General features: G+C 67.0%; 64 protein-coding genes and 1 pseudogene (2 of these 65 cut by a window edge). 17 read left to right on the top strand and 48 right to left on the bottom strand.

From position 1 onward, the window contains the following. On the bottom strand, positions 1–14 hold the 5' end (the start) of the coding sequence (locus BT183_RS09975) for a VIT1/CCC1 transporter family protein (protein ID WP_072342260.1). Its footprint begins 688 nt before the window's first position; the window shows 14 of its 702 coding nt (coding positions 1–14); its start codon is at positions 12–14; the stop codon falls past the left edge of the window. Between the two features lie 199 nt (positions 15–213). Between BT183_RS09975 and BT183_RS09970 the strand changes: the two genes are divergently transcribed. Both BT183_RS09970 and BT183_RS21160 read left to right on the top strand, forming a co-directional pair. Continuing rightward, the gene (locus BT183_RS09970) at positions 214–2580 is read left to right on the top strand and encodes a heavy metal translocating P-type ATPase (protein WP_425290557.1); all 2367 of its coding nucleotides are present in this window, start codon (positions 214–216) and stop codon (positions 2578–2580) included. A gap of 10 nt (positions 2581–2590) precedes the next feature. Then, positions 2591–2719, top strand: coding sequence for a hypothetical protein (locus tag BT183_RS21160; RefSeq protein WP_280173928.1), 129 nt, complete (start codon positions 2591–2593; stop codon positions 2717–2719). 85 nt (positions 2720–2804) lie between these two features. On the opposite strand, the gene BT183_RS09965 is transcribed toward BT183_RS21160, so the two are convergent. The 5 genes from BT183_RS09965 to BT183_RS09950 form a co-directional block, all read right to left on the bottom strand. Next, entirely contained in the window at positions 2805–3272 is a 468-nt protein-coding gene (locus BT183_RS09965) for a c-type cytochrome (RefSeq protein WP_177282482.1), read from the bottom strand. A 159-nt stretch (positions 3273–3431) separates the two neighbouring features. Then, complete coding sequence (gene cueR, locus BT183_RS09960; protein ID WP_072342258.1) at positions 3432–3830, bottom strand: Cu(I)-responsive transcriptional regulator; 399 nt, start codon at positions 3828–3830, stop codon at positions 3432–3434. Positions 3831–3947: 117 nt separating this feature from the next. After that, positions 3948–4442 carry a CopM family metallochaperone gene (gene copM / locus BT183_RS09955; RefSeq protein WP_072342255.1) on the bottom strand — a complete coding sequence of 165 codons (495 nt, stop codon included), beginning with the start codon at positions 4440–4442 and terminating at the stop codon, positions 3948–3950. 36 nt (positions 4443–4478) lie between these two features. Further along, positions 4479–4829 (bottom strand): hypothetical protein, encoded by a 351-nt coding sequence (locus BT183_RS20475; RefSeq protein WP_143145752.1) that lies wholly within the window; start codon positions 4827–4829, stop codon positions 4479–4481. A gap of 126 nt (positions 4830–4955) precedes the next feature. Then, the gene (locus BT183_RS09950; protein ID WP_072342252.1) at positions 4956–5153 is read right to left on the bottom strand and encodes a heavy-metal-associated domain-containing protein; all 198 of its coding nucleotides are present in this window, start codon (positions 5151–5153) and stop codon (positions 4956–4958) included. 236 nt (positions 5154–5389) lie between these two features. Between BT183_RS09950 and BT183_RS09945 the strand changes: the two genes are divergently transcribed. Then, positions 5390–5863 (top strand): DUF411 domain-containing protein, encoded by a 474-nt coding sequence (locus tag BT183_RS09945; RefSeq protein WP_072342250.1) that lies wholly within the window; start codon positions 5390–5392, stop codon positions 5861–5863. A 75-nt stretch (positions 5864–5938) separates the two neighbouring features. On the opposite strand, the gene BT183_RS09940 is transcribed toward BT183_RS09945, so the two are convergent. Further along, positions 5939–7258, bottom strand: coding sequence for an MFS transporter (locus BT183_RS09940; RefSeq protein ID WP_072342247.1), 1320 nt, complete (start codon positions 7256–7258; stop codon positions 5939–5941). Between the two features lie 8 nt (positions 7259–7266). Next, positions 7267–7527, bottom strand: coding sequence for a metal-sensing transcriptional repressor (locus BT183_RS09935; RefSeq protein ID WP_072342244.1), 261 nt, complete (start codon positions 7525–7527; stop codon positions 7267–7269). Between the two features lie 129 nt (positions 7528–7656). Here BT183_RS09935 and BT183_RS09930 point away from each other — a divergent pair, with 129 nt between their 5' ends. From BT183_RS09930 to BT183_RS09915, 4 genes are all read left to right on the top strand, one after another. Next, positions 7657–7965, top strand: coding sequence for a hypothetical protein (locus BT183_RS09930; protein ID WP_143145751.1), 309 nt, complete (start codon positions 7657–7659; stop codon positions 7963–7965). 57 nt (positions 7966–8022) lie between these two features. Continuing rightward, entirely contained in the window at positions 8023–8751 is a 729-nt protein-coding gene (locus BT183_RS09925; protein ID WP_072342238.1) for a HupE/UreJ family protein, read from the top strand. Positions 8752–8767: 16 nt separating this feature from the next. After that, positions 8768–9391: a transmembrane anchor protein gene (locus BT183_RS09920; protein WP_072342235.1), complete on the top strand. Its 624-nt coding sequence runs from the start codon at positions 8768–8770 to the stop codon at positions 9389–9391. A gap of 133 nt (positions 9392–9524) precedes the next feature. Further along, a complete protein-coding gene (locus BT183_RS09915) occupies positions 9525–10283 on the top strand; it encodes an ABC transporter permease (protein WP_143145750.1) in 759 nt (252 codons plus the stop codon). A 203-nt stretch (positions 10284–10486) separates the two neighbouring features. Here the strand turns inward: BT183_RS09915 and BT183_RS09905 are convergent, their stop codons facing one another. The 14 genes from BT183_RS09905 to BT183_RS09845 all read right to left on the bottom strand — a co-directional run bounded on the left by BT183_RS09905 (position 10487) and on the right by BT183_RS09845 (position 23097). After that, positions 10487–10741: a hypothetical protein gene (locus BT183_RS09905; RefSeq protein ID WP_244545297.1), complete on the bottom strand. Its 255-nt coding sequence runs from the start codon at positions 10739–10741 to the stop codon at positions 10487–10489. Further along, positions 10741–11415, bottom strand: a complete 675-nt coding sequence (locus BT183_RS09900) for a YcbK family protein (protein WP_072342226.1) — start codon at positions 11413–11415, stop codon at positions 10741–10743. The genes BT183_RS09905 and BT183_RS09900 overlap by 1 nt, the downstream gene beginning before the upstream one ends. Positions 11416–11490: 75 nt before the next feature. Next, positions 11491–11745, bottom strand: coding sequence for a DUF6127 family protein (locus tag BT183_RS09895; protein WP_198590314.1), 255 nt, complete (start codon positions 11743–11745; stop codon positions 11491–11493). A 52-nt stretch (positions 11746–11797) separates the two neighbouring features. After that, a complete protein-coding gene (locus BT183_RS09890; RefSeq protein WP_072342224.1) occupies positions 11798–12874 on the bottom strand; it encodes a DUF2793 domain-containing protein in 1077 nt (358 codons plus the stop codon). A gap of 10 nt (positions 12875–12884) precedes the next feature. Beyond that, positions 12885–16850, bottom strand: a complete 3966-nt coding sequence (locus BT183_RS09885) for a baseplate multidomain protein megatron (RefSeq protein WP_072342221.1) — start codon at positions 16848–16850, stop codon at positions 12885–12887. 9 nt (positions 16851–16859) lie between these two features. Further along, positions 16860–17306 carry a C40 family peptidase gene (locus BT183_RS09880; protein ID WP_072342218.1) on the bottom strand — a complete coding sequence of 149 codons (447 nt, stop codon included), beginning with the start codon at positions 17304–17306 and terminating at the stop codon, positions 16860–16862. Further along, positions 17303–18187 (bottom strand): DUF2163 domain-containing protein, encoded by an 885-nt coding sequence (locus BT183_RS09875; protein ID WP_072342216.1) that lies wholly within the window; start codon positions 18185–18187, stop codon positions 17303–17305. Before BT183_RS09875 ends, BT183_RS09880 begins: the two co-directional genes overlap by 4 nt. Beyond that, a complete protein-coding gene (locus tag BT183_RS09870; protein WP_072342213.1) occupies positions 18184–18810 on the bottom strand; it encodes a DUF2460 domain-containing protein in 627 nt (208 codons plus the stop codon). Before BT183_RS09870 ends, BT183_RS09875 begins: the two co-directional genes overlap by 4 nt. 9 nt (positions 18811–18819) lie before the next feature. Continuing rightward, positions 18820–20760 (bottom strand): tape measure protein, encoded by a 1941-nt coding sequence (locus BT183_RS09865; RefSeq protein WP_210185464.1) that lies wholly within the window; start codon positions 20758–20760, stop codon positions 18820–18822. Next, on the bottom strand, positions 20700–20966 hold the full coding sequence (locus BT183_RS20935) for a hypothetical protein (protein ID WP_210185463.1): 267 nt from the start codon (positions 20964–20966) through the stop codon (positions 20700–20702). Before BT183_RS20935 ends, BT183_RS09865 begins: the two co-directional genes overlap by 61 nt. A 45-nt stretch (positions 20967–21011) precedes the next feature. Next, positions 21012–21173 (bottom strand): DUF7697 family protein, encoded by a 162-nt coding sequence (locus BT183_RS09860; RefSeq protein WP_425290574.1) that lies wholly within the window; start codon positions 21171–21173, stop codon positions 21012–21014. A 98-nt stretch (positions 21174–21271) separates the two neighbouring features. Further along, positions 21272–21709, bottom strand: a complete 438-nt coding sequence (locus tag BT183_RS09855; RefSeq protein WP_072342211.1) for a hypothetical protein — start codon at positions 21707–21709, stop codon at positions 21272–21274. 2 nt (positions 21710–21711) lie between these two features. Next, on the bottom strand, positions 21712–22653 hold the full coding sequence (locus BT183_RS09850) for a phage tail tube protein (RefSeq protein WP_072342208.1): 942 nt from the start codon (positions 22651–22653) through the stop codon (positions 21712–21714). A 24-nt stretch (positions 22654–22677) separates the two neighbouring features. After that, entirely contained in the window at positions 22678–23097 is a 420-nt protein-coding gene (locus tag BT183_RS09845) for an acyl-CoA transferase (RefSeq protein ID WP_072342205.1), read from the bottom strand. Between the two features lie 171 nt (positions 23098–23268). On the opposite strand from BT183_RS09845, the gene BT183_RS09840 reads away from it, so the two are divergent. Then, positions 23269–24090 (top strand): chromate resistance protein ChrB domain-containing protein, encoded by an 822-nt coding sequence (locus BT183_RS09840; RefSeq protein ID WP_072344539.1) that lies wholly within the window; start codon positions 23269–23271, stop codon positions 24088–24090. Further along, a complete protein-coding gene (chrA, locus tag BT183_RS09835; RefSeq protein WP_072342202.1) occupies positions 24090–25457 on the top strand; it encodes a chromate efflux transporter in 1368 nt (455 codons plus the stop codon). The genes BT183_RS09840 and chrA overlap by 1 nt, the downstream gene beginning before the upstream one ends. 23 nt (positions 25458–25480) lie before the next feature. Here chrA and BT183_RS09830 read toward each other — a convergent pair whose 3' ends face one another. From BT183_RS09830 to BT183_RS09795, 8 genes are all read right to left on the bottom strand, one after another. Continuing rightward, complete coding sequence (locus tag BT183_RS09830; RefSeq protein WP_072342199.1) at positions 25481–26110, bottom strand: DUF6441 family protein; 630 nt, start codon at positions 26108–26110, stop codon at positions 25481–25483. Continuing rightward, a complete protein-coding gene (locus BT183_RS09825) occupies positions 26107–26418 on the bottom strand; it encodes a head-tail joining protein (RefSeq protein ID WP_072342196.1) in 312 nt (103 codons plus the stop codon). Before BT183_RS09825 ends, BT183_RS09830 begins: the two co-directional genes overlap by 4 nt. Beyond that, positions 26418–26753, bottom strand: coding sequence for a DUF2190 family protein (locus BT183_RS09820; protein ID WP_072342193.1), 336 nt, complete (start codon positions 26751–26753; stop codon positions 26418–26420). Before BT183_RS09820 ends, BT183_RS09825 begins: the two co-directional genes overlap by 1 nt. An 82-nt stretch (positions 26754–26835) precedes the next feature. Continuing rightward, positions 26836–28902 (bottom strand): prohead protease/major capsid protein fusion protein, encoded by a 2067-nt coding sequence (locus tag BT183_RS09815; protein WP_072342190.1) that lies wholly within the window; start codon positions 28900–28902, stop codon positions 26836–26838. 4 nt (positions 28903–28906) lie between these two features. Beyond that, complete coding sequence (locus BT183_RS09810; protein WP_072342187.1) at positions 28907–30439, bottom strand: phage portal protein; 1533 nt, start codon at positions 30437–30439, stop codon at positions 28907–28909. Next, entirely contained in the window at positions 30439–30648 is a 210-nt protein-coding gene (locus BT183_RS09805; RefSeq protein WP_028030714.1) for a phage head-tail joining protein, read from the bottom strand. The genes BT183_RS09810 and BT183_RS09805 overlap by 1 nt, the downstream gene beginning before the upstream one ends. 1 nt (position 30649) lies before the next feature. Next, positions 30650–32653 carry a phage terminase large subunit family protein gene (locus BT183_RS09800; protein ID WP_072342184.1) on the bottom strand — a complete coding sequence of 668 codons (2004 nt, stop codon included), beginning with the start codon at positions 32651–32653 and terminating at the stop codon, positions 30650–30652. Continuing rightward, positions 32601–33197, bottom strand: coding sequence for a hypothetical protein (locus tag BT183_RS09795; RefSeq protein WP_072342180.1), 597 nt, complete (start codon positions 33195–33197; stop codon positions 32601–32603). Before BT183_RS09795 ends, BT183_RS09800 begins: the two co-directional genes overlap by 53 nt. A 113-nt stretch (positions 33198–33310) precedes the next feature. Here BT183_RS09795 and BT183_RS09790 point away from each other — a divergent pair, with 113 nt between their 5' ends. Then, a complete protein-coding gene (locus tag BT183_RS09790) occupies positions 33311–33535 on the top strand; it encodes a hypothetical protein (RefSeq protein ID WP_072342177.1) in 225 nt (74 codons plus the stop codon). Between the two features lie 90 nt (positions 33536–33625). Continuing rightward, positions 33626–34198: a DUF3489 domain-containing protein gene (locus BT183_RS09785; protein ID WP_072342174.1), complete on the top strand. Its 573-nt coding sequence runs from the start codon at positions 33626–33628 to the stop codon at positions 34196–34198. A 53-nt stretch (positions 34199–34251) separates the two neighbouring features. On the opposite strand, the gene BT183_RS09780 is transcribed toward BT183_RS09785, so the two are convergent. The 18 genes and pseudogenes from BT183_RS09780 to BT183_RS09700 all read right to left on the bottom strand — a co-directional run bounded on the left by BT183_RS09780 (position 34252) and on the right by BT183_RS09700 (position 49705). Beyond that, positions 34252–34476, bottom strand: a complete 225-nt coding sequence (locus tag BT183_RS09780) for a DUF7220 family protein (RefSeq protein WP_072342171.1) — start codon at positions 34474–34476, stop codon at positions 34252–34254. Further along, positions 34473–34955, bottom strand: coding sequence for a hypothetical protein (locus BT183_RS20930; RefSeq protein ID WP_210185490.1), 483 nt, complete (start codon positions 34953–34955; stop codon positions 34473–34475). Before BT183_RS20930 ends, BT183_RS09780 begins: the two co-directional genes overlap by 4 nt. Positions 34956–35157: 202 nt before the next feature. Beyond that, positions 35158–35667: pseudogene (locus BT183_RS20925) on the bottom strand (DNA cytosine methyltransferase); the annotation flags it as partial. 1 nt (position 35668) lies between these two features. Continuing rightward, the gene (locus tag BT183_RS09770) at positions 35669–37045 is read right to left on the bottom strand and encodes a site-specific DNA-methyltransferase (protein ID WP_072342168.1); all 1377 of its coding nucleotides are present in this window, start codon (positions 37043–37045) and stop codon (positions 35669–35671) included. A gap of 416 nt (positions 37046–37461) precedes the next feature. Then, entirely contained in the window at positions 37462–37842 is a 381-nt protein-coding gene (locus BT183_RS09765) for a DUF6362 family protein (RefSeq protein ID WP_072342165.1), read from the bottom strand. Next, complete coding sequence (locus BT183_RS09760; RefSeq protein ID WP_028720215.1) at positions 37835–38035, bottom strand: hypothetical protein; 201 nt, start codon at positions 38033–38035, stop codon at positions 37835–37837. The genes BT183_RS09765 and BT183_RS09760 overlap by 8 nt, the downstream gene beginning before the upstream one ends. After that, on the bottom strand, positions 38032–38571 hold the full coding sequence (locus BT183_RS09755) for a hypothetical protein (protein WP_084603429.1): 540 nt from the start codon (positions 38569–38571) through the stop codon (positions 38032–38034). Before BT183_RS09755 ends, BT183_RS09760 begins: the two co-directional genes overlap by 4 nt. Before the next feature lie 340 nt (positions 38572–38911). Further along, a complete protein-coding gene (locus tag BT183_RS09750; RefSeq protein ID WP_210185461.1) occupies positions 38912–41233 on the bottom strand; it encodes an AAA family ATPase in 2322 nt (773 codons plus the stop codon). Further along, the gene (locus tag BT183_RS09745) at positions 41230–42000 is read right to left on the bottom strand and encodes a hypothetical protein (RefSeq protein WP_072342161.1); all 771 of its coding nucleotides are present in this window, start codon (positions 41998–42000) and stop codon (positions 41230–41232) included. The genes BT183_RS09750 and BT183_RS09745 overlap by 4 nt, the downstream gene beginning before the upstream one ends. Then, entirely contained in the window at positions 41997–42407 is a 411-nt protein-coding gene (locus tag BT183_RS20920) for a DUF6511 domain-containing protein (RefSeq protein WP_210185460.1), read from the bottom strand. The genes BT183_RS09745 and BT183_RS20920 overlap by 4 nt, the downstream gene beginning before the upstream one ends. 3 nt (positions 42408–42410) lie before the next feature. After that, complete coding sequence (locus BT183_RS09735) at positions 42411–44114, bottom strand: DEAD/DEAH box helicase (protein WP_072342159.1); 1704 nt, start codon at positions 44112–44114, stop codon at positions 42411–42413. Positions 44115–44128: 14 nt separating this feature from the next. Continuing rightward, entirely contained in the window at positions 44129–44752 is a 624-nt protein-coding gene (locus BT183_RS09730) for a hypothetical protein (RefSeq protein ID WP_072342157.1), read from the bottom strand. Between the two features lie 101 nt (positions 44753–44853). Further along, positions 44854–45729, bottom strand: a complete 876-nt coding sequence (locus tag BT183_RS09725) for an ATP-binding protein (protein ID WP_072342155.1) — start codon at positions 45727–45729, stop codon at positions 44854–44856. Beyond that, positions 45729–46025, bottom strand: coding sequence for a hypothetical protein (locus BT183_RS09720; RefSeq protein WP_072342152.1), 297 nt, complete (start codon positions 46023–46025; stop codon positions 45729–45731). The genes BT183_RS09725 and BT183_RS09720 overlap by 1 nt, the downstream gene beginning before the upstream one ends. 38 nt (positions 46026–46063) lie before the next feature. Further along, entirely contained in the window at positions 46064–46258 is a 195-nt protein-coding gene (locus tag BT183_RS09715) for a hypothetical protein (RefSeq protein ID WP_018303655.1), read from the bottom strand. A gap of 84 nt (positions 46259–46342) precedes the next feature. Next, positions 46343–47065 (bottom strand): RNA polymerase sigma factor, encoded by a 723-nt coding sequence (locus BT183_RS09710; RefSeq protein ID WP_072342148.1) that lies wholly within the window; start codon positions 47063–47065, stop codon positions 46343–46345. Between the two features lie 99 nt (positions 47066–47164). After that, positions 47165–47410, bottom strand: a complete 246-nt coding sequence (locus BT183_RS20465) for a hypothetical protein (RefSeq protein WP_143145748.1) — start codon at positions 47408–47410, stop codon at positions 47165–47167. Between the two features lie 90 nt (positions 47411–47500). Beyond that, a complete protein-coding gene (locus tag BT183_RS09700; RefSeq protein WP_143145747.1) occupies positions 47501–49705 on the bottom strand; it encodes a hypothetical protein in 2205 nt (734 codons plus the stop codon). 592 nt (positions 49706–50297) lie between these two features. Between BT183_RS09700 and BT183_RS09690 the strand changes: the two genes are divergently transcribed. The 6 genes from BT183_RS09690 to BT183_RS09670 all read left to right on the top strand — a co-directional run. After that, complete coding sequence (locus BT183_RS09690) at positions 50298–50753, top strand: DUF2924 domain-containing protein (RefSeq protein ID WP_072342138.1); 456 nt, start codon at positions 50298–50300, stop codon at positions 50751–50753. After that, entirely contained in the window at positions 50750–52075 is a 1326-nt protein-coding gene (locus BT183_RS09685) for a recombinase family protein (RefSeq protein WP_072342135.1), read from the top strand. The genes BT183_RS09690 and BT183_RS09685 overlap by 4 nt, the downstream gene beginning before the upstream one ends. Then, entirely contained in the window at positions 52072–52455 is a 384-nt protein-coding gene (locus BT183_RS09680; RefSeq protein ID WP_072342133.1) for a hypothetical protein, read from the top strand. Before BT183_RS09685 ends, BT183_RS09680 begins: the two co-directional genes overlap by 4 nt. A 133-nt stretch (positions 52456–52588) precedes the next feature. After that, on the top strand, positions 52589–52774 hold the full coding sequence (locus BT183_RS20460) for a hypothetical protein (protein WP_143145746.1): 186 nt from the start codon (positions 52589–52591) through the stop codon (positions 52772–52774). Between the two features lie 12 nt (positions 52775–52786). Beyond that, positions 52787–54136 (top strand): DNA cytosine methyltransferase, encoded by a 1350-nt coding sequence (locus BT183_RS09675; RefSeq protein ID WP_210185459.1) that lies wholly within the window; start codon positions 52787–52789, stop codon positions 54134–54136. A 30-nt stretch (positions 54137–54166) separates the two neighbouring features. Beyond that, on the top strand, positions 54167–54630 hold the beginning of the coding sequence (locus tag BT183_RS09670; protein WP_072342129.1) for an ATP-binding protein. 1069 nt of this gene lie beyond the right edge of the window; the window shows 464 of its 1533 coding nt (coding positions 1–464); its start codon is at positions 54167–54169; its stop codon lies beyond the right edge, outside the window.

Genomic DNA, 54630 nt, shown 5'->3' with positions numbered 1-54630 from the left:
GACAGACGACTCATCAGAGAAAACCTTTCCAAGCCGCAATCGCGTGCATGCGTTACCATAGCGGGATCTTGTGATGATGTCCGACCGGCCTCGTCGTGCGATCCCAACTTACGGCACGATCTGCCCTTGACCTTCCAGTCACGGGAAGGAGCACATTGAATTCGAAGGCCGTGCATTGGCCTTCGCGCGGCGCGTCCGCAGAAGGAGAACCCCATGTCCACCGTCGATCCCCACGGAGGCCACGCCCACACCGACGACGAAATGCCGACGCACCACGATGCGCCTGCAACTGGCCCGACGACCATCGACCCTGTCTGCGGCATGACGGTGACCCTGAAGCCGGATTCTCGGACAGAGAACTTCGGCGGAAAGGACTTCCATTTCTGTTCGGGCAAGTGCCAGACGAAGTTCCAGGCCGATCCATGGTTCTACGCCTCGGGTCGTGCCGCAGGGCAAAAGAAGGCTGCTCCGGCGAACGTCCAGTACACCTGCCCGATGCATCCGGAGATCGTCCGTGACGCGCCGGGAGCCTGCCCGATCTGCGGCATGGCGCTGGAGCCGATGGTCCCCTCGGACGAGCCCAGCGAGGAACTGACCGACTTCACGCGGCGGATGTGGATCTCTGCCGCCGCGGCGGTGCCGCTCATCATCCTGACGATGGGCGAACTGGTGGCGCTGCCGGTCCGCGACTGGATCGGGCATCAGACGGCGAGCTATCTGGAGTTCGTGCTGGCGACGCCGATCATCCTCTGGGCGGCGCTGCCGTTCTTCCGCCGTGGCTGGGATTCGGTGCTGAACCGCAGCCCCAACATGTGGACGCTGATAAGCCTCGGCGTGGCGGCGGCTTACCTTTACTCGCTCGTCGCCACCTTCCTGCCCGGTGTGTTTCCGGAACAGTACCGGATGGGCCACGGCGTCGGTACCTACTTTGAGGCGGCGGTGGTGATCGTAGCTTTGGTCTTCGTGGGCCAGGTGCTGGAACTGCGCGCACGCGAACGCACCGGGGATGCGATCCGTGCCCTTCTGGACCTCGCGCCCAAGACCTCGCGGCGCATCCTGCCGGACGGTACCGAATACGACGCGCCGCTCGAGAACATCATAGAAGGCGACCGGCTTCGCGTACGCCCTGGCGATGCGGTCCCGGTCGACGGTGTAGTGATCGAAGGCCGCTCGTCGCTCGATGAAAGCATGCTGACCGGCGAGTCGATGCCGGTCGAAAAGGGTCCGGGCGATGCGGTGACCGGTGCCACGATCAACAAGAACGGCTCTCTGATCATCGAGGCGGGCAAGGTCGGCTCCGACACCGTGCTGGCGCAGATCGTGGCCATGGTGTCGAACGCGCGCCGGTCCCGCGCGCCGATCCAGGGTCTGGCCGACCGTGTTTCGGCGGTGTTCGTGCCGACGGTGGTCGCCATCGCCGTAATAGCCTTCGTCGTCTGGCTGACCGTCGGCCCCGAACCTGCGCTGGTCTTCGCCATCGCATCCGCCGTTTCGGTCCTCATCATTGCCTGTCCCTGCGCGCTCGGACTCGCGACGCCGATCTCCATCACCACGGCGGCGGGACGCGGCGCGCAGGCGGGCGTGCTGATCAAGGACGCCGAGGCGTTGGAACGCATGGCGGCCGTCGACACACTGATCGTGGACAAGACCGGCACGCTGACCATGGGCAAGCCGAAGCTGACGGACACCGTGGCGGTTGCGGACATCACCGAGACCGACCTGCTGTCGCTCGCCGCAGCGCTCGAGCGTGGCTCGGAGCACCCGCTGGCGGAGGCGATCGTCGAAGGGGCGGAGGCGCAGGGCGCCCCGCGTCTGGAAGCGACCGACTTCGACGCCGTCACCGGCAAGGGCGTGCGTGGCAGTGTCGGGGGACGCGCGGTGGCGCTTGGAAATGCCGCGATGATGCGGGAGATGGGGCTGGACACCGGCGCGGCCGAGGTGAAGGCGGACACGCTGCGCGCCGAGGGGAAGACGGCCATGTTCATCGCGGTCGATAGCTCGCTCGTTGGCATCGTCGCAGTGGCCGACCCGATAAAGGACTCCACCGCGCAGGCCATCAGGGAACTTCATGCGCAGGGGCTGCGCGTCATCATGGCGACGGGTGACAATGAGCGCACGGCGCAGGCGGTGGCGGGCAAGCTCGGAATCGACGAGGTGCGCGCCGGCGTCCTGCCCGAAGCCAAGAAGGATCTGATCGACCAGTTGCGCCGCGACGGCCACAAGATCGCGATGGCGGGCGATGGGGTGAACGACGCGCCCGCGCTCGCTGCTGCCGATGTCGGCATCGCCATGGGCACGGGGGCCGATGTGGCGATGGAAAGCGCCGGGATCACCCTGCTGGGCGGCGACCTGATGGGCATCGTCCGGGCGCGCAAGCTGGCCCGCGCCACCCTGCGCAACATCAAGCAGAACCTGTTCTTCGCCTTCGCCTACAACACTCTCGGGGTGCCGGTCGCGGCGGGGCTGCTCTACCCGCTCACGGGGATGTTGCTGTCCCCGATGATCGCGGCGGCGGCGATGAGCCTGTCGTCGGTGTCGGTGATCACGAACGCGCTGCGACTGCGGCGGATCGATCTGTAAAGGGCTGACGATGCCCGAAGAACCGAACCGCTGGGAAAGCGTCTACCGAAGCAAGGAGGAGGCCGAGACAAGCTGGTTCGAGGGCCGTCCGCAGGTATCGCTCGACCTCATAGCGGATACCGGCTCGTCCGATCGCTGAGCCACGAACACCGCACGCCGTGGGGCAGCGTGCAGCGGTTCCATTTCGGGCTCTTTCAGAAGGTCTGACGGGTGTCGGAAGATCGTCAATCTGCAGCGGCCGCGTTGGACCGCTGCGCTTGCGCGTCGCGAATGTGTTCGGGCCACGTTGACTTGATGTAGTCCAGGATGGCTTCGATCTCGCTCTGGTTCAGCACGGAGCCGAAGCCCGGCATGCCCGACGTGAAGGTCACGCCCATGTCGTCCAGGACGGCCTGACCGCCTCGGGCGATGTAGTCGATGAGCATGGCGTCATCGTGATGCCAGGTGTGGCCCGTCTCATCATGCGGCGGCGCCGGATAGAAGCCGTTGGCGTCAGGGCTGCGCCAGTCGGGCTGTCCCTCGAGATCGACGCCGTGGCAGGCCGCGCAGTGCTCGACGTAAAGCGCGCGGCCGGAGTCGGTGTCCGTCTCGGAAGCGTGGAGGAACGCCGCAGCCGGAACCGGCATGAGCCCGATCATCAGGGAGAATGCAGGCAACAGATGCCGACCGGGCGAGAGCTGTTTGACCGGCATCCGGTCCCCTCGTCTGCGCCACGACACAACCATCAGCGAAAGAAGACGTATTTGACCAGTGCCGCAACGACGAGCACCACGAGAATGGCGACCACGACGCCCCACAGCCCCATTCCCCACATCATGCCGTCGCCCATCATCGTTCCGGTCCCCTGAGTCCTAATGGTCGCGCGACCTTCCCGAGAGCCCGTCGATGATCGGGCAGTCCGGGCGGGCGTCGCCGTGACAATTCTCGACAAGATGCCCGAGCATCTCCCGCAACCCGGTCAGTTCCGCGATCTTGCGGTCGATCTCGCCAAGCTTCTCGGTGGCGATCGCCTTCACATCCGCGCTGGCGCGGTCGCGATCGGTGTAGAGGGAGAGCAGCTGCCGACATTCCTCGACTGAAAACCCGAGGCTGCGGGAGCGCTGGACGAAGCGCAGCCGGTGGACGTCCTCGTTGGAATAGTCGCGGTACCCGTTGGCAGCCCGGTCGGCGGTCAGCAGACCGATCTCCTCGTAGTAGCGGATCGTCTTGGGCGGCAGGCCCGATTGCCTGGCGGCTGTCCCGATGTTCATGGAGCATCTCCTGACCTTGCCCTCCCAATATAGGGATTCCAGTCACTGGAAGCTCAAGAGATTTCGAAGCGACAAACGGAAGTGGCCGCGCGGCTGAACCGCGCGGCCATCCGGTTCTCAGTTGGCGTTCTCAGCCAGCCAAGTGATCATCCGCTCGATCTCGGGGCCCTGCGCCGCGATGATCTCCTCGGCAAGCGCGCGCATCTGCGGATCGTCGCCGTGCTCGAGCAAAACCTCAGCCATGTCGATGGCGCCCTGATGGTGGGCGATCATTCCACAGGCGAAGGCCACGTCGGCATCCTCCATCATCATGCCTTCGTGCATGGCCGGCATGGTGATCATCATCTTGCGCATGTTCTCCTGCACATGCTCGGGCATGCTTTCGAGGTCCATGCCTCCCATGCCCATCATCTCCATCATGCCCGCGTTCATGCCGCCGCCCTGATTGCCGTGCATGCCACCGTGGCCCATGGCCGAATGGTCCATGCCGCCTGCGGCGGCAGCTGTCGTGCACTGCTCGGGGAGCTGGAATTCCGCGTCCTGTGCCAAAGCGGGCGCCGAGAAGGCGGTTGCGGCGACAGCCGCTGCTAGGATGGTCTTTGCGATGTTCATCTTGAGTCTTCCTGATTGTGTGAATTTCATTGGCGATCAGACAGGCATACGTCGGGGCGGCGGCAGCACCATCCCCGGATCGCTGCCCGTGCCACGGACAACTGATGCAGCAGTCGCCTCGTCATCGCAGACAATCACGGGCAGGTCTTGCGGTCCGACCGAAATGCCCGGACAGCAATGCGCCATCATGCAACAACCGATCGCAGAAGCGGCGCAATCGCCATCAGAGGTGACATTGCGATAGAGGACCTGGTCGCTCTGTTCGGCGTGCGCGTGGTGGCCATGCATTTCTGCCTGCACCCCGTGATGATCGGATGATGCGAACCCATGGTCGACTGGCGGCCAGACGAGGACGAGGGCCAGCGTCAGTAACGCTGCCAATCCCATTCTCCAACTCCGCGCCGACCTTTTCATCGATACTCGTCCATCCGGGGAAACCGCTCTGCCAGTACTTACAACCCGCACGCCATCAGCGCGTTCCTCGGGGCATCGTCACCGACAGCCGGCAGGACATCACGCCGCGCGGCGCGGCGGAAATCCGGCGTCCTGGAGCACGGCCGCCACGGCGGATTGATCGGCACCCGACTCCACGGTGACGCGTTTCAGGTTGAGGTCGATGTCGACCTTCGCCTGCGGGTCGACTGAATGGATCGCCTTGGTGACGCTCCTGGCACAGCCGCCGCACGCCATGTTGTCGATCTGGAACTGCATGAAGACTCTCCCGAGCATTTGGTGAGCCCTAGAGATGGGGCTTCCAGTTCGTGGAAGGTCAAGGGCAGCCTTGCCTTGAACGATGCGCTTCGGCTCAACCTTCCGTGTACGGACGTCGATTGCGTCGCGATTCGATGGGTCGATTGTCTATGAGACCAAAGGGAAGACTGGGGTATGGACGGTCTGTGGGCTATGTTCCTTGCAGCAATCAACTTCAATGAACAAAAGGATCCAAGATGAGTTTGTTGATTTCTCGCCGCGGTTTCGTGCTTGGCACCTGTGCTGCCTCGGTTACGGCAGCGCTGCCGGCCGTGGCCGAGTCCAGACCTGCTCTCCATGTGCTCAGGGATCCCAACTGCGGATGTTGCTCGGCCTGGGTCGAGATCCTGCAGGCCGACGGGTTCGATGTGACCGTCGAGGAGAGCATGGGAACTGCGCTGGCGCGCTACAAGCTCGACAACGGCATTCCGCAAGAGATGGCCTCCTGCCATACGGCGCGAGTCATGGGCTACATGATCGAGGGGCACGTGCCTGCTGCCGATATCCGGCGTCTGCTCGATGAACGCCCCGACGCGGTGGGTCTCGCTGTGCCTGGCATGCCTTACGGATCACCCGGCATGGGTCCGGAGTCGGAGCGGGAAGCCTATGTCGTCTACCTGGTTCGCCGCGACGGGACGACAGAGCCGTTCTCGAGCTATCAGGCAGCCTGACTTGCGGACGATTTTCTGGGGCGCGCCTTGACGGTCGCGCCGTGGACCAGCCCACCGGATGTCATGGCGTGTCGCTCAGAGTTGGGATGCCCATCTGGGATGGTTTTCATCCACCACAAATGGATGGGCATGCCGCCGCGCGCCGTGCAGATGCGGGTGGTCGAGCGGCAGGTTGTCATGACTGTGCTCAAGGATCTCGGGATCCTCCTTTGGCCAGAGGCGAAGTGCCGATAGCGTGCCGACGCCCGCCAGCGCCGCGAGCAGCCCCAATGCTACGACAGGTCCGAACTGCGTCATCAGCCAGCCGGAAAGCGGATAGGTTACGAGCCAGCAGGCATGGCTGAGTGCGAACTGGGCGGCGAAAAGCGCGGGGCGGTCTTCTGCGTGGGCCGAACGCCGCAGCAGGCGACCGGAGGGGGTGAGGACCGCTGAATACCCCAGGCCCACCAGCAGCCACGCGCCAAGGAGAAAAGGCAAGCTGAGGCCGAGGGCGGCGACCACCACGGCGAGGCCAAGAAGCGTCAGCACCATGAGCGCGGCGCCTGCAACCATCACCGGCCGATCCGGCACGCGGTCGAGCAGTTTCGGCAGCGCGAGTGCAGCCAGCATCGAGCCGGCGCCGAAGGCCAGCAGCGTCCAGGCCAGGGCGGATGCATCCAGCCCCAGCGTGCTGCGCACCAGCACCACAGAGTTGACCAGCACCATCGCCCCCGCAGCGGCGGCGGCGAGGTTCAGCGCCAGCAGTCCGCGCAGGCGCGGTGTCGCGAGGTAGATGCGGATGCCGCGCGTCGTGCGGTCGTAGATGCCGCGCGGCTCGGACTGTTTTGGGCTGGGTAGAAGCACCGAGACGACCAGCGCCGCGGAGGCCGCAAACCCCACCACCGTTCCAAGAAAGAGGGAATTGTAGCTCACCACCGCCAGCAGCAGCCCGGCCAGCATCGGGCTGACGATGTTCTCGAGGTCATAGGCCAGCCGCGACAGCGACAGCGCCCGCGTGTAGCGGGCTTCGTCCGGCAGCACGTCCGGGATGGTCGCCTGGAAGGTCGGCGTGAAGGCCGCCGAGGCCGATTGCAGCAGGAAGATCAGGACATAGACCTGCCAGACCTCGGTGACGAAAGGCAGGCAGAGTGCCGCACCCGCCCGCACCAGATCCAGCGCGACCAGAAATGCCCGCCGGTTCACCCGGTTCGCGAAAGCTCCGGCGATGGGGGCGATGCCGACATATGCCACCATCTTGATGGTGAAGACCGTGCCCAGCACCATCGCCGCGTTCTCACCCGCGAGATCATAGGCCAGAAGCCCCAGCGCGACGGTCGCCAACCCCGTTCCCAGCAGCGCCACGACCTGCGCGGCGAAGAGATGGCGGTATGTGCGGTCGGCAAGGATTTCCAGCATGGGCGGTCTCACAGATATCGGGCGATGACCTTCAACTCGGCACGATCCTCCGGCGAATGCTCGACATCGAGGCAATGATCCATGTGGTCATGGATCAGCGCACGCTTGGCATTCACCACGGCCTTCTCGACCGCCTGCATCTGTTGCGCGATCTCGAGACAGGGCTTGCCGGCCTCGATCATCTCGATCACGGCACGAAGATGCCCATCGGCGCGCTTCAGCCGGGCGATCAGGGCGGGATGGGTTGCGTGGACATGGGGCTTTGTCATAGAACGACACTATCCTCCCCCAGAGGATCGAACAAGACGGCGCTGAGAAAGCGCCGCGATCCGACGAGCAGACAGGCAAGTATCATGTGCCGGCAACGGACCAGTATTCGACGGGGATTTGCGGCATTCTTGTGCCTGTCGCTGGTCGTCTGGTCGATTCTGCCCACCCTCTCGCATGTCCCCAGGATCGCCGACACGCTGCAAGAGCACGTCCAGATGATCGCCGAGCACGGGCATTCGCACGGGTTTCAGGAAGATCTGCTTTGGGCGCTGCACGGGCACAGCCACGATTCTGTCGATCACGATCACAGCCACGCCGTGGCCGCCCTGGACGACAGCACCGGACTCTTGCCGTGGGCCAGGGATGCCTGGGGGCTTCGGCCATCCCGCGATGGTCCCTATCGCGTGGTCCGAATCGAACGACCTCCGCGTGCCTGATCGCTGCCGCGCAAAGCGGCTTCACAGATCAAGCAACACTACACCGGAGATCCATCCATGACCCCAACTTCCCGGGTCGGGCGTGCCTTGGCGATACGCCAGACGGCCACCCTGATCCTTCTTCTGCTGGCGGCCTTGATGCTGACCGTCAGCCAGGCCCTGGCCCATAACGTCACCGCAGGTGACGCGGGCTATATCCAGGAAATCTGGGGGGTGAACATCATCCCCTTCATCTACCTCGGCGCCAAGCACATGGTGACGGGCTACGACCACATCCTGTTCCTGCTCGGCGTCGTCTTCTTCCTCTACCGGATGAAGGACGTCGCCATCTATGTCAGCCTCTTCGCCATCGGCCATTCGGTCACGATGCTTCTGGGAGTCTGGTATGGCTTGGGCATCAACGCCTACATCATCGACGCGATCATCGGGCTTTCGGTCGTCTACAAGGCGCTCGACAACCTTGGCGCCTATCAGAAGTGGTTCGGCTTTCAGCCCAACACCAAGGCCGCGACGCTGATCTTCGGCCTGTTCCACGGCACGGGCCTCGCCACCAAGATCATGGAGTACGAGATCGCAGAGGATGGTTTGCTAGCCAATCTGCTGTCGTTCAACGTGGGCGTCGAGATCGGCCAGATCCTTGCACTTGCCGTGATCCTGATCGTCATGGGCTACTGGCGCCGCAGCCCCAACTTCATGCGGCAAGCCACAGTCGCAAACATCATCATGATCGTCCTCGGCGTCATCCTCACCGGCCAGCAGATCGCCGGATACATGGCCTCGGCCTGAAGAATTGGAGCAAAGAATGAACAACGCACCCCAACCCCGCCCCGAGGACCTACCAAGCCGCGCGAGCCTGTTCCGCTCCTCGGTCATTGCAGGCATCAGCGCCGCGGCGATCCTGGTTACCGTGGTCCTGCCGGCCGAATATGCCATCGACCCCACCGGCGTCGGCCGGGTGCTCGGCCTGACCGAGATGGGCGAGATCAAGCGCGAACTGGCCGAAGAGGCCGAGGCAGATCGCCTGCTCGACGAGCAGCGCGCGCTGGAGCGGTCCTCGAGCGTTCTCGACACCGTCTTCGGCCTGTTCGTGGGCGTGGCCCATGCGCAGGAAGCCTGGCGGGACGAAGTAACCTTCACCCTCGAACCCGGGGCCACGGCAGAAATCAAGATGACGATGGAAGCCGGAAATGTTGTCGACTACGCGTGGACGGCGACAGGGGGGCGGGTCAACTTCGACCTGCACGCCCATAGTGGCGGCGACTCGGTCAATTACGAACGTGGCGCCGGCCAGACTTCGGGCGAAGGCAGCATCGAAGCCCCCTTTGCCGGTGATCATGGCTGGTTCTGGCGCAACCGGGACAGCACGCCGATCACGATGACCATCCAGCTGCGTGGCGAATACAGCGACGTCGTGGAGACGTACTGACGCTTCCCGTGCCTGCGGCCAGCCGCAGGCACGGTTCCTCTTTGCCGCCGGGATGCTTTATCCGGATCACTTCGGGACATGGGTTCAGCTCCGCACCATGTTGACGGCAAACCAAGGCGCGGTATCCACAGCGATGATGGCCAATCTTGACGCCTTCTTCTTCGCGGTCTGGGCGTGGCTCGTTTCCGTCCAGCGCGAAATCTACGGCGACATCGCCACGATGCTGCGCGCCTTCGCGGCTACGGGCGACTGGAGCCTGCTTGTTGCCTTCGTACCCTGGGGCGTTGCTTTCGGTGCGGCGCATGCCTTGACCCCCGGCCATTCCAAGATGGTCCTCGCGATGTTCGTCGCCGGCAGCGGTGCAGGGTTCGCCAGCGGGCTTCGCACCGCCGGCATTCTTGCCTCAACGCACATCCTGATGTCCGTCCTGATCGTTCTTCTGGGGCTGCCGCTCGCGTCGATGGCACTCGGCGAAGTCGGAAGAGCCGTCTTCCTCGAAACCTTGAGCAGAAGCCTTCTCGGGCTCGTTGGGCTCTGGTTGTTGATCTCGGCCCTGCGCTCCGGCAACGGGGATGGGCATGGGCATGGACGGGGTGTCGCGTTTGGCGTCACCGCGGGCCTCATTCCCTGCCCCCTGACGCTTCTGGTGATGACGTTTGCCGTTGCGCATGGTGTGCCCGAGGCCGGTGTTGCCTTCGCCGCGATGATGTTGATCGGAGTGGGGCTGGTTCTCGCTGCGGTCGCCGGCGGCGCGGTGCTGACGCGAACCGGCCTCGGCACGATTATGGGCAGGCTCTTGCCCGGCCTCACGTTGATTTCGCGTGTGGCTCTCGGTCTGACGGGGATCGCTCTCGTCGTGGTCGCAGTACTGGCCCTTCTCGAGAAATTCTGAACGCCTTGTCTTGTCCGATCGAGCAGCTTCATCAGCCGAAGGATCTGGTACAGACAGCCGCCTGGTCGCGCATGACGGCGTAGTCGCTCAGCATTTCAGCGACGGCCGACCTCTCCGGAAGGATCCCGAGTTCCTCGGCCACCCTTGCCTGAAACTCCCGACTATACTCGACGATGGGCGCACACGTCCCGGACCCGCCCGTCTCAGAACCGACCGTCGCGCAGCCGCCCAGCAAGCTCGTGGCGATCGCGAGGACGGCGAGCCGCCGCCTCCAGCATCTGGCGTTGGACATCATTGGCTTTCTCCGTGGTTTGAAGGCGTTCAGCGAGGCGTCCCGCGCGCTCGCCGGAGCGCCGAAGCGAAAGCAGGAACAGGAGCAGGGCGAGGATGATGGCGCCGTAGCGCAAAGCCGCCCGCATCCATGGGCTGGCGGCGAACCCGGTCAGGAGCGGGGCCATCACCGCTGCCCTCGGCGCCAGTCATCGAGCCGGGCGTAGATCGTGACTGCGATCCCGCCGAGCGCCACGGCGATGAACAACCAGCGCAACGTGTCGAGATACGGCACCAGCGGCAGGATGGCGGTCTGGGTCTCGGCCAGGACGCTCTGCGCGACCTCGACCCCGGCTGCGCCCAGCGTCGCCACGCCAGCCGCGCCACCCCCCTTCATGGTGCGGCTGTCGGCCAGCACTTCGCGCGCGGGCGGCGTCTCGGCTGCGAATGCCGTCGCCCGGACCGGGAACCGCTCGCCCCACTGTCGCGCAGGGCCGAGGTCGACATGGATGAACCCCGAGCGCGGATAGAAACCGAAGCCGAGGAACCCGACCTCGCGCGCCGCCGCCTCGAAGGCCACCGGGTCGTGGTTCGCCATGGCGATGTCGAAGGCGGCGCCGTCGAGGTGCTTCGACCGGGTCGCGCCGCCGACGGCACGGTTGTGCTCGGGGCTGCGATAGGCGGAACGCACGATAAGCGGCTTGCCCAGCCGGTCGCGCAGCGCTTGCAGCTTGTCGAGCGCCGCTTCGTTGACCAGCAGCTTGCCGGTGCCCCGGCAGGCGATCTCGGCCGGCGAGAAGTTGGGCCAGCGCCAGCTGCTCTCAGGCACGTCGCGCCAGTGTCTGTGAAAGGTCGTGGTCATGGGAGTCCTCCGGAAATGAAAAAACCCGCCTCGAGGGCGGGTCATTGCGGGCTGATGAATGGGGATGGGGAGCGACTACGGGCCGCCGCCGAAGATCTTGAGCTTGATGGCGATGCCCGCGAGCAGCGCCAGCATCACGCCGGTGGTGATCATGCGGACGGCAGTCTGCATCGCCGTGCGCCGCACCAGCCGGATGCAGTCGACCAGGGAGCGCAGGTCCCGAATGTCGAGCGCGGCCTCGTCGCCGTCGAGCCCGACATCGGCGAGCGCGCGTTTCGCGCCTTCCTCGGCCGCGCGGGTCAGGATTGCCTCGAACTCGGCGTCGGGCATGCGCACGAAGCCCTCGGATCGGGGTGGTGTCATCGGATCCTCACTCCGCCGCTCAGCCAATCTTGCAGCCCCAGAAGGACGTGTGATCAGCGGCGAAATACCCGTCCGCAACCCGGAAATACCCCTGCAGCTCGACGGTATCGCCTGCGGTAAGCGGCACCATGGTCTGCAGCCAGATCGCGGTGGCGAGCGAGACGTGGGTGGCGGAGATTTCGCCGAGGGAGCCGCGGATTTCGGTGGTGCCGTTCAGGACGAGCCGCCCACTCATCCGCGCCGTGGCGCTGGCGTTGATCTTGTAGAGCAGCGTCGCGCCGAAGACGTAGGTGCCGTCCACCGGCGCCACGAAGTGGTTGTTCGCGGCGTCGAACGCGCCCTGATCGTTGGTGTCGGTGTTGTTGAGGCCGATCTTCGTCCAGGCGCCGACGCCGACGTAGTTGTCGTAGTTGGTATACGCCTTGAACCGGGGCAGCCGGGGCTGGTCGACGATGCCGGTGGCGTTGTCGACACTGAGCCCGTCGAAGAAGGTGCTGCCGTCGGCCGAGACCGCCAAGCGGAAGCGGTCCGAGCCGAAGAGCCCCACCAGCGCCTTGGTCACGAAGTTGGTCTGCAGCGTCAGGCCGAGATCGTCGCCCGCCGCCTCCTTGTTCATGGTGTAGAACAGGTCGCCCGTGCCGCCTTCGGCCACCGTCTTGGCGGTCCAGAGCGCGGCGTTCAGCTTGGCCGAGAACGGGTTAGACGCATCTGCCGTCGTGCCGACCCCGAGCAGCGCCATATTCTGCAACTCGCTGGGCGTGGTGCCGACCCAGCCCGCGCCGTCGTAGACCAGCAGCAGCCCCTCATCCTCGACCCACGCTCGCCAGCCGGTCCGTGGTGGAAGGCGCATCCAGGCGCCGTCCGTCCAGAGCGCCACGTTCAGGTCCCAGCCCGCCCAGTCGCCTGTCGCGCCCGAGCCGACGATGTAGCGATCGCCATCTGTGGGGCTGCCGGGCGGCGCTGTCAGATTCCGGTCGAGAACGGAGAGCTGGACGAGCCCGTCGAGGATCCGCAGCGCCTCGTTATGGGTAACGTGCTTCTGGGCCTGCGCCGCGAGGATGTAGGGCAGCAGGAGATGGGTCGTGGCGTCGGACATGGGATGGCCTTCAAAGTATAAGCGTGACGGTTTTCGGCGCGCCCCGCCCGACGAGGGAGGAGAGCTGGAAGATGCGGATGTCGAGCGTGTCACCGGGCTCGAGCGGCGCGCCCCAATCGGCGGTCTGGTCTGCGGCGGTGTAGACCGCGCTGGTGGTGGCGGTGCTCAGCACCCGCTTCACAGTGGCGCCGTCGAGGATTTCGACCTCGTAGGCTTCCAGTTCCTCGGCCAGCGGGACCTCGAGCCCGCCCCAGCTGTCGGCCGCGAGCGCGCGGGATCGGCGCGTCCAGCGGATCGTCAGATCGCCGGGCGTACGCGGCGTGCGCCACGGCTGCTCGACATGTGCGACGGAGAACGGCCGCAGCCCCACGCCCACCGGCGTGAATGCCTGCGCGACATAGGTCTCGTCGCTGACCGAACGGCTCGCCGGGCCGACGCGCCAGTTCCACGGGATGCCGAGGTCGGCCTCGGCGATCGGCAGAGACGCCAGCGCGGTGTCCAGCACGACGACCCGCGCGCCTGCCGGAGCCGGATTGCCCATCGCATTCTCAGTGCCGCGCTGACCGCGCAGGAGCCGGGTCAGGCGGTACCGGCCTGGCGCCAGCAGCTCGGCCGCGCCCGCCTGCACGATCTCCCAGACGCCGGGCACGCTCTCGATGGCGAGCGCGTTGGCCCCGCCGAAGAGGGTCAGATCGGTGACGCTTTCCAGCGTGCCGGTGAACAGATCGACCACGAGCGCATTGCCGAGATCGAAGCGAGACGTGGGGCCAGCATAGAAGTCCGAGACCAGCGCGCCGATCCGGGCGCGGCTGCCGAACGTGGTCAGCAGTTCGAACCCGTCCGTCGACGGGCTGCGGAACACCGCCATCTCGCCCGGCCAGGGAACCGCGCGCGCGGCGACCATCGGCCGGTGCGCGGGCTGGTCCTCGGTCAGCTGCGGCAGGTCCATCAGCACCGCATCCGGCGCGCCGAACACCACGGCCCGCGTCAGCGAGGCCGCGCGGGGATCGCCGGGCGGCAAATCATAGGTCGCCCGGTCCTGGCGAACCGCTTCGATGCCGCGCGCCTCGGCGTCGGCGATGGAGACGAGCCGGAGGTCCATTAGCCGCCCGTCATGCTCCAGCCGGATCGCATCGGCCGGATCGAGCGCCAGCCGCGAGGGCGGCAGACGGAACACCGCCGTCTCGCGCCCCACCCACGCCTCCATCAGCGCGCGGCGGCAGCGGCGCTCGGTCTCCTCGGGCGGCACCGCCATTGGGAAGCTCTCGGACGCGATCCGGGTCGTGTCGACGGTGATGCGCCGCGCCTCGACGAGGGCAGCATCGTAATCCTCGTCGGCGCGGGCGACCTGCCACTTCAGCGACTGCGGCAGTTCCGTCTCCTGGCCGCGCGTCAGTTCCAGCACGTCGCCCTCACGGGCAGCAACCAGATCGTCAGGCGTGAGAGTGGCAACGGAGGCCCGGCCGCGCTTGATGAAGCGGATCACTCCCTCGGTTTCCACCGCGTCGAAGCCGAAATGCCGCGACAACGTGGTGATCGAGGCGCGCGGGCTCTCCAGTGCGGTGATGGCGTAGCCCTCCACCGCGCCCCAGAGTTCGGTGACGTCGATCCGGGACTCGGGGAGCCCGGCGCGGAGACAGAGGTGCCGAACGAGTGCGGCCAGCGACACTGCGCCGAGCCGCCCGGTCAACCAATGCCCGAGCCGCCAGTTCGCACCGTCCGTCCAGACGTCGGCCAGCGCCGGGAAGAAGGGATAGGGCCGCGCGTCCCAGGTCCAGGCGGTGGATTCGGGGACGTGCACCATCCGGCCGCCGTAGACCGAGGACAGCGGGTTGTTCGCGGCATCGCCCCACCAGAGATACGTCGCCTCGAGATAGGCGCGCTGGATGGCGTCATCGCGCCAGCCCCGTGAGAAGTGCGGCGTGAAGCTCTCCGAGGACTTCGGGTCGAAGAAGACGTTGGGCTGGTTGGTGCCCCGGTCGATGGCGGGGCAGCCGAGCTCGGTGAACCAGATCGGCTTCGACTCCGGCGCCCACGCCGTCGGCGTCGCGCTCTCCGCCGCACCGGGGCGATTGTAATGCGCGTTCGACCACCAGGCGCGCAGATCCTTGTAGCGGAAGACCCATGGCTTGCTGGCGGCACCGTCGGTGATCGGGGTCCGCACCTGCGCTGATCGGTCGGCAGCGCTGGCATAGAACCAGTCGAATCCTTCGCCGCCCGCGATGTTCGCCTGCAGATAGGCCCGGTCGTAGATCGCAGGCCAGCCCTCGGCCGCGTCCGCATGCTCGAACCCGTCCCGCCAGTCCGACAGCGGCATGTAATTGTCGATCCCGACGAAATCGATCTCCGGATCGGCCCAGAGCGGGTCGAGATGGAAGAACACGTCCCCCGAACCATCGCCCGGCTGGTGTCCGAAGTATTCCGACCAGTCGGCGGCATAGCCGAGGCTCACATCCGCCCCTAGGATCGAGCGCACATCCGCGAGCAGGTCCCGATAGGCCTGCACGGCCGGATAGGTGGCCGCGCCCGAGCGGATCGTCGTCAGCCCCGGCATCTCGGTCCCGATCAGGAAGGCGTCCACCCCGCCTGCGGCGGCACAGAGATGGGCGTAGTGCAGCACCATGCGGCGCAGACCCCAGTCGCCGGAGGGCCCGGTCCAGCTGACGATCTCGCCCGAGACGCTGAAGCTCGCGGGCGTGGCCGCGCCAAACAGCGCCGCGACCTGGCTTGCGGCCGTGGCGGTCTTGTCCACGGTCCCTGCGAACCCCACTGCAGGCGAACAGGTGATCCGTCCCCGCCAGGGGAAAGCTGGCTGGCCCGTCTCCGCGGCGTTGTCGGAATACGGGTTCGGCAGCGTATTGCCCGGCGGCACGTCCATCAGGATGAACGGATAGAAGGTGACCCGCAGCCCGCGCGCCTTCATCTCCTGGATCGCCTGCACCACCGCGAAGTCGGACGGCGTGCCGCCGTAGACCGGGCGGTCCTGTTCGTCACGGCTGACGAGGAAGGCGTTGGCGCGGCTCACGCCGTTTACAGACCAGCTGGCGGGGGTGGTCGACTTGGCCGACACCTCGACGCCGGGCCGCACCTTGCACCATCCCGCCCGCAGATCGTCGCCGAACCACGCCACCACGAGGCTGACGCTCTCGACCGCGGGGGCCATCGCCTGAAGGCGGTCCAGCGCCTCCACCATGTCGGTGGAGTCGGCCAGCGCGTTCAGGTTCTCGGGCACCGTCGCGCCGCCATCGGTCTTCCGGATCGCCTGCGTCGCATAGGTGAACTCGCCCGAGGCCGGGATCATGGTGACCGCGCGGGTCAACCCCTCGGCGGTGTCGGGATCGGCCAGCGGCCGGAACACCTCGAAGGACAGCTGCGGCAGCCGGTTGCCGAAGGTCGAGAGCGCCAGTTCCTCGAAGACCACATAGGCGGTGCCGCGATAGGCAGGCGTGCTGGCCGCGCCCATCTTCGCGGCGATGAACGGGTCCGCCGTCTGCGCCTCGTCGCCGGGATACCAGCGCCAGGTGACGCCGGAGAGGTCCATCGGCTTGCCGTCGGCCCAGATGCGCCCGATCCCGGTGATCGGTCCTTCGCAGAGCGCCACGGCGAAGGAAGCATAGTAGAGATACTCGGTGGTCTTGACCTTGCCGCCCCCGCCGCCCTTGCCGCCGCCCTGCGTGGTGGTCTTCGTCTCCTCGCGGAAATCGGTCGCCCAGACGATGTTGCCGCCCATGCGCATCCGGCCATAGAGCCGCGGGATCACCGCGCCTTCGGTAGCCGAGGTGATGCGCAGCGTGTCGAGCCGCGCGCCCTCGATGCGCTGCGTGGGCGCCAGCGAGGAGATGATCCAGCTGTCGACGACCGAGCCGATGGTGGAGCCGATGAAGCCGCCGATCGTCGCGGCGCTGACGCCGAGGATCGCGCCGCCGATCGAACCACCAATGGCGGCGCCAGCGGCACCGAGAACGAGAGTGGCCATGTGTGAAACTCAGCGTTGCGGAAACAGGAAGGCGAAGGCGATGCGCCGCCGCCAGGGTTGCGTGAGCGGTTCCTCGATCACGCCGAGCCGCTCATAGGCGTGGAGGAAGGAGTCGGGGGCCGTCAGGACCCCGACATGCTTGGCGATGGCGCGGGGCTTCATGCGGAAGAGCACCAGCGCGCCGAGACCTGCCTCGGCCGGCGGCAGCTCGATCATCATGCGCCGCGCGCCCTCGGCCAGCACTTCGCGCGGGCCGGACTCGCCCCAGTCGCGGCTGTAGGGCGGGATCGGGAACGGCTCGGGGCCGACGACCTCGCGCCACACGCCCCGGGCCAGCCCGAGGCAGTCGCAGCCGACGCCGCGGAGACTGGCTTGGTCATGGTACGGCGTGCCGAGCCAGGACCGCGCGATGGCGATGACGCGCGCGGGGTCGGACAATGCGAGGGGTTGCGTCACAGCACGCCTCCCTCGTGGCCGCCATCCTTGGTGGCGTAGCGGACGACGGCATCCTGGCCGGGGATATGCGGGAAGCCGCGGAAGTTGACGGTGTTGGCGAACTTGGCCCCGCAGGTCTCCATGCGCTTGTCGCAGCCCGCACGGATGGTGAAGGCGTCCTCTTCGACGATCGCGCGCACCGGCGCTTCGAGCAGGGTCAGCACCGCGATTCCATCTGTGACGTCATGGCCCAGCACTTCCGCGCGACGCCCCGCATTCGTGCCGCTGGTCCATTCGATGATCCCGAAGGTGAACCAGCCGGAGGCGAACCCGCCGAGACCAGAGGCGGTAAACGCCCGGTCACGCATAAGATCAATCACGGTGCCAGTTCCCTTGAAGGCGGGGCCTTCCAGATCGACGCCGCATCGCTGATCCCCGAGCGCGGCGTCACAGGTCGCCTGAAACGTCCGTCCGACCGTCTGACCGAGCACATGGGCGAGCGAGCGGACCTCGGCGACGAACGCGAGCCGCCCGCGCCGGATCTGGCCGATGGCCCCGCGCCGCATCAGCACGCGCTGGCCTGTGTCGGCCCAGTTCACGCGCCAGACCTCGACCTCGGCGTTGTCCCAGCGGCCGTCGAGGATGTCGGTCTCGGTGATCCGGTCCGAGGTCAGCACACCCTCGGCATCCTGTGCATCGACCGACAGGTCCGACCCCGAGCGCACCTCGGACGCCGTGAGCCCGCTTTCGGGCTCGAAGTCAGTCCCGTCAAAACTCAGCGTCCGGTCGTGGTCGGTGAAGCCGAAGGTGACGCCGTCGGCGCGGGTGATCCGCCAGCACCACGCGAGCGTCGTCGTGCCCTCGTCGAGATGGGCCTGCAGGGCGGGATCAAGGGTCTTCATCGGCGCAGTTCCAGAAGCGGAATGGAGGTGATCGAGCCGAGCCGCTCGAGGTCGAGGGTGACGTCGAGCGCGTCGGTGTCGAAGCGGACGGGTACGTCGAACGCGAAGCCCGCCGTGATGGCGACGCCTGCACCGGGTGCTTGAGCGAAGGTGACGAGGCCGGTCGTGGTATCGACCGACCAGCCCGACATCTGTTCGACGCCCGCGAGCGCGACACGCACGCTGCCCGTGACCGGCTTGGCGATGCTGCGTGTCCAGGACTGCGCGCCGGAGGCGTAGCGCTTCGCGAGCTGGAACTGCGTCGTCGTGCCGTCGCCGGTGCCGAGCGACTGGTCGGCTGCGCCCGGCGTCTGCGACGGCAGGCAGGACTTGAAGTCGGCCCAGTCCTTGAAGCGGAAGCCGTGAAGGCGGCCGTTTCTCGCCTCGAAGAAGGCGACCACTGCCGCGAGATCGTCGGCACGACGGATGCCATAGGCCACGTCATAGCGGCGGCGCGAGTTCGCCCAGCTGGCGTTGCGTTCCTCGTTGCCCGAGGCCAGTTCCACGATCTGGGTGCGCCGCTCCGGTCCGCCGCGCGCGCCGCGGCTGATGTCGTCCGGGAACCGGACCTCGTGGAAAGCCATGACGATGCCTCACATGCCCCTTCGCCCGAGCGAGACCGCGCGGGCGATGTCGGCCGCGATCTGCGTGCGGGACTGCCGGAAGCTCTCGGCATCGCGGGCATTGATCGTGATGTTGACAGTCTGCGCGGCGGTGGCGCCGTAACCCGCTGCCTCTCGCCGCGAGAGCACCCGCTCACCACGTTGCAGGATCGCGGGTACCTCGTCGGGTCTCAGGCCCGCCCAGCCGCCGGAATGCATGCGCGGGGCATTGGCGAAGGCGAGCGCGGGCACCATGCGGCCCGGTCCCGGAGAACCGACCATGCCGCCGGCGTGCAGGATGTTGGCGAAGATCCCGCCACCGAGATTGCCCAGAACGCCGGAAAGCACGCCTGCCAGCGGGCCGAGGATGAAGCGCCGCGCAGCGAGCTTCGCCAGATCGGCAATCAGCGAGGTGACCAGATCGCCGAACTTCAGCTTGCCGGTCTTCACGAACTCGCCGATGGCGTTCTCGGCACCCCGGAACGCCCCGACCAGCGCCTGGCCGATGTCGCCGCCGATCTCGCTTGCCTTCGTGGCATAGTCGGCGAGCGTCTCGCTCACCGCCGCCCAGCCGGTCGCGGCAGCCTCGGCCCCGGCCCGGGTCTCTTCTCCGGCGCTGCGCCCGGCCGCTCCGGCACCCCTTGCCGCCGTTTCCGAAGCGTTCAGCGCATCGGTTACCCGGCCGGCGGCGGCAGCCGCATCATCGAGTGCGCTTTCGCTGTCATCCCCGCTCAGCGCATCGCGCAGCGCCTGCATTGCCGGGCCGACACCTTCGAACGCTCCGGCCCGCGTGTCGGCCGCGCGCTGGCGATAGCGGTCGGCCATCGCACCAGCGTTGCTGGCGGCGTGATCGAGCATCGAGGCATAGGACTGCGCCCCGAACCAGTCGATCCGCGCGTCGGCACCGATCGTCTCGGCGACCGCGTTGAAGGTCGGTCCGATGGTGCCGAGGAAATCGGCCCATCTGTTCGACAGGAAGGCCATCAGCCGCAGCCAGATTGCCTCGACATCGGCGCGCAGGGCGCGGAAGTCGTCCACGAAAGAGCCGAGCGTGGCCTTGATCCCGTCCCAGACGGCGCGCGCCACTTTGCCCATCAACTCGAGCGCCGAACCGAAGCCGCCTGCGCCCTTCACGAGCTGGCCGAACCAGTAGATCAGCTCGCCTGCGCCGACGATCAGCGCGCCGATCCCCGTGCGGATGATCGCCCCGCGCAGCAGCGTCAGCGCGCCCGACAGGCTGAAGGTCGCGACACGGGCGGCAACGAAGGCTGCGACCCAGCGTCCGGCCATGAAGCCGGCGAAGGCGATGCCGATGGCAGCGATCCTCTCCAGATTGTCGGCCAGCAGGATCAGCGCCTCGGCCACCGTCGAGGACGCGCCCGCCATCTGATCCCAGGTCCCGACCAGTTGCAGGGCGGCATTGCCGATCAGCGTGAAGGCGTCGCCGATGGTCGCGGGCATGCTGTCGGCTTCTTCGCGCAGCAGTTCGAGATTGCCGACCAGCGCCGTGCGGATGACATCGCCGGTGATGGCGCCCTGCTGACCGAGGGTGCGCAGGCCCGAGACCGTGGTGCCGAGTTCCTCGGCCAGCAGTTCCGCCACGCGCCCGCCGTTCTGGATCACGCTGTTGAGGTTCTGACCGGATAGGGTCCCCAGCGCCATGGCGCGCGATAGCGCGGTCTGAACCGAGGCCGCGCGCTCCGCCCGCGCACCCGAGACGACCATGGCGTTGTTCAGCGCCTCGGTGAAATCCAGCGATTCCGCCGTCGTCAGCCCCAGTTCGCGCAGGGCCGTGGCATTGGCGAGCCAGGATTCGGTGGTCTGCCCCAAGCTCGAATAGGTCCGCCGCGCCATCGAGGCGAGCCGGTCCATCACGGCAGCGCCCGCTTCCTGCGAGCCGGTGGCCAGATCGACGCGCGAGCGCAGGTCCACTGGTCGGCATAGGCGACGAGCTGGCGCGTGCTGATCGCCGCGCCGAGGATGCCCATGACCCGGCGTACCACCGCTCCGGTGATGTCGGCCTGCCGCTCGATCCGCTTGAAATTGCTCTCGCCCGCATCGCCGACGCCCTGGAACTCGGCCTTCACCTGCCTTCCGCCCTCGGCGACGAGGCGGACGGAGACACGTTTCTGAGCCATGGATCAGTTTTCCTGACGAGCGGGACGAGGCTTGTAGGGCCGGGTTCATCGCTCCGGCCCCGGCGACGCCCGGCCACCGGACGCCATCTGTTCATTGAGCTTGCGGACCATCGCCGCCTCGATCTCGGGCAGGCATTCGGCGGCGATCAGCGGATCGACCCCGAGCGCCCGCGCCATGGCGAGCGCTGCCCCCATGTCCCAGCCGATGACGGCACCACCGCCTATGCCGGTCGCGATGCGAAGCTGTCCGGTCAGGCGTTGCGCCAGATCCCAGACCTGCCAGCCCTCATACGTCAGAGGCCGGTTCAGCCGCGCCGGGCAGTCCGGACACGGGCCTTGGCAGGCCGCGCAGTAGCTTTCGCCCCCGCCGAACTGCCATTCGGCGAGGGCGCGGAGGCGTTTTTTTCCGCATCCAGCATCAGATGCGGCGCGAGGCAGCGGGTCTGGAAGGCCTCGAACACCGGCCAGATGTCCAGAGCCGCGTCGATCCCTTCTGGTGTGACGGGAACGGGATTGCCGCCGGCATCGCCGACACCCTCCCAGCCGATGACCACGCGGCGGGCGACCGCCTTCGCCATGACCAGTGCCTGCTCCTCCCTGCTTGCCTCCTCGGGTAGTGCTTCCACCGCCGGATCGGTGCGGGCGGCGACCATGATCGCGGTGGTGACGGGCAGGACGTGCAGGCGCAGGCCAGCCCCGAGATCGAGCCATTTCGGCTCGGCGGAAAGATCGAGACGGATCATGGTCAGTATTCCTCGATGTCGTTGATCAGGGTGGCGGTGCACATCCGCCCGAGCGTGGCATCGCGCGCGGCCTGCCAGTCGAAGCTGGCCTGAACGCCCTGCGGCCCGCCGATCTCGATGCGCGGGCACGGCAGGTAGACGGCGTGCACGGTGAAGGTGAAGCTCTCGCCGGAAGGCAGCACGTAGGCGAACTCCATTTCGCAGGCCTCGCCGTTGATCGCCTGCGTCACCAGCGTCTGGTCGGCGAAGCGCACCTCGATCCGGCCGGTGAGCGCCGCGATGGACGGGTCCGCGCCGTCGATGCGCCCGTCCGAGCGGATGGTCTCGATCCGGTCGAGATTGTTGGCATAGGTGATCTCGGCCGAGACCACGTTGCCGAGGGCCGATCCGTTGCGGGTGATCGCCCCGTTGAAATGCCCGAAGCGCTTCAGCTCCAGCGCGGCCGGTGTTCCCGCGCTCGTCGTGGTCCCGACCGTCTCGCCCTGCGCGACCAGCCGCGCCGTCGCGGTCAGCAACCCCGAGCGCTGCATCTGCCAGGTGATCTGGTCGAGGACGCAGCCCGAATACATCGCGTAGCGCGGCACCTCGGGCATGCCGGTCTCGATCGACATGCTGGGCAGCGTCCACGACCCCGACTGGAACTCGTGTGTGTAGGGCGCTTCCGCACCCGTGGTCGTCGGCGTGCCGAAGGCCGCCTTCAGCCAGAAGCCGAAGGCCTCTGCGTCAAGGGGCACCACGACATCGCCATCGGCCGTCACCGCGTCCTTGATCGGCGCCAGCGGATCGCGGCCGTAGCCGAGAAGTTCGGAGTTGAGGAGCGGTTGCTCGGCGCCTAGCGACGTGCTGGCGAAGGGCATGCGAGTAAAGCCGCTCGCGGGCGGCGTTCCATAGGTGGTCTCGAACGCAAGCGCCATCAGCGCCCGCGCCCCCTGGGCTCGTGCCATGGTGTTCTCCTCGGGTTGTCGGGATCAGCCGAGCGGGTCGGCCGTGGAATAGTGCAGCACCACCGGGATTACGGCGGCCTTCAGGCTGGCCGCGCCCTCGACGGGCAGATCGACGGACTGTGGCGCTTCCGCCTCGACCCAGTCGCAGAGCCCGCCCAGTGTGCGGTCAGCGGCGAGTGCTGCGCCGATGCTGGCGGTCAGCGTGTCGAATGCGGCGTCTCGGTCGGCGCCTTGCACGACCGCCTCGATCTCGGCGCGGTGCTGGTAGTGGTAGCGCAAGGGCGAGAGCGTCACCTCGGGCTCGCCGGGTTCGCCGTCACGCAGGATCAGCAACCCGGCTGCCGGCACGCGTTCGGGCAGGACCTCGCCGCGCAGGGCGGTGGCGGGCAGCGCCGAGAGCCGCGCGTGCAGCGCGGTGAGGGTGGTTTCGCGGAGGGTGGGCATGGACGGTCCCTTCGATCTCCGAAGTGCCCGAGCATGGGCAGCTTGACCTTTGCAATTCTTGACAGTTTCAGAGCGCTTCCGGTAACTGGAGCCATGGGGATCCGCGAGCTCCCCACGAGGCGCCAGCCGAAGATCGCGTTCCTGTTCAACCCCGGCGACGGAGGAACGCACATGCCTGCGCCCAATGCCATTTCGTTCGACAAGCTTTCCCGCATCATCGGAACCCCCCGTGCACCGCTCCTGCTCGACGTGCGGTCCGAGGAAGATTGCGCCGCCGATCCGCGGTTGCTCCCTGGCGCCACCCGGATCGACGACCAGGCGCTGGCCGCCCTCGCGCCACAACTCAGCGGTCAGCCGTCGATCGCCGTCTGTCAGGCCGGCCACCGGCGAAGTCAGGGCACGGCAGCCTGGCTGCGCGCCGAGGGCTGCGCCTCGGAGTATCTCGAGGGCGGGTTCGAGGCCTGGCGCTCCGCCGGTCTGCCGCTGATCGATCCGGCGAAGCTGCCCGCGCGCGATGCGCAGGGCCGCACCATCTGGGTCACGCGCTCGCGCCCCAAGATCGACCGCATCGCCTGCCCGTGGCTGATCCGGCGCTTTCTCGATCCCCGCGCCGTCATCCTGTTCGTGGCGCCCGCCGAGGTGGTGGGCGTCGCCGAACGCTACAACGCGTCCCCCTTCGACATCGAGGACGTGTTCTGGAGCCACCGCGGCGAGCTCTGCACCTTCGACGTGATGCAGGCCGAGTTCGGCCTGAGCATTCCCGCCCTCGACCGCCTGGCCGCCATTGTGCGCGGCGCCGATACGGCCCGGCTCGACCTCGCACCCGAGGCCGCCGGTCTGCTTGCGGCTTCGCTCGGCCTGTCGCGGATGTATTCCGACGATCTGGAGCAGCTCGAAGCGGGGTTGCTGCTCTATGACGCCTTCTATCGATGGGCGCGGGACGCAACCGACGAGACCCATAACTGGCCCACGAACAAGCCGAAGGCCGACTGATGCAGGACCGCACATTCCCCTCCCTGGCCGAGGCCACCCGCATCTGGGCCCGCATCGGCCTCTTGAGCTTCGGCGGCCCCGCCGGACAGATCGCGCTCATGCACCGGATTCTCGTCGAAGAGCAGCGCTGGCTGGGCGAGAAGCGGTTTCTCCATGCGCTCAACTACTGCATGCTCCTGCCGGGCCCGGAGGCGATGCAGCTCGCCGTCTATATCGGCTGGCTCATGCACCGCACACTCGGCGGCATTATCGCAGGCGTCCTGTTCGTTCTGCCGGGCGTTGTGGCGATCATGGCGCTCAGCTGGATCTACGCGCTCTACGGCAATGTCGGACCGGTCGAGGCGCTGTTCTTCGGGCTCAAGGCCGCAGTGCTGGCCATCGTGGTGCAGGCGGTCATCCGTATCGGGACGCGCGCCCTGAAGAATGGCGCAATGGTCGCCGTCGCAGCAGCCTCCTTCGTGGCGATCTTCGGCTTTGCCGTGCCGTTCCCACTCATCATCCTGATCGCTGGCCTGATCGGGTTTTTCGGCGCGCGTGCGGGCCTGCCTGCGTTTCTTGGCGGCGGCGGACACGGCAAGGTGGGCAAGGTCCAGGTCGATGACGCCGATACCCTGCTGGGTGAGGAATCGCCGGATCACACGCGCGTCAACCGGGCTTGGGCCTTTCGCATCTCGGCGGTGTTCCTCGCGCTCTGGCTGGCGCCGGTCGCCCTGCTGTTCGCCGTGTTCGGTCCGGCCAATGTCTTCGCACAAATTGCGGCCTTCTTCAGCGTCATGGCCGTTGTCACCTTCGGCGGCGCCTATGCGGTGCTGGCCTATGTCGCGCAGGAAGCGGTTCAGAACTACGGCTGGCTCGCCCCCGGTGAGATGCTGGACGGTCTGGGCATGGCGGAGACGACGCCGGGCCCGCTGATCATGGTGACGCAGTTCGTGGGTTTCATGGGAGCTTTCCGCGATGCGAGTGGGCTGTCGCCATTGATGGCGGCAACGCTTGGTGGGCTGTTGACGACGTGGGTGACCTTCACCCCCTGCTTCCTGTCGATCTTCCTCGGCGCGCCCTTCATCGAGCGTTTGCGCGACAACAAGGTGCTGACTGCCGCGCTGACCGCCATCACCGCAGCCGTGGTGGGCGTCATCCTGAACCTCGCCGTCTGGTTCGGTCTGCACGTCGTCTTCGATGAGGTGAGAACCGTTACAGCGTTCGGCCTCGATCTCGATGTCCCCATCTGGTCCACGGTGAACCCGGCAGCTGCGGCACTGGTCCTTGCCGCGCTCGTGGTTGTGTTCCACTTCAAGCTTGGCCCGGTGCCGGTCCTTGTTGGTTCTGCGCTCGCCGGCATGGCGCTTGCGTTGATGGGCCTGACTTGAAGCATCTTTCGCTATCGCGCTGATCATAGCTTCGCGTCGACCCAGGTCGCCACGATCAGTCCCGGCACGCTGTCCAACACTCGGTCTGCATCCTTCGCCAGGTCCAGCCGCTTCGGCAGCTTGACCTGCGGCACCAGCAGGAAGATCGGCGCGGTGACGACGCCCCGGCCGGTCTTCGACCGCGAGGCCACCGCGCGTCCTTTCGTGTTCAGCCGTCCCTCGGCCACGAGCAGGCTCGGTCCGGTGCGGCGATAGACGAAGCGCAACCGCAGGCCGGTGCGACGTTCCCATTCGCCGGGAGTGATCCGGCCGCCGCGCAGGGACTTGCCTGCGGCGGGCAGCGGGATCGCGAGCCAGAACCCATCCTTCGAGCGGATCAGCGGGCCGGTATCGTGCGCACCAACGATCACCGGCGCCTTCGACCAGACCAACGCCGCCGCGCTTAGGCTGGGCTTGCCTTTCGGGAACTGCTCCGACCGGATGGTGCGGGCGAGCCGTGCCCCGAGCCCCGCGCCGGTGATCTGCGCGCGCCAGGCGGATTTCAGACCGGTCCCGGCATCGCGCATCGCCGTGGTGACGGCGTTCTGCCCGGCCTTCACCTCTGCGTCCATCAGCCTGACCAGATCGCCGACGATGCTGACGCCGAGTTTCATGCGGGCCTCAGGTCCACGGTCCAGACGAGCCGTTCGCGATCGCGGACCGGCTCGCCCTGGATGAGGAAGGCGTCGCCGTCGATCTCGATGCGGTCGCCGGGGCGTGGGGATGGAACCTCGGCAACGCGCAGGTCGATCCGGGTGGTCTCGGACCAGAGCCGGGCGTCGCCGAAGTCGGAGACGACATCCGCGCGCCTGGCGACGGCGCGCACCAGAAGTGGCGCGCCGCCGTCGGCGATGTAGACCGCCTCCTGACCGATGTTCGGATCGGCGAAGAGTGCGCCGACGGCGGCGGCGAAGGCGCTCATCAGAAGGCCGCGTTCAGGCGCACCCGGCCGATGGTGTCGCCCGCGCCGCTCGCCACCGCCTCCACGGCCACGCCGATGAGGGTGTTGTCGGTCGCGACCGTGGTGCAGCGTTTGTTGGTGTCGTCCCAATAGACCCTGGCGCCGACAGTCCAGGCCTGGGAGCCGACCTTGGTGATGTCGAAGACGCCGATGAGCGCGGTCTCGACGGGCTCGCCGAGGGCGGCCGCCCCGGCGGCAATGCCGAAGATGGTGCCGACGAGCAGGCCATCGCCGGAGACGACGGCATAGGGTGCGGTCAGGGTGATGGTGTTGCCGGGCTGGACGAAGTTTTTCATGGGAAGGATCCTCGTGGAAAGACGAAGGGCGGCCCGTCAGGACCGCCCGCATGTCAGGGTTCAGCATATTGGGGTGCTGGGCTTACGCGCCCGGGTTCTTGTAGAGGCCACGCCAGTCGATGGCCTTGGCGCCGAAGTCGAGGCGGCACTTGATCTCGACGCCATCGACATCGAAACCGTTGCGGGTCTCGATGTAGGCGCCCTGCTGGCCCTCGAGATAGGCGTACTCGATCGTGTCGATCTGGTTCGGGCTGGCGGCCAGATACCAGGCGGTCTCGCTGGCGGCGTCGAGCCGGGGCTCGCTGATCGGCGCCAGCGTCCGGATCGACTGCGGCACCACGCTGGAGGTCGCGGCGGGCACGAGGTTCTGCGCGACCAGCTGCTCGGCCTTCAACTCCAGCGAGGCGGGCACGATCAGGAAGGCGGGGCGGACGTTCAGCACCGTCTTCTTGTCGAGGCCAGTCTGCTTGGCCATGGCGGCGCGGGCCGCACCGACGCTGCTGACATCAAGCGCCGCGCCTGTGCCCGCGAGGTTCTTGTGGGTGGTGTGGAACAGTGCATTGCCGTCGGCCATCGCCGGGTTGGCGGTGATAATGCCCCAGACCACGTCCGACTCCAGCTGTGCGATGGAGTTGCCGTACATCGCCGGGATCCGGGTGAAGGCGTCGAGGTCGTCGTTGATCAGGGTCTGGCGGGTGATCGCGACCACCCGGCCATAGGTCTTGACCTTGTAGCTCTCCTTGCTCTCGCCGAGCGTGCCGCGCTTGAACTCGCCGCTTTCGCCAACCTCCAGAAGCTGCGGCGCCTCGCCGAGCTGCACCCGGTGCATCGCCTTGAAGTCGGTGGCGAGCACCTGGCGGCAGAACAGCATGAAGGTGCGGGGATAGGCCTCGTAAGCCTGTCGGAGGGTCTTGTTGGTGACCGCCGACAGGATCTCGGGAAAGTCCGAGGTCGAGTGCAGGGCCCGCGTCGCCACCTCGTCGCGCGACAGGCCGCGCGTGTTGACCCCGGCATTCCCGAGGCTTTCGCGGGCGAGCTCCAGCAGGGTCATGCCGCGGTACTGGCGCGCGGCGTCCTCCAGCTGGAACAGCGTCGGGCTGTAGCGGTGCAGGAGCGCGTTGGCCACCGCATCGCGGCGGGTGATGCGTTCGTCCCGGCCGCCGAGGGGGACGGAGACATGGGGGAAGGTTCGGGTCTCGTCCGACTTGGCGGCGACCTGATCAAGGATCAGGCGGCGGGATTCGTCGACGCTGACGCCGCGCTTGACCAGATCCTCGGCGAAGCCGCGCTCGAGGTTCAGCCGCCCGGCCAGATCGTAGATGGTGGAGACGCGATCGCGCTCGGCCTCGCGGGCGCGGGTGGCGACCGCCTCGGTGTCGGGCGCAGCGGGGGCATCGGTATTCTGAAGCTTCGGCTGGGTGCGGGTTTCCACTGCTGCGACCTTCGGGTCGGGCGCAGCCGCTTTCGGCTCGGTCATGGGGGTGTCCTCGGTTTCGACCGGCTCGGTCGGCTGGGGGTTGGCGGGGGTCGCGGCGTCACTCGCCGGAGTCTGGGTCTTGTCCGTCATCGGGATGGGTCCTTTCGGGCTGGAAGGGGCGTCCCGGCGGTGAAGGACGCAGTCATGAAGGGGATGCTGGGCGCGGAAGCCCGCCGCGGGGTCGGCGCCGACCGCGACGGCGGAGACCTCGAAGGGCGTCCAGTCCACCGCCCGCCAGAGTTCGCGGGCGGCCTCGGGCTTCGAGACCTCGAAGCGGTGGACCTGGTAGCCGATGGAGACCGCGCGGATGTGCCCGGCCTGGATGTCGCGCCAGATCGGCTCGACGTCGGCGCGCTCGCTGATCCGCACCAGCGCGATGCCCCGGCCGTTCTCGATCCGCGCCGAACCCGGCACGACCGAGCCGATCACCGCGTCGAGCGTGTCGAGCTCGTGCACCTTCAGGAAGGGCGCGCCCGCGTTCAGCCGGTCGAGCCGGACATGGGCCGGGTCGAGACTGAGCTCCTCATCATAAGGCTCGCCGAAGAAGGTGGCGCGGCGGACGCGTGCCCCGGCCGACCAGACCACCTCGACGGTGCGGCTGTCGGCATCGGCCGTGTTCGGCGCAAGCTCCGCCGACCGGCGCATGGCCGGCAGTTCGATCATCGTGTCCATGGGGTCAGTCCTGTTGGTCGGCCTGCGCCGGGTCGGTTTCATCCGCGTCGGCGGTCGGGTCGTCGGTGACCGGATCGGTGGTCTGGGCGCTGCCGGTCTTGGTGACACGGCGCGGGTCGCTGTCGAGCACGAGCCCCAGCGCGTCGAGCTTGGCGTTGGTCGAGGCGATCTCGGCCAGCACGGCGTCTGGGTTGCGGCCCTGTTTTGCGATCACCTCGGCCAGCGTCATGGTGCCGGAGCGGATCGACAGCAGGTTCGCCATCGCATCCTTCTGCGGATCGACCGCCTCGAACTTCGGAGGCGACCATTCGACCGGCACGGTTGGCGACGGGATCTGGCCCGCCGCCCACGCGGCCTCGGTGAACCAGCGCCAGACCGGCGCGCAGAACATCGGAATGAAGAGCTGCCACTGCACGGCGTCGATCTGGCGGCGGAATTCGACCAGCCCCGCCCGGATCGAGGAGTAGTTGACCTGGCTGAGATCGCCAGTCAGCAGCTCGTAGGGCACCCGGAACCCGGCCGAGATCGTGTGCAGGCTCGCCCGCTTGTATTCGCCATAGCCGCCTGTCGCCGATGGCTGGTTGAAGCGGATGTCCTTCCCGCCGCGCGCATAGGCGATGAGCCCCGGCTCGAACTGCTCGACCCGGTTGCCGTCGGCGTCGACCACGGAGGGCGCGATGCCCTGTTGCGCCTCGTCGTCGCCGAACACGATGGCGGTGACGCAGGCTTCGGTCTTCTTGCGGACCAGCTCGGCCACCTCGTAATCGTCGAGATCGCGCAAGGACCGGATCACCGGCGCACCCCAGGGAACGCCGCGCGCCTGCGTGCGCTGCTTCTCGTAGACATGGGCGATCTCGGTCGCCGGGACCGGGCGGCTCTGCAACCCGTTCTGCAATGCCCCGTAGGCGTCGCCGGGATGCTCCGCGTGCAGCCAGTAGGCCCGGCGCTTGCCAACCGGGTCGAACTCGATCCCCTGTACCAGCCGCCCCGCGCCGAGGGCGCCGGATTTAGTGGCGTCGAGGAAGTCGGCCTCCAGCACCTGCAGCTGCAGCGGTACCGGCAGACCATCCGACGACCGGCGCAGACGGCGGCGCACCAGCACTTCGCCAGCCTCCACCATCTCGCGGCAGATCAGCGTCTGCAGGCCGTAGAAGTCGAGCTGGCCGTCGGCGTCGCACTCCGCCGTCCAGCGCTCGAAGAGCGCGTCGATCTTGCGGTCTAGCGTGTCGTCGCCGCTCGCGGCGCGCGGCATGATGCCCGCGCCGATGATGTTGTTCACCAGCACTGCGACGGCCTTGGCCGCATGCGGGTTGTTGCGCACCAGATCGCGCATGCGGTCGCGCAACAGCGCCCCGGCGACGCCGATCTCGGTGTCGGCCGAGGAGCCCGGCGCGCGCCAGCCCTCCGTCCGCCGTCCGCGTGCGGCGCCATCATAACCGCGGGTCAGGGTCTCGAAGGCCTGACGCGCCATCACGCGCCGGGCCGCCATGCGAGGCGCCACCGTGGCGATGGCGTGGTCGAACCAGGTCGCCGACATCACCGGTCCCCGCGCGAGAAGCCCGCCAGCCCGGCGACCGGCAGCGGCCGCGTGGTCCCCGCGATGGCGCGCTCGATGGTCCGGATGCGGGCGAGGAGATCCTCGGCCGAGCCATAGTCGACGGATTTGCCATCGTAGCTGACCCGGGTCGTGCCGCTGGCGTAGGCCCGGCGAAGCGCCGAGAGCTCCGTTTCCGTCCAGTCGGTCATGTCAGAACCATCCTCCGCGTCGGCCCAGCCAGTCCGACTGCCGCTTTCCTTGGGGTGCGGATTGCGGTCGGTTGACCCGCCCCGCGCCATCCATTTCCGTTGGCGCGGCCCCGAGCTGATCCTCGAGATCGCGCCATTTCTCGTCGGGCCAGCGGTCCGCGCCCGCGATCCAGGCGGCGGCGCGGGCATAGACCCGGCAGTCCAGCGCCTCGTTCCGCTCGCGCAGCTTCTGCCATTCCAGCCGGGCGAAGCCGCGCTTGGTCCGCACCGTGACCAGCTGCTCGGCCACGAACTGCTTCAGCCATTCGTTCTCGACCCAATGCGGCAGATGCACCGAGCCGGGCGGAAACGCCGCTCCCTCGGCGATATCCTCATCGGTCGGGCGCGCCAGCCGCAGGAAGCGGTAGGTCTCGGCCTTGAAGGTCGAGACCGCCACGGTCCACAGCCGCGCGCCGCGCCGCAAACGCTTGCCGCCCTCGGTCGCGTCGACGAAGGTCGGCCCCGACACCGGGCTCGAGCGGTTGAACCCCTCGACGCCCTTGACTGGCGACACCTGTGCGAAGCCTTGGGCCCGCGACCAGGAGTAGACCGCCGGGGCCTCGTATCCGGTGTCGATGGCGAGCCGCGCGATCCTGAGATGCGCGCCGCGTTCGTGCGGCCAGGACCTGTCGAGAAGCGCGGTCAGTTCCGACCAGGCGTCATGCCGATCCGGCCCGCCCTCGATGACGACATGATCGACGAGCCAGCTTTCCAGCCCGCGACCCCAGGCCCAGACATCCACCTCGATCCGGTCCTTCTGCACGTCGGCCCCGGCGGTCAGGAACAGCCCGCCCGCGGGTACCGTGCCGGATGTCCAGCGCTCGCGGCGGTCATAGAGGCGCTGCCAGTCGGGCGCTTCGCCAGTCTCGACCCATGTCTCGCCGAGGATCGTGTTGCGGAACGCCTTGATCGCCTCGTCCGACCCCTGAGCCGCGTCCCACGCCCGCACGATCCGTTCCCAGCTCAGCCAGCCGATCGGCGAATAGAGCGCCGAGAGGTGATACCCGACCGTGGTCGGATCGGCGGCCGTGGCGGTCGCCCGCCATTCGCCGCCCTCCAGCATCGCCGTCTTGTGATGCTCCGCGATGGGCGTCTCGCAGCCCTCGCAGTGGTACTCCGCCGTCTCCGGGCGGCCCTTCTGCCAGCGCAGCCGGTCGAACTTCAGCCACTGCATCGCGCCGCAATGCGGGCACGGCACGAAGAACCGACGCTGGTCGCTGGCCTCGTATTCCCGTTCGATCCGGCTCAGCCCCCGGATGGTGGGCGTCGAGACCAGCAGCACCTTGCGCCGGTGGGCGAAGGTCAGCGACCGGGCCTCGGCCAGCGTCACCGGATCGCCTTCCTCGTCGGCAGACGCGGGATACGCGTCGACCTCGTCCAGAAAGATGTAGCGCGCCGGTGTGGACCGCAGCCCGACCGCCGAGTTCGCCCCCGTCATAATCAGGATGCCGCCCGCGAACTCCTTCGACAGCATCGTGTTGCCAGCGTCGCGGGATCGCGCCGGCTTGACCCGCTCCCGCAGCTCCGGGCTCTCGTCAATCAGCGGGTCGATCCGCTGCCGCGAGTTGCGCTTGGCCAGTTCCACCGTCGGCTGGACCGCCAGCATCGGCCCCGGCGCCTGGTGAATGGCGAAGCCGATCCAGTTGTTGCCCGCCTCGGTCGCCCCGACCTGCGCCGCCTTCATGAACACGATCCGCTGCGTGGGATCGCCGGGCGACAACCGGTCCATGATCTCGCGCATGTAGGGCGTGCGCACCGTGCGGTATCGCCCGGGTTCGGCCGAGGCGCGGCCCGAGAGCATCCGGTGCCGGTCCGCCCATTCCGAGACGGTCAGGTCCGGGTCGGGCCGCAGACCGTTGCCCCACGCGCGCAGGATCTCGCCCGCGCCGTCGAAGTCCGTCAGTGCGTCATCATCACCTGAAGTCGGGCCGGACCTCGGCGAGTTCGTCGAGGTGGGCGCGTACATGTTTTTCCAGGACCTTCTGCATCGCGGCTGGCTCCACGGTGATCTGCTGGCCGGTCGCTTCGCTGCATGAGGCCGAGAGCTCGGCCGCCATCAGCGCCGCCGCGCGCGCGGGCCAGTTCACCCACGTGTCCCGTTCCTCCCGCGCCAGCCGGAACACCAGCGCCAGCGCGCGGGCCCGCTCGATCAACTCCCCCTTCAGCTTCTGGAGCCGGATGCGCCGCTCCTGCGCCTTCAGAACCTCGTTCGCGGTCTTCGCCTGCAGGAAGGTCGTGCCGCCGCCGACGGCGGGGACTGCCAGACCCTGTTCGCGCAGCGTATCGCCGACCGCCGCCACCGCCGCCTCGGGGACGGGCTTCAGCTTCGGCGGGGGCGGCTTCCTCGTCTTCGACGGGTCCGTCGTCTCGGCACGCAGGGCGTCGCTGGCGGCCGCGTTTATGCTGCCGTCCGGATAGAGAACCAGCCGCTCGGCGGCCTTCGCCTTCTGGATCGCGCCCCGCGACAGCCCGACATGCGCGGCGTACTGGCGCTCGCTCATGCCCTGCATCGACGGCTCCGATTATCATTCAGAATCATGAGCTTATCGAGTTGATAAGCACGGCGGACAGAGCGAACGTCAATCCAACGAAGCGATGCAACTCGACCCAAGGAGCCAGCCCGATGACCCGCCGCGCGACCGATAACACGAAAGCCCTCGACGCCTTCATCGCCGCCAAGTCCGAGATCGACGCGATGCTGGAGCGGCTCGCCGCCCTGAGCGCGGACCATTTCGAGACCCACCCCGACGAGATCAACTGGGGTCATGTCGGCACCCTGAACCACTACCGCGCCAAGCTGCGCGAGATCACCGACATGGCCTTCAGGGAAGGCGAACACGCCGAGTGAGACGACCCGCTTCCGGTCCCGCCCGCCGACTGGCGGGCTCGGCCTCGTACAAGGGCCCGCATTCCGCGCGCCCCGATACGGGAGACGACGATGATCAAACTTTCCGACACCCAAGCCCTGATCCTGAGCGCTGCGGCCCAGCGGCCCGAGCACATCGCTCTGCCGCTGCCCGAGAGCCTGCGGGGTGGCGCCGCCGCCAAGGTGGTCGGCGCGATGCTCGCAAAGGGCTTCCTCGAAGAGGTCGACGCGGACATGCGCAAGGGAGAGGCCGTCTGGCGCGAAACCGGCAACGGCCACGGCGTCACGCTGGTCGCCACCGACGCAGGCTTCGCCGCCATCGGGATCGAGCCCGAGGACGCGAACCCCGCGCCTGCGGGCGCGACGGACGCGCCGACCGAGGAACCGGCGCCGGACACCCCGACCGGGACCAAGACCGCGCCCAAGGCGCGCACGCCGCGCGAGGGCACCAAGCAGGCCACGCTGATCGCCATGCTGCGCGCGCCGGACGGCGCGACCATCGGGGAGATCATGGCCGCGACCGGCTGGCAGTCGCACACGGTGCGCGGCGCGATGGCCGGGGCGCTGAAGAAGAAGCTCGGGCTCGAAGTGACCTCGGAGAAGGTCGAGGATCGGGGGCGCGTGTACAAACTCCCCGCAGCCTGACGCACCGGACCCCGACAAGCTGATGACCGCCGTCCCTCCGGGGCGGCGGTCGATCATTTGGCGCTCCGCATCCGGATCGCCTCGAACACCCGCCGCAGGACGAAGGACCGCGCGATGCTGACCACGGTGAACACCGCACCCATCTTCAGGTTCTGCGCCAGCGTCGTGTGCAGCCCGAAGACCGGGAAGATCAGGATTTGCGTGACGACGGCAACGCCGTAGCCGACGACCACGTTGGCGACGGACTCCACCAGCGACATGAGGCGGGACTGCTTCATGCCGCTGCCTCATCCATCGGCCAGCAGTTCAGCTGCCAGTGTTCGCAGCGCATGCGCTGCAACCAGCGGGACCACTCCGTTGCCACAGAGCCGAAGCCGGTCCACCCGGTGGGCCAGCCCATCAGCGCCTCGACGAACAGCGGGTTCAAGGTCCGGCGCGGCTCGGAGGTATCGCTCCCAGCCAGCGGCGTCACCAGGACCTGGCGGCCAAGCAGGCCGTTCACCGGGGTGTTCGCCAATGTCGTCGCCCCGTCCTTGTGGTCCCGCGCCGTCGGCGTCATCCACATCCCCGCCGCATGGGTCAGGTCGGCTGTCCGCCGGTTGCCCGCGCTCGGCTTGCAGCCGTCGTTCGCCATCGGAGTCGGCCAGTCCCGCGCCATGCCGTCCAGACCCTTCTCGTGCTTCCGATCCCCGCTCCGGCTGCGAAAGCTGTCCGTCTGCGGCGTCAGCCACATCGCGACTGTCGTCGCGAGGTTCATGCCGTGCTGGCCCGCAGCCTGCGATGGCGTCGGTTTCGTTTGCCGGTTCTCGTTGGCGCTGGCCCTCGGCGTCGGCCAGAGCCGCAGCAGTTCCGTCCGGTTCCCGCCACTCGACCGGGTGCCAGAGCAGGCGCGCGGGGTCGGCCAACTCGTCCCCCTCGCGGATGGCGAGGATGAACAGCCGTTCGCGCTTGTGGGGCGCACCGACTTCCGCCGCAGTGAAGAGGCCTGCCGCAAGGCGGTAGCCCATGCCGACCAGTCCTGCGGCGACTTCGGGGAAGCCGAGGCGGAGATGATGGGCGACATTCTCGAGGAAGACGAAGGGCGGCTCGACTTCGCCGACGATGCGGGCGACATGCGGCCAGAGGTGGCGCGGGTCGTCCGCGCCCCGGCGCTTGCCCGCGACGGAGAACGGCTGGCACGGATAGCCCGCAGTGACGATGTCCACCGCTCCGCGCCAAGGGCGGCCGTCGAAGGTGGCAACATCGTCCCAGACAACAGCCTGATCCAGGGTCGCGTCTTCCATCCGCGCCACGAGAGTGGCTGCGGCGAAGGTTTCCCGTTCGACATGGCCCACAGCACGATATCCGGGGATGGCGATGGTGAGCCCGAGATCGAGCCCGCCTGCGCCGGAACAGAGCGAGAGGCCGAGGAGGCATGCGTCTCCGGCTCCGGAAGTGTCTCCGGAGGAAGGTAGAGCCAGGTCATGCATGTCACGCGGCGGTCTTGCGCTTTCGCGCGGGTTCGGGAGCGGCGTCCGTGTCCAGCGCGTCGGCCGGGGGGTCGGCGTCGTTGCCCAGTCGCTCGGTTCTCAAGTGCGCAAAGGTCCGACCGTCGCCGTCGAGGATTGCGTCGCGGCCCGACTCGGCCTGCCAGCGCTCCACGGCGACATCAACATAGGCCGGGCTGATCTCCATCGCGAAGACGCGGCGGCCATTGGCCTCGCCCGCCATGATCTGCGAGCCGGAGCCGGAGAACGGCTCGTAGCAGAGGCCGCCCCGCGCCACATGCTGGCGCATCGGGATCCCGAACGCGTCGAGCGGTTTCGGCGTCGGATGGTCGGGCCGCTCGTCCTTGGCGAAGGACGGCATCTCCCACGTCGAGGGCAGCGTCTGATCGGCGACCTTGGGCGGGCGGTTCGGGCGGCGCCAGCCCATGAAGCAGGGCTCGTGCTTCCAGAGGTAATGCGACCGGGTGAGCACCCCGCGGTCCTTCACCCAGATGATCTGCTGGTGGACGAAGGCCCCGGCCTTCTCCCAGCAGGCTTCCAGCATCGCCTGGCGGCGCGAAGCGTGCCAGCAGTACCAGGCCGCATCCTCGGTGATCGCCTCGGCCACGGCCGCCGAGATGAACCCGTCGTAGAGTTCGGCCCCCTGCGAACTGTCGTCCCAGGTCGTGCCGTAGGACGCCGACCAGTCCTTGTTGCGGGTCGGATGGTTCGAGCCGTCGTAGTCCACCAGATAGGGCGGGTCGGTCGCGAACAGGATCGCCCGCTCGCCATTCATCAGTCGGCGCACATCGGCGGCGCTGGTGCTGTCGCCGCACAGAAGCCTATGGTCGCCAAGGATCCACAGATCGCCCGTCCGCGAGGCGGGGTTGCGCGGCGGTTCGGGAATGGTCACAGGGGGCACAGAGCCCCCGGCGCCACCTACTTCACCGTCCCCCTCCGGCACGAAGGCCAGCAGCTTGTCCAACTCGCCATCCGAGAACCCGACCAGCGACAGGTCGAAATCCTTGGCCAGCAAATCGTTCAATTCCGCCGACAGCAGCGCCTCGTCCCAGGTGCCGAGCTCCGTCAGCTTGTTGTCCGCGATGCGGTAAGCCCGGCGCTGCGCCTCGGTCAGATGCCCGAGCACGATCACCGGTGCCTCAGTCAGCCCCAGCTGCGTCGCGGCCAGCACGCGCCCGTGGCCTGCGATCAGTTCGCCGTCGTCGCCGACGAGGCAGGGCACGGTCCAGCCGAACTCGGCCATGCTGGCGGCGATCTTGGCGACCTGGTCCGCGCCATGCGCTTTCGCGTTCTTCGCGTAAGGCTGGAGGCGCGACAGCGGCCACATCTCGATCGCGTCCGGGGCGAAGCTCAGCGTCATGGTGGGCAAGGTTCCTCGGTCGGGTGGATGCCGGTGGCTTCCGGACTCCGGATGCCGCGCCGGACTCCAGGCGGGGTCCAGCGGCCACCAGCGGTGTCCGGTCGGAAGGCCAGCGTTCATTGGTGTTTGCGCGGGGCGCGGATGGGTCCGGCTTCCGGGTGGCTTCCCAAAAATCCGGCCCTGTCACTGGCGATGTCCCGCGCTTCGCCCGCCAGCATACGATTATCGCCAGGAAGGAACCGGAAACTGCCGTGGCCTGGACCCCGACCGGACCCTCGCTGGATACCGGGGTCCAGAAGGCCCCCATCAACGCAAAGGGGAGAGCGAGCTTTCCAGCGCACTCTCCCCATCTTGCCTTCGGAATAGCACGATCATGTTGCAGATGTCGAAGGAAAAAGTGTTGCAACACATTGGAGTCACTGAGCATTCAGGCGCGCAGCGATCTTCGTCAGCGCCAGCTGCCAGCGACGCCAGGCGGTCGTGCGGTCGCACCCCAGCTCGCCGCTGATCTGCTTCCACGGCACCCGGGCCGCCCGCGACCAGACCAGCTTGCGCTCCGCTTCCTCGATCCAGAGCACCCAGTCGAAGGTCTGCTCGAGCCGGGTGATCGCGGCGGCCGAGGGCCACACCCGCATCGGCTGCGGCTCCATCGCCGCGATCTCGCGGCTGGTGCGCACGATGTCGGGCCAGGTGTTGAAGTAGCCCTGCGCCTTCACCGGCGGCAGCTTGCGCAGGGTGCGGAACGCCTCCTCGAAATGATCGGCGACGCAGTTGGCGGTCCATTCGCGATCAGCCATGGCGTGCCTCCCTGTCGGACGGGCGCGGGCCGTAGAGCTTCTCGCCGAGCTGGCGGACCAGTTCACGCTCGGGCCAGGTGAGGCGGTCGTCATCGGCCGAGACCGCTAGGACGCCCTGTTCCTGCCAGCCCTCGCGCTTGACCTGTTCGGGATCCCGGCGGCGGCCGCCGTAGCCGTGGGGATGCCATCTCATACGACACCTCCGTTCGTTTCGATCGCCCAGAGCAGGATGGCGATGGCGTCGGCCTCATTGTCGTCGGCCGGGCTGAAGCCGCGAGCGCGGACGGCGGCGACCATGGCGGCCTTGTCGGCGTTGCCCTTGCCAGCAGCGTGGCGCTTGATCGTGCCGACCGGGACGCCCTCGTAGGGCACGCCGCGCAGCTCGGCCCATGCGGTCAGCGTGGCCATGAGCCCGCCGTAGATGTGGCTCGCGTCGGTGCCCGCGTGGCGGCGGACTTCCTCGAACCAGATGGCGGCGACAGGACCGGAGAGCCGGTCGATCTCGGTCAGCCAGTTGGTGAAGCGCAGGTAGCGCATGCCGCCGCCGTCGAAGCGGCCCGGGCGCAGCGAGACGGTGCCGCTGGTGATCAGACCGTCATGGCCGCGGATCGCCCAACCGGTCGAGGTGCCGAGGTCGAGCGCGAGAATGCAGCGGTTGCGGGGAGTGTCGAGCGGCAGCGATTCAAACCTTGCGCCGTCGCAATTCGGGATCAGAGTCGGCTGAGCCATGATGGGTCTCCTTTGCCGGTGGCCTGTGGTGGTGGAAGACGACGGCGGTCTGGTGCTTGGCGGTACGGGGCCGCCGTCGTCGGATCGGAAAGCACAAGGGAGCGTCACGGCGGCGCGCGCGGCTGGCCCGGACGTATGGGAGGAGTGGCCAACCCTGTGGGGTGGCCCTCCCATACGTAGTATGGGGGTTTGACACCTAACTGTTCCGAGGCGTTCAAGTGGCTGAAATCATTGCGGAATAAGACTTCATGAAGTCTTCGGGCATGAGTCAGGGACCTAACTCTTAGTTTCCCGTAAGCCGTTGATTTCATTGAGTGCACAGTTGGCGCTGTCATATGAGTCAGGCCTCACTCATATGAGTTAGGTCGTCTTCGAGCCCCTCCGGGTAGACCCAGACGGCGGGGTTTTCGACCTGCAGGCAGAGCCCGGACTGGGGGCATTTGAAGTGGCTGGGCAGGACCGGACGGGCGCTTGTGGTGACCTCGCCGGTGTCCGGATCGACCTCCTCGACGGGCGCGCCGAACTGCATGCCCTCGACGCAGAGGTAGCCGAACCGCGATCGGGTGACGGGGAAGCCGAACCCCGAGGGGTCGCGCAGGAACTTCACGAAGCCCTTGGTCGCCAGCACGCTGAGGCGCTCACGGATCGTGTGCTTGCTGCCCAGACCGCCCCGGTTCTCGAAGGTCTCGGCGAATTGCATCGCGGTGTAGAGGCGCTCGCTCGCCGCCTCGTCCAGCAACATGCCGAGGATTACATCGTGCTTGCGCAGCCGCTCGGCATCGAGTTTGGCCCCGACCTCCTTGCGCACCAGGCGCTCGTTCAGCGGGTTCAGCTCGACCCACTCGCCCTTCACCTTGTCGATCAGCTTCCCCGGCAGCGCGGGGCCGTTCCGCAGCTCGATCTCCAACCTGCGGACACTGCTGTCCTCGTCGGGCCGGTGCATGAGCAGCCCCGAGGTGTAGAAGCCGCGCAGCGCGCTGGCGCCGGAGAGCGCGAGGAAGGGATCGTCCTTGACCTGATGCTTGGCCGCCTTGCGGGTATGGTGGGCCAGGATCACGCCTGCGTCCGGATTGACCGCTTCGCGCAGGAGCTCGACCCGGTCCTTCAGGAAGAACATCATGGCGGTGTTGTCGTTCTCGCCGCCCCCCTCGGGCCCGCCGTCGAAGAGATTGCGGATCGGGTCGATGACGATGATGTCGGGCGGCGCGTCGGGGAATGCGGCCCGGATCGCCTCGGCCACGCGGGCGACGCCCTCCGCGTCGAGCAGCAGCTTCAGTTTCGGCGTGGCGATGAAGGTGTCGCGCGCGGCGGCGATCACGGCGGCGGGCAGCGCGATCTGCTGCATGCGCTCGCGCAGATAGTGGTACTGGATCTCGGCCTGCAGGTAGAACACGCGCAGCGGCCGGGGCGGCGTGAAGCCGAGGAACGGCACGCCAGCGGCCATGTGGACGAGCCAGGAGATCAGGAAGTCGCTCTTGCCGACCTTGGGCGCGCCGCCCAGCACGAGGAGCCCGCCCGGGGTCAGCACGCGCGGCCCGATGACGTCCTCGGGCATCGGGCTCGTGTCGTCGAGGAGTGCGCCAAGGCTGAAGGTCGGCAACGGGATGGTCGGGGCATCGGCATGGGCTGCGCGCAGGAGCGGCGGGCCATTGCGCTTCACATGCAGCGCCCAGAGGCGTTCGGACTCGGCCTGCAGCCGATCAAGCGGCCAGGACGGGCGCAGCATGGCGGCGTTGTAGCCGCAGATCGCCTCCCAGCCCGCGAACGGGTCGAGGCGGCCCTCGTGCACCAGGCGCACGTAGTGGCCGATGGCGGCGCTGGCCCCCTGGAACCGGGACCAGTCGTCGACCGCGCCTTCGCGCACCGGTGTGGTGAGCACCGCGTCGATGCCGGGCTTGGCCTGCGGGGCCGAAACGTCGCTGGCGAAGCCCACGCCTGGCAGCGGCGGCATCTCGGCGACCCGTTCGGCGAAATCCGCAAGATCCACCTCAACGTCGCGATGTTCGCGGATCTGCACGAGGCGTTGATGGCCGTGCTTGTGATAGACGGTGCCTGGCACACGGATCGGCTGGTGCGCCGAGCGGAAATGCGTGTCGCCGCCGACCTTCACGGCGATCTCGCCGCGCAGGCGGCAGAGGGTGGCCAGGTCCTCACCTTCGACGGGTTCGGTCAGTTTCCACCAGACATGAAGCTTGGCCGCACCCTCGGGCGTCCTCCCACCGCTCTCGATGATCAGCGAGGGCGTGCCGAGGTGGCGGGTGACATGGTCCAGCTTGGCCGGGATGTCGCCTGCGTCGAGATCGACGACGATGGCCTGCATCTGCAGCACATCGGCGGCGCGGGCCTGGCCCTGTTCCTCGACCGTGCCGGGAATGACATAGACGGCGGCACCTTCGCGGTTCGCCCATCCGGCGAAAGTTGCGAGTTTCTCGGGCGCAGTGTCGTCGGCCGGGATCCAGATGTTGTGCGGCTTGCCGTCCCGGCCCTGACCCTTGTCGACGAAGCCGCGGAGCGGGATCAGCCCCTCGCACCAGCTGAACACGGTGTCGAGAAAGACGGCGATCTGCTCGGGGTCGGGGTCGCAACCGAACGGGTTCTCGGACGGCGGGCCGTCGTTGAAGTCCATCCACGGGTTGAAATGCAGGATGCCGTCGTCGCTCATGCCGACAGCCCCCAGCAGCGCTCGGACCACGGGCAGAAGCGGCATTCGAAGAAGTCGGGCGTGGTCGCGACGCGTGGCAGAAGCTCGCCCGCATCGGTCGCCTGCAGGATCCGCACGCCCCGGTCGGACATGCGCTGCGCGAGATCGGCGTCGAAGGGCACCAGCTCATGGTGAAGCTCGGCGGTGTCCTTGTTGATCGCGGTGAACACGGCGGGCGCGGCGCTGATACCTGGCACGCTCGCTTCCATGTAGGCCTGATAGACCGCGATCTGGGCGGCGTAGACCGGCTTGGACTTGGTCACGCCGTCCTTCACGCAAGCGCGCCAGTTCTTCGCGTTCATCGTCTTGCATTCCCAGAGCGCGGGAACGGCCAGACCGAAGCCTTCGGGCCCGGCGGCGACGATCCCGTCGACATGACCGCGGATGCGCCCGCCCGCGACCGAGAAGCCGAACTGGCCGCCATCGGGACGGTTGCCCTTCCGGGTGTAGAGGTCGAAGCCCGCGCCGCGCAGCCAGGCGACGGCCAGATCCTCGAGCGCGTGGCCGATGGCGAAAATGCGCAGCGATTGGCCGCTGAAGTCCTGGCCCTCGTCCTTCGGCGTCGCCGTGAACTCGAACTGCAGCGCCCGCTCGCAGGCATGGCCGAGGCGCGAGCCGCCGAGATAGTCGCGGGGCGGCCGCGTGGCCTGATCGGCGGTGAGCGCCCGATCGACGGCGGCGTTGACCCGGTCGGCGAAGCTGGGGCGATGATTGTAGTCGAGGGTCAAAACGGCACCTCCGGCGTCTGCGCCCGGGCGACGTCGGACATGGCCTCGCGGAAGCCCTCGACGGCTTCCTCGATCAGCGCGCGCACGTGCGCCTCGGTGAGTTCGGCAAGCGGGGTGGCCCAGCCGATCTCGTCCATCAGCAGCGCGACGCGCTTCATGGTGGCGGTGATCGCGGCGCGCTCCTCCTCGGTCAGGTCAACCATGGCGAAACGCTCCCGCGCCAAGCGCGTCCAGAAGGACTGGCAGGGCATCGAGCAGAACCAGACCGATGGCCGGGGCCGCTTCGAACGGTGCGGATCGAACCAGCCAAAACCACGGGTGGGTTGCCGGCAGACAGCACAGAGCGTCCCACGCGGATGCCAGAGCCGCCGCCGGTCCTCGGCGGTGATGGGGGTGGATGTGGGCATGGGTCATGCCGCCCTCCGTTCGGGAGAGGCCGCCGTGTCGATCAGCTGGCGGATGGCGCGCTTGTTGAAGCCGAAGGTCATCAGCGCCGAGGCGCGGTAGCGCGTCAGGCCGAAGTCGTGGCGGCACTCGGGCGGCAGGTACTGCAGCTGCTTCTCGGCTGGCGGCTGGCGGAGCCAGGAACGGGTCTTGAAGGCGCTCTCGTCGGTCTCGTGCGTGTTCAGCCAGTCGTCGGCCTGCGCGAGGCAGACCGTGCGCTCGCCCACGCCGAGCAGATGCGGGCGTTCGCCCTTCGCCCCGCCGATGGCGTACCAGACCCCGTCCAGCCAGAAGATGCCGCCCCAGGCTGCGAAGCCCGTGGCCATCAGCGCGTCGTCCGTGCCGTAGAGGTCGACCCACGCGAAGCTGGACCGCTTCAGCAGGTCGATCTCGGTCATCATGAAGCCAGAGAGCGGCGCGGCGGCCCCGCCTTCGCCTGCATCCAGATCCTCGCGCGGGAACGCCTCACCGCAGAGCGGGCACTCGGTGGCGGCCAGCGGGATCTCCGCCTCGCAAGCAGGACATGTCTTCGTCGGCGCCTCGCCGGTTTCGGTCTTGCCGTCGAGATCGACATCCTGTTCCAGCGTGCCGTGGATCAGGCTCGAGGTGCCGAAATCCAGCACGATGCAGTCGGTCTTGACGATGCCGGGATGTTCCTCGGGATCGACGGTGCGCAGCCCGCGCCCGACCATCTGGATCATCGTGGACTTGTAGGAGCTGGGGCGCAGCAGCACGACGCAGGAGGTGGGCGGGTGGTCCCAGCCCTCGGTCAGCACCGCCACGTTGACGACGACGCGGATGTCCCCCGTGGCGTAGTCGGCGAGGATCGCCTTGCGGGTCTCGGCCGCCAGATCGCCGTGGATCAGCGCAGCGGAAACGCCCGCCGCCCTGAAGGCGTCGGTGACGTGTTCGGCATGCGCGACGGTGGAGCAGAACACCACGGTCTGCCGGTCGCCCGCCTTTTCCTTCCAATGGCGGATCACCTCGTCGGTGACAGGGGCGCGGTCCATGATGCCCGCCACCTCCGCCATGTCAAAATCCGACATGGTCTTGCGGACCGAGCGCAGCTCGTCCTGCACACCCACGTCGATGACGAAGGTGCGCGGCGGAACGAGATGGCCCGAGGCGATCAGCTCGCCCAGCCGCACCTGGTCGGCGACATTGTCGAAGACCTCGCGCAGGCCCTTCCTGTCGCCCCGGTTCGGCGTCGCCGTGACCCCGAAGATGCGGGCGTCGGGATTGGCCTCGCGCACCCGGTCGATGATGCGGCGGTAGCTGTCGGCCACCGCATGGTGCGCCTCGTCGACGACCAGCAGGTCGAGGCGCGGCATGTCGGCGAGGCTCATAGCCCGCGCCAGCGTCGGAACCATCGCAAAGGCGACCTGGCCGTTCCAGGATTTCTCAGTGGCGTCGATCACCGAGGTAGCGACGCCCGGCACCACGCGCTGGAACTTGGCGCGGTTCTGCGCGGTCAGCTCGTCGCGATGCGCCAGCACGCAGGCCTTGGCGCCCGTATTCTTTGAGAGGGGGCCGATCATCTCGCCGGTAACCGCCGAGAGCATGATGGTCTTGCCCGCGCCGGTGGGCGCCACGCCCAGCGTGTTGCCGCGGGAAGCGAGCGCAGCCACGCTGCGCTCGACGAAGGTCTTCTGGCGGGGGCGCAGGCGCATGGCCGGTCTCCCCCTTACTGCGCCCAGCTCGGCCGACCCGCGGTGCCGGGGGCGGACGCGGGCTGACTAGGCTGGGTGGCCGTGGTGGGCTGCTGCGGGGCGTGGCCCTGCGCCGGGGCGGCGGTGAACTGCGGCGCGATCGTGCCCATCAGCGCGGGGTAGTCGCGATGTTCGGGGGTGACTGCAGCGCGGATCTCGTTCTTGTCCTCGCCGTTGGTGTCGGTGCCGATGTCGATGCGGGCGATGAACTCGACGCCGTCGAGATCACCGAACCCGTTGATGCGGCGGCGCGCCTGCGCCTCGGGCGAGTTGTCCTTGTCGGACACGCCGCGCGCGGAGTTGAGGATGCCGCGGATCAGGCCGCGCCCCATGTTCGCCCAGTCCGGGCCCTTTGGGCTGTAGAGGCCGATCAGCGACCAGACCTTGCGGCGGGCATAGGGCCCTTCGACGACGGTGTATTCGGCGTCGAGATAGACGGCGCCGGTGGCGGCGCGGCGCGCCCAGCCGCCGGTCCAGCCCTGCGAGGGGTCATCGAAGCCGCCGGGGCGCAGGGTCAGGCGCACCTTGGCGAGCGTGCCCTTGGGGATGACGTTGGTGTTGGATTGGGCGGAGTTGAAGTCGTTCCAGGGTCCGGACATTGCGCGGCTCCTTTCAGTTGGAGGATGGGACGCGCAGCGGCGTCAGTGGGGAAAAGCCACCCCGGCGACCGGATCGGGACACGGGGCGTGGCGAGAGGCGCTCAGCCATGGCCGGGCTCCTGCGCGGGCGCGGGATCGGCCGGGGTCACCGGCGGCCAGGTCAGGCGTTCGGCGGCAGGCGCTGCGGGACGCTGGATCTTCTCCATCAGCCGTCCGAGATGCGGGGCCTCGACCATGTCGAGGCGGCCCGAGCGGTCCTTTGCCGGAAAGCCCCAAGGGTTCAGCGTCTGGCAGACGAAGGCGCGCTGCGGCTGGCCGTTGGCATCGGCGATGTCGGCCATGGTGATGACCTGATCCACGATGCCCGGCAGTTCGAGCCCGGTCTTCGAGCCGTCGATCTGCGGCTGGAAGACCTTGCGATTGAAGTCGTCGAGCCGCTCGTCGAGGATTCCTACGAACCAGACATGCTTTCCGCGCGTGTGCTGCAGGTGGGTCAGCCAGCCGATCATCTCGCGGCCGTGCAGCCCGTAGGCGCCGCGGATGTCAGGCTTGCCGGTTTTCTCGGAGAACGCTTCGGGCTGGCCGCGGCACCACTGGAAACAGAGCCGCCCGGCCACGGTGATCGAGTCGATGAAGACGGTCTCGTACTTCTCGATCACCGTCGGATCGCCGTAGCGCCCGCAGACCTCGTCGAAATGCGCCTGGCTGTAGGGCTGGTCCTCGCGCAGCGCCGGGTTCGGGCCGCCGATGAACACCGCGAAATCGCGGCATTCCCTCCAGGTGCGCGGCCGGAGCGTGTCGATCTCCAGCCCCTCGACCGCCAGATCCCCGGCTTCGAGGTCGAGGAAGAGCGTGGTCGAGGCGTTCAGCGTCCAGAGCAGGCTGGTCTTGCCGATGCCGGACCGGCCGAAGATGACGCCCTTGATGCCCTTGCGTTGCGCGAGCCGTTCGTCGGCGCCGATGATGGGAAGGGCCATCACTGGCCCTCCTTCTTCATCACTGCAGCGGCGGCGCGATCTGCGCCGATGCACCCGGCCTCGCGGGCGAGCTTGTAGAGCCGCTTCAGCGCATCGGCGCGGCGGTAGGCCACCGTGCTCTCACGCTCCGCCTCTACGATCGCGAAGGCGATCTCGTCGACGCTGGCCTCCACGACCGGCAGCGGCTCGCGCGGCTCGTCACCGGGGCGCTGTGGGAGGGAGATGGTCTCCGGGAGGTCTTCGAGGGCGTAGCTCGCCTTGCGAAGACGGGTGATGTCGTCCGGCTGGTCCGGCATGGCTTTTCTCCGTGAGATGAGGTGATCGAGGAGGCCCATCACGCGGCCTCGCGGACGTCGGGCGCGGGCTCGGCGACGTAGATCGCCAGCAACGGCGTCCCGTCGGCATGGGCGCCGGCGTCCTCAATCTGATAGTTGCGGTTGGGCTCGCAGACCTCGGTCAGCTCCCAGCGGCGATAGAGCCCCGGAAGACGCCTGAAATCCTCGAGCGACAGATCGGCAGTGCGGTTCATGCGTGTCTGCTTTCGGTTGGAGGGAAGGCGCTCGGGGCGCTCGAATGGGAAAAGCCACCGGCGGGACCGGATCGGGACATCGGTTCAGGGGATTTCCTCGAGGGCGGCGTGCAGCCGGCGCATGGCGCGCTGGTACCGCTTGCGGGCGGCGGCCTCGGTCAGGCCCAGCTCGACGGCGACCTCGGCTTGCGAGAAACCTTCGATGGCCACGCGGATCACGAGAAGGGCGTCATCGCCGAGCAGCTTCCGCACGGCGCCGTTCAGTCGCGCGTACCCGGCCGCGCCGATCCCGCTGTCACCGCTGTCCGCCACCTCGTCGGGATCGGCGCTGCTGGCGAGATGCTCGCGCGCCGTGTCGCGCTGGCGCACGCGGATCATGTCGCGCTCGACGTTGCGCAGCACCGTGGCCGCGATCCAATTGACGCGCCTGAGATCGAGGCTGCGGACTGCCTCGGTGGTGCGCGCCAGCACGTCGGACGCGACCTCGTCGGCGGTGCCGAGCCTGCGCCAGAGCGACCGGCGCCGGATGGCGTCGAGGCCGGGCCAGAGCGCGAGCAACAGCATCGTCAGCGCGCAGTCGGACGCGGGCCCGTCGCCCTGCGCCGCCCCTACCAGCGCGGCGAGGATCAGGTTTTTCCGGGCGGGATCGCCGGGGGTGCGATGCAGCCTGTCCAGCAGGGCCGCCGGATCCCGGAACGGTGTGAGGGCAGCCTGCGCACGCCGGATGGCGTCGAAACTGCGTTGGAAGTGAAGCTTGGAAGATGAATCCGTAAGGTGATCGCGGATCGCGTGCCACGCGATGGACATTGGACGCCTGCCTTGCGGCCAGGCGTCCGGCGCCTTCTCGTGGCCAGGTCAGGACGTCGCGCGTCTCTGCGATTTCAGGGGGTTGGGTGAATGCGCGCGTCAGCGCGCGGGTGCGGTCGCGTTGTTGAGCGTGCCGCAGCCGCGGCAGGTGGCCTGCACCGGGAAGCCCACGAGATACTCGTGCCCCCGCGCGAAGCGCAGGTGCATGCGGCCGTCCCGGCAGACGCCGAGCAGCTTGTCACAGCGCGTGCAGCGCCATTCCGAGTTCGATGTGGGGGGCTTGGTCGTCGCGGCGCCGGACCAGCTCGTCGAGACTGCCTGGCGCTGGGAGAAGGGAGTCGGCATGGAATGCTCCTCTGATGTGGAGCACTCCCATTGGCCGGAGGAATAGGAGCTAGTCAGACCCCCCAATCGGAGCCGGATCGGAGCCGGCTGTCAGATTGCGATCTCCCAGGTCCCTTTGCCGGGGCTTCGCAGGAAGTCGGCCTTCAGCTTGTTCCAGAGCGGCTGCTTGAAGATGTTCGACAGGGATTGGTCCTCGGCGATCCCTCTGACGAGGTCTTCTGTTGCCATAGGCATCGGGCCTGCGTTGTGGGCGTCGACCAGTCGCTGGATGATCCCGATGCGGTTCTCCCCCTTGATGTCGATGGTGCCTTTCCCCGGAACGAAGAGGGTGGCGAAGTTTTCTCCGGACAGCGTCAGGTCGACGGTCTGGCCGCCGCGGGCCAGTATCCGATGGCGTCGGAACACGGATCGGAGCTTGTCTGCGACCAACGAGATTTCGGCTTGATTGGTGTCGATCTGATCGACAAGCGGCGTCAGAACGTTGGCCGCCAGGCACGGCCCGAGAGCGTTGCCGGCCTGAAGGACGAGCCCGAGACCGAGGTTATGGCGCGCCCGAAGCTCCGTATCGACGGCCGACCGCACCTTCTCCCGGTCGAGACCGCGCGCGAGGTAGATCGGAACGTCCCCGCCATCGACGTGGAGCGTTCCGAGGTAGAGGAGATGATCGGTCAGCTTCTCGATGGCAGGTGCATCGAGCACTTTTTCAAGACGTGCCTTCAGGTGTTGTGCGACCCAGCCGTCGCGCACCCGATATATCCTGTAGCGATCCGGGTTGCCCGCAGGCGTCACCTGTCCCTCGGCGACCTTGAGATCGGCCACCTTGCGGTCGCCATCCTCCGCATCTCCGTTATCGACCCGAACGACCACTTCGGCCGCGACCGGACCGACCTCGTCTTCATCGTCGATCAGATCGTCGCCTTCCCAGCCGGCGGGCACGAGAAAGCCCAGATCGTTCAGGAGGCCAGGATCGACACCGCGAGATTGGAGCCATGCGCCGGTGACCCTGTCAGCTCCGATATCCCATATGGCCAGCAAGGCGGGCATGACAGCCATGCTCTCCTCATCGCCCGGTGCACGGCCATCACGGAGGATGTTCCAGTGTCTGAGCAAGCGATGCCCCAGAACGCGCTCGAAAGGGTCGTCGATGCTGAGAAGGCTGCTCGTGTTGCGGTCGGTGAGCGTGAAGTTGAGGGTTTGCGCCTCATCTCGTCCCGCGCGGAAATACCGGACCGCAATCTCGACGAAGCGGATTGCGAGCGCCCGCTCGAAGATCCTCGGAAGGCCCGGATGGCTGTCGATGATCTCTGAGATGTCCTGGTCGATCGTGGTGGAAAGCGAGAGGCGGTTGGCGAGATTGCCGATGCTGATGTCAGCGCGGATCACCTGCGCGCGGTCGATCACCACGTCGTCAAGTTCCGGCGGTTCAAGATCGAGCCCCTGCAGGAACTGCGAAATGTCGTAGGCCTGAAAGTCGACGGGCTGGTTGGAGTAGGTCTGATCGAGAGCGGTCTCGATGAATCGTTCGGCGACCGTGTGCCTCAGCTTTCGGTTGCCGGCGCGGACATGCACCCGCCCGGTCGACGGCGTGTAGACGATCATCGCTTCTCCGGGCGGGCGGAAATAGATGCTCGACCGATTGCCATCGTCATCGATCTCCCTAACGCTCGTGGGGGGATCGGGATGGAACAGCAGGTACATCTCCGCCGCGGGTTCATCGCCGTCCTCGGGGATGTCGAACTTGTCGATGCTGTAGCCGTCGCCGCGATCGAGACGCTTGTTGAGGTCGACCAGAAGCTCTTCGAGCAATGCGCTGCCGGCGTCCGGGCCCCCGTCGACCGAAGGCTCAGCCATGAAGGTCTGGTAGTGCTTGTCATAGCGCCGGTAGAGACGCAGGTGCAGGCTGTTCTCCGCCGCTTCAAACAAGCCATGCTCGTTGGCGAAAGCCCAAAGGCTACGCGCGAGCTTGTCCCGCCGGTTTCGAAGTTCCTTGGCGCGGTCGGGTTCGAGCGTGGTAGCGGCGAGACCTTGGAGGACGTACTCGCCGCGGTCGCTCGCGATTGTGACGATCCGGGCTGCTTCAGCCTCGAGCGGGCCCAGCCGGTCCTTCTTTTGCTGCGGCAGCATATTTCTGGCAACTGTCGGACCGTCCGGATTGTCGGGGTCGAACTGGTAAGTGGCGAGCCAGCTCAACCTCTCGAAAGCCTTGCTCTTAAGGAATCCGGACAACAGTTCCGGCTCTGCATCGTCGAATAGCCGAGAAAGATTGGGGCAGGTTCTGGCCGGGACGCGTACCATCGAAGTCTCCGAGAATTCTGACTGCGCTATTGATGGCGATCGAGGCGCCGTGCTCGGAGCTTGATACTGCGACGTCCTCTCCGGAGACCCGGGCCAACATGGCCTTCTCGCCGGATAAAAACGTCCGCTGAGGCAAGATCCACGCGCGCATCCTCGATCTGCTCCAGGACATGGGGGCCGATCGGAGTTGCTTTGCGCGCCATGAACTTACCTCAATGAACTACTGCTCTCGACTGATTCAACTCGCGATTGTCGCGGACGAATCGGTGATCGGCAAGTCCTGACGTTCTCTACCTGTTCGCAGCCGTGAATCCTGTCGGGTGAGATGTCCCATCACGGAAGGTGTGGTGGCTTTTGATCGGTAAGGACAACACCGATCACGGCCACGAGACATGAAACGCCCCAATCCGCTCCCGCCCGACCAGATGACGCCGGCAGAGCGCCGCACTGAGCTGTGCGGCCTGCTGGCGCTCGGGCTGGTTCGGCTGCGGATGCGCGAGGGGAACGAAGTATCTGACGATAGTGGAGAACGTTGCCTACACTATCCGCCCGACCAATGCCGTCATGCAACTCCAACTCGCCGGAGAAATGCATGAACACGCCCGATCCCATCCCAGCGCGCCTGGCCGCGCTCAAGACCACACCGACGCCCGACCTGAAGCAACAGTGGCGCGACCTGTTCGACAGCGAGCCGCCGCCGTTCAACCGCCGCTATCTCGAAAGCCGCATCGCCTATCGCATCCAGGAACTCGCCTATGGCGGGCTGAAACCGGAGACGATCCGGCGCCTTGAGCGGCTGGGCGAGGAACTGGACGGCGGGGACCGATCCAAGCGCAGCATCCGCCTCGACCGTGACCGCCCGATCACTGGCACGCGCCTCCTGCGCGAGTGGCAGGGCGTTGAACAGGTCGTCACCGTCACCGCCGACGGCTTCGAATGGCAGGGGCGGCCCTACAGGTCGCTGTCCGCCATCGCGCGGGCCATCACCGGCACGCGGTGGAACGGATGGGTATTCTTCGGCCTCAAGAACCACAGGGGGCGGACATGACGAAGCCGCCCGACAAATTGAAGATCGTCCGCAAGCTGCGGTGCGCCATCTACACTCGAAAATCTTCCGAGGAAGGGCTGGAGCAGGAATTCAACAGCCTCCACGCCCAGCGCGAAGCCTGCGAGGCGTACATCGCCAGCCAGCGCTCCGAGGGCTGGGTGTTGGTCCGCGATCAGTATGACGATGGTGGCATCTCGGGCGGCACCCTGGAACGCCCCGGCCTGAAGCGGCTGCTGGAGGATATCGAGGACGGGCTGGTCGACGTGGTCGTGGTCTACAAGATCGACCGTCTCAGTCGCTCGCTCGCCGACTTCGCCAAGCTGGTCGAGGTGTTCGACCGGAACGCCGTGACCTTCGTCTCGGTCACGCAATCGTTCAACACGACAACCTCCATGGGGCGGCTGACGCTGAACATCCTACTGTCCTTCGCCCAGTTCGAGAGGGAGGTCACGGCCGAGCGCATCCGCGACAAGGTCGCCGCGAGCCGGAAGAAGGGCATGTGGATGGGCGGCGTGCCGCCCTACGGCTATCGGGTCGAAAACCGGAAGCTCGTCGTCGACGACGAGCACGCCGAGCATGTCCGCTGGATCTTCGCGCGCTTCCTCGAGATCGGGTCCTGCACGGAACTGGCGCGAGAAGTCGGCGCACGCGGCATCCGCACCCCGCGCGGGAACATGATCGACAAGAAATACATCTACCGAATGCTCAGTAACCGCGCGTACATCGGCGAGGCGGTCCACAAGGGCGAAAGCCATCCCGGCGAGCACGATGCTATCATCGACCGCGAGACGTGGGACCGCGTTCACGCCATCCTGCAGGAGAGCCCCCGGAAGCGCGCCGCCCGCACACGCGCCGACACGCCCGCGCTGCTGAAGGGGCTACTTTTCGGGCCCGATGGCGCCGCGTTCTCACCGACGCATACGCGCAAGGGCGACAGGCTCTACCGTTATTATGTCAGCCAGACCGTGCTGAAGCACGGTGCCGGGTCGTGCCCGGTGGGTCGTGTCCCCGCGGGCGAGATCGAGGCCGCCGTCATTGACCAGCTCCGCGCCGTGTTCCGCCAGCCGGAGATCGTTGCGGGGACGTGGAAGGCGGCGCGCGTCCATGCTGACGACATCACCGAGCCCGACGCGCGTGCGGCTCTGCAGCAGTTCGATCCGCTTTGGGACGAGCTTTTCTCCGCCGAGCAGGCGCGCATCGTGACGCTGCTGGTCGACCGCGTGGACATCGGCACGGATGGACTCAACGTCCGGCTCCGTATGGATGGGCTCGGCGGTCTCACGCGCGAGATGCTGGCTGGATACATGGGAGCGGCTGCATGACCCGCGGCACGCCGATCCCGGAAACCATGACGCTCCACGTTCCGTTTCGCATCGTGAAACGCGGCGGGCGGAAGGAGATGCAGACGCCAGACAGTGCCACCCAACGCCGCCGAACAAACAGTACCCTCGTCAAGGCCCTGGCGCGCGCTTTCCGGTGGAAGCGCCTGCTAGAATCGGCCGAGTTCGCCACAATCGCCGAACTGGCCGAGCGCGAGGGCATCGCATCCTCATACATGACGCGCGTCCTGCGCCTGACGCTGCTCGCGCCGGACATCGTCCAGGCGATCTTGGACGGCACGCAGGGTCCGGAGGTGACGCTGGTGCGGGTGTTCGAGCCGTTCCCAGTTGAGTGGCCCGAACAAAGGAAACACCTTCTGTGAGGGAAGAACTCAGTTCGGCTGCAGGGTGTCGCCCTGCGCGCAGGAGCGTTTCAGATGAGAAGCGCTGGCAGAGGGAGAATCAGATATCGACAAGCCGACCTACTTGGTGCACTCTGGTGCAAAAGGGTGCGTGATGAGCAGGACCGATAAGAAGAGACGCTTTTCGATCTCGCTCGAGGTGGATGACTACGATGCATTGCGCGCATTGGCTGAGGGTCACCGCCCGCCACTTTCATTGCAATACGTAGTGAATGTTGCCGTCAAAGATTTGCTTGAAAAGCACGCTGCGCGTCAACTCACTCTTCCCTTGGACAAATAGGACATGGGAAATTTGAGATTCGCAGATCTGTTTGCAGGTTTGGGTGGGTTCCATCAAGCTCTTGAAGGGCTCGGGCACACATGCGTGTTTGCCTCTGAGCTCAACAGTGGGCTCGCCGACCTTTACGAGAAGAACTTCGGCATTCGTCCTCATGGCGACATCCGCGAAGCGATTGGGGATGTGCCGCCCCACGACATTCTATGCGCTGGATTTCCGTGTCAGCCGTTTTCGAAGGCAGGCGATCAACTAGGTTTCGATTGTCCGCAATGGGGCGACTTGTTCAACTATGTCCTAGAGATTCTCGACACGCACAAGCCTGCCTATTTGCTTATCGAGAACGTGCCTAACCTTTTGCGGCACGATGGAGGTAAGACATGGGAAAAAATCAAGGCACGACTTGAGGAATTGGGGTACGAGGTCGACAAGAAAAGGCTCTCGCCCTTCATGTTTGGTGTGCCGCAAGTGCGAGAACGCGCAATAATCGTTGGAGCAAGGGCAGGCTTAGGCCATTTTTCTTGGCCTGAGCCGACTCACCAACTTGATCAAGTCACAATCCGGAGCGTCCTTGACGAGAATCCGAAGGAAGCACGGCCACTAGGTCCTCGATTTATTGAGTACCTGGAGACTTGGCAGGCGCTCATCGACGCGCTGCCGAAAGACGCCCACCTGCCTTCCTTCCCAATATGGGCGATGGAGTTCGGCGCAACTTATCCCTATGATGACCGGACCCCGCACGCGATCGGCTTCGATCACATTACAGCCTTCAATGGTGCGCTGGGGCGATCTCTCAAGGGCATGAACGGCGAAGAGGTAAAAAAGACTCTTCCTGCGTATGCAGTAGATGAGGTCGCCAGCTTTCCAGACTGGAAAAAGAATTTCATTCGGCAAAACCGTGAGTTCTATATCCAGCACAAAGCCGTGATTGATCGTTGGCTTCCAAGTATAACAGATTTCGCTCCGAGCTTCCAAAAGCTTGAGTGGAACTGGAAGGGCGGTCCACGCGATCTTTGGCAAGCAGTCATTCAGTTTCGAGCATCCGGGATTAGGGCAAAGCGACCGACCGCAGCACCGTCGCTCGTCGCACTCACAACAAGTCAGGTACCGGTGATTCCTTGGGAGCGCCGTTACATGACGATGCGTGAATGCGCACGGCTCCAGAGCATGGGACAGTTGAAGCATCTCCCGGAGAACCAGACTGCCGCGCACAAGGCGCTTGGCAACGCAGTGAATGTCGAAGTCATCGCGGCTGTTGCTGCTGCTTTGCTCCCTAGGCCAGAGTTCTGCAACGAACCGCAGACTCCTCCTTTAGCGCGGATTGCTAGGGATGGGAGAAATGCTCAGGAGCTCATACCGGCGGCCTAAGAGTCTGCTTTTTTAGAGAGGGGCCGCCAATTGCCGGTTACTACAGTCGATATTCGCCCCGGTGTGAGCGTACTCGCGGTCCTGCGTTACCTGAACTACAAGCCGTGGTTTGCGCTGGCCGAGTTTGTTGACAATGCCATCCAGAGCTACCTCTCGAATCGCGAAGCACTTTCAAATGCTGACGGCGGCTTGCGACGCGTGCGGGTTTCCATCGAGATAGATTCCACTCCGCCCGGCCGGATCACCATCCGGGACAACGCCGCGGGCATTGCCGGATCGGAGTTTCCGCGAGCATTCCGTCCCGCCGTTGTGCCGCTGGATGCGTCCGGCCTAAGCGAGTTCGGCATGGGGATGAAGAGTGCGGCATGCTGGTTCTCCAGCCACTGGCGCGTGCGGACGAAGGCGGTCGGTGAAACCGTTGAGCGCACTGTCAGGTTCGACATCGAGCGCATCGTCAACGACGACATTGAGGAACTCGACATTCACGAAGCGCC

The organism is Devosia enhydra, assembly GCF_900119845.1.
In the GTDB taxonomy this organism is placed as follows: Bacteria; Pseudomonadota; Alphaproteobacteria; order Rhizobiales; family Devosiaceae; genus FPKU01.
The sequence above is the reverse complement of the archived record's forward strand: the minus strand, read 5'-3'. Positions and strand labels throughout refer to the sequence as shown.

Coding starts and splice junctions, on each gene's coding strand:
- BT183_RS20930 (WP_210185490.1), bottom strand. CDS start 34,955: ATGAACCTCGCGACGACAGTCGCGATGTGGCTGACGCCGCAGACGGAC.
- BT183_RS09905 (WP_244545297.1), bottom strand. CDS start 10,741: ATGGCCCCGCTCCTGACCGGGTTCGCCGCCAGCCCATGGATGCGGGCG.
- BT183_RS09755 (WP_084603429.1), bottom strand. CDS start 38,571: ATGGCTCAGCCGACTCTGATCCCGAATTGCGACGGCGCAAGGTTTGAA.
- BT183_RS09720 (WP_072342152.1), bottom strand. CDS start 46,025: ATGCCGGACCAGCCGGACGACATCACCCGTCTTCGCAAGGCGAGCTAC.
- BT183_RS20475 (WP_143145752.1), bottom strand. CDS start 4,829: ATGGGATTGGCAGCGTTACTGACGCTGGCCCTCGTCCTCGTCTGGCCG.
- BT183_RS09750 (WP_210185461.1), bottom strand. CDS start 41,233: ATGAGCGACGACGGCATCCTGCATTTCAACCCGTGGATGGACTTCAAC.
- BT183_RS09800 (WP_072342184.1), bottom strand. CDS start 32,653: ATGTACGCGCCCACCTCGACGAACTCGCCGAGGTCCGGCCCGACTTCA.
- BT183_RS20920 (WP_210185460.1), bottom strand. CDS start 42,407: ATGCCCACATCCACCCCCATCACCGCCGAGGACCGGCGGCGGCTCTGG.
- BT183_RS09765 (WP_072342165.1), bottom strand. CDS start 37,842: ATGGCTGATCGCGAATGGACCGCCAACTGCGTCGCCGATCATTTCGAG.
- BT183_RS09815 (WP_072342190.1), bottom strand. CDS start 28,902: ATGGACACGATGATCGAACTGCCGGCCATGCGCCGGTCGGCGGAGCTT.
- BT183_RS09845 (WP_072342205.1), bottom strand. CDS start 23,097: ATGCCCACCCTCCGCGAAACCACCCTCACCGCGCTGCACGCGCGGCTC.
- BT183_RS09785 (WP_072342174.1), top strand. CDS start 33,626: ATGATCAAACTTTCCGACACCCAAGCCCTGATCCTGAGCGCTGCGGCC.
- BT183_RS09830 (WP_072342199.1), bottom strand. CDS start 26,110: ATGAAACTCGGCGTCAGCATCGTCGGCGATCTGGTCAGGCTGATGGAC.
- BT183_RS09805 (WP_028030714.1), bottom strand. CDS start 30,648: ATGACCGACTGGACGGAAACGGAGCTCTCGGCGCTTCGCCGGGCCTAC.
- BT183_RS09795 (WP_072342180.1), bottom strand. CDS start 33,197: ATGCAGGGCATGAGCGAGCGCCAGTACGCCGCGCATGTCGGGCTGTCG.
- BT183_RS09735 (WP_072342159.1), bottom strand. CDS start 44,114: ATGCGCCTGCGCCCCCGCCAGAAGACCTTCGTCGAGCGCAGCGTGGCT.
- BT183_RS09790 (WP_072342177.1), top strand. CDS start 33,311: ATGACCCGCCGCGCGACCGATAACACGAAAGCCCTCGACGCCTTCATC.
- BT183_RS09925 (WP_072342238.1), top strand. CDS start 8,023: ATGACCCCAACTTCCCGGGTCGGGCGTGCCTTGGCGATACGCCAGACG.
- BT183_RS20935 (WP_210185463.1), bottom strand. CDS start 20,966: ATGGCTCAGAAACGTGTCTCCGTCCGCCTCGTCGCCGAGGGCGGAAGG.
- BT183_RS09970 (WP_425290557.1), top strand. CDS start 214: ATGTCCACCGTCGATCCCCACGGAGGCCACGCCCACACCGACGACGAA.
- BT183_RS09700 (WP_143145747.1), bottom strand. CDS start 49,705: ATGGTACGCGTCCCGGCCAGAACCTGCCCCAATCTTTCTCGGCTATTC.
- BT183_RS09900 (WP_072342226.1), bottom strand. CDS start 11,415: ATGACCACGACCTTTCACAGACACTGGCGCGACGTGCCTGAGAGCAGC.
- BT183_RS09965 (WP_177282482.1), bottom strand. CDS start 3,272: ATGCCGGTCAAACAGCTCTCGCCCGGTCGGCATCTGTTGCCTGCATTC.
- BT183_RS09915 (WP_143145750.1), top strand. CDS start 9,525: ATGATGGCCAATCTTGACGCCTTCTTCTTCGCGGTCTGGGCGTGGCTC.
- BT183_RS09890 (WP_072342224.1), bottom strand. CDS start 12,874: ATGTCCGACGCCACGACCCATCTCCTGCTGCCCTACATCCTCGCGGCG.
- BT183_RS09680 (WP_072342133.1), top strand. CDS start 52,072: ATGACCCGCGGCACGCCGATCCCGGAAACCATGACGCTCCACGTTCCG.
- BT183_RS09780 (WP_072342171.1), bottom strand. CDS start 34,476: ATGAAGCAGTCCCGCCTCATGTCGCTGGTGGAGTCCGTCGCCAACGTG.
- BT183_RS20460 (WP_143145746.1), top strand. CDS start 52,589: ATGAGCAGGACCGATAAGAAGAGACGCTTTTCGATCTCGCTCGAGGTG.
- BT183_RS09940 (WP_072342247.1), bottom strand. CDS start 7,258: ATGCTGGAAATCCTTGCCGACCGCACATACCGCCATCTCTTCGCCGCG.
- chrA (WP_072342202.1), top strand. CDS start 24,090: ATGCAGGACCGCACATTCCCCTCCCTGGCCGAGGCCACCCGCATCTGG.
- BT183_RS09715 (WP_018303655.1), bottom strand. CDS start 46,258: ATGAACCGCACTGCCGATCTGTCGCTCGAGGATTTCAGGCGTCTTCCG.
- BT183_RS09820 (WP_072342193.1), bottom strand. CDS start 26,753: ATGAAAAACTTCGTCCAGCCCGGCAACACCATCACCCTGACCGCACCC.
- BT183_RS09870 (WP_072342213.1), bottom strand. CDS start 18,810: ATGGCTTTCCACGAGGTCCGGTTCCCGGACGACATCAGCCGCGGCGCG.
- BT183_RS09825 (WP_072342196.1), bottom strand. CDS start 26,418: ATGAGCGCCTTCGCCGCCGCCGTCGGCGCACTCTTCGCCGATCCGAAC.
- BT183_RS09945 (WP_072342250.1), top strand. CDS start 5,390: ATGAGTTTGTTGATTTCTCGCCGCGGTTTCGTGCTTGGCACCTGTGCT.
- BT183_RS09810 (WP_072342187.1), bottom strand. CDS start 30,439: ATGTCGGCGACCTGGTTCGACCACGCCATCGCCACGGTGGCGCCTCGC.
- BT183_RS09760 (WP_028720215.1), bottom strand. CDS start 38,035: ATGAGATGGCATCCCCACGGCTACGGCGGCCGCCGCCGGGATCCCGAA.
- BT183_RS20465 (WP_143145748.1), bottom strand. CDS start 47,410: ATGCCGACTCCCTTCTCCCAGCGCCAGGCAGTCTCGACGAGCTGGTCC.
- BT183_RS21160 (WP_280173928.1), top strand. CDS start 2,591: ATGCCCGAAGAACCGAACCGCTGGGAAAGCGTCTACCGAAGCAAGGAG.
- BT183_RS09710 (WP_072342148.1), bottom strand. CDS start 47,065: ATGTCCATCGCGTGGCACGCGATCCGCGATCACCTTACGGATTCATCT.
- copM (WP_072342255.1), bottom strand. CDS start 4,442: ATGAACATCGCAAAGACCATCCTAGCAGCGGCTGTCGCCGCAACCGCC.
- BT183_RS09850 (WP_072342208.1), bottom strand. CDS start 22,653: ATGGCACGAGCCCAGGGGGCGCGGGCGCTGATGGCGCTTGCGTTCGAG.
- BT183_RS09725 (WP_072342155.1), bottom strand. CDS start 45,729: ATGGCCCTTCCCATCATCGGCGCCGACGAACGGCTCGCGCAACGCAAG.
- BT183_RS09935 (WP_072342244.1), bottom strand. CDS start 7,527: ATGACAAAGCCCCATGTCCACGCAACCCATCCCGCCCTGATCGCCCGG.
- BT183_RS09950 (WP_072342252.1), bottom strand. CDS start 5,153: ATGCAGTTCCAGATCGACAACATGGCGTGCGGCGGCTGTGCCAGGAGC.
- cueR (WP_072342258.1), bottom strand. CDS start 3,830: ATGAACATCGGGACAGCCGCCAGGCAATCGGGCCTGCCGCCCAAGACG.
- BT183_RS09690 (WP_072342138.1), top strand. CDS start 50,298: ATGAACACGCCCGATCCCATCCCAGCGCGCCTGGCCGCGCTCAAGACC.
- BT183_RS09685 (WP_072342135.1), top strand. CDS start 50,750: ATGACGAAGCCGCCCGACAAATTGAAGATCGTCCGCAAGCTGCGGTGC.
- BT183_RS09855 (WP_072342211.1), bottom strand. CDS start 21,709: ATGATCCGTCTCGATCTTTCCGCCGAGCCGAAATGGCTCGATCTCGGG.
- BT183_RS09875 (WP_072342216.1), bottom strand. CDS start 18,187: ATGAAGACCCTTGATCCCGCCCTGCAGGCCCATCTCGACGAGGGCACG.
- BT183_RS09730 (WP_072342157.1), bottom strand. CDS start 44,752: ATGTCCGGACCCTGGAACGACTTCAACTCCGCCCAATCCAACACCAAC.
- BT183_RS09920 (WP_072342235.1), top strand. CDS start 8,768: ATGAACAACGCACCCCAACCCCGCCCCGAGGACCTACCAAGCCGCGCG.
- BT183_RS09895 (WP_198590314.1), bottom strand. CDS start 11,745: ATGCCCGACGCCGAGTTCGAGGCAATCCTGACCCGCGCGGCCGAGGAA.
- BT183_RS09840 (WP_072344539.1), top strand. CDS start 23,269: ATGCCTGCGCCCAATGCCATTTCGTTCGACAAGCTTTCCCGCATCATC.
- BT183_RS09885 (WP_072342221.1), bottom strand. CDS start 16,850: ATGGCCACTCTCGTTCTCGGTGCCGCTGGCGCCGCCATTGGTGGTTCG.
- BT183_RS09770 (WP_072342168.1), bottom strand. CDS start 37,045: ATGACGCTGAGCTTCGCCCCGGACGCGATCGAGATGTGGCCGCTGTCG.